Here is a 57254-nt window from a genome sequence, read left to right on the forward strand (position 1 = left end):
ACCGACGACACCGGGTCAAGGTCGAGGAAACTCTCCCCAGGAGCATGCGACCAAGAACCCTCAGACCCCAAACCCCCCACACCACCACCCGACTCCCCCACCGACGACACCGGGTCAAGATCGAGGAAACTCTCCCCAGGAGCATGCGACCAAGAACCCTCAGACCCCAAACCCCCCACACCACCACCCGACTCCTGGCCTTCTGTGGGCGTCGGGATGGCAGGGGCCGGTTTGCTGCTGGGGTTCTTGTTGAGGCCCGCGAGGTGGTGGTCAATGAGTTCCTCGAGGTGCTCGGCCGGTGAGAGAGCGAAGCGGCCTGCGGGGTTCTGGGCGGTGTGCCTGGCGCCCCAGACTGCGTTGTAGGAGCCGTTGGCCGCGCCGGCGACCCAGTCGCCGGACAGACCGTAGACACTGTCCTGTGCTGCGGCTTCCGCCATCCCTGTCAGCGCGCCGAAGCCCGCGTGAAAGCTCACCACGGTGCCACATTTCGCCAGTGACTGTGCCTTGTTCGGCAGTTTGCTGAAGAACGGCTTCTTGGCGAGGTTCTTGAAGCCGGCCATGGCCGCACCGCCCACCAGTCCCATGCCGAAGCCGACGGGAGCGCCGACCGCGCCGTTGACAGCGGCGACGCCCAGTTCGTTCCCGTCAAGAGAGCGCCGGTGGCCCTCGCCGAGTTCGATGATCTGGGCAAGCAACGCCATGCCGACCATGGCGACCACGGATTCGGCCAGGCGCGTCAGCATGTGTGTGACGGCCTGCCGTACGAAGGCCAGACACAGCACCCTTGTGGCGACGATATCCCCGGCGGCCTTGGCCGCTCCGCCGAACATCCACAGTGCCGAGTCGATGATGAGCTGCAGGAACAGCACCGCCAGGGCGCCGATGATCTCGATGCGCAGCGTCTCGATCTGCAGGGCCTCCTCCTCCAGCGCCTCCGCTGCGGACTCGGCGGCTTCGATGAGGACGGGCAGCACCGCATCGGACTCTCCCACACCCCGGCCGCCGACGAGCCGAGCCAGGAATGCGTCGGCCGCGTCCTCGCCGGCGCCGGACAGCGCCTTGGCTGCCAGTGATCTGACGGTCTCGACCCGCTCGACGATGGGCCTGAGCGAGTGCGCCGTCTCCCGCCAGGCCGCCGCTTCAGCCCGTAGCGCCGTCTCGTCACCCGTCGGCCAGCGGTTTCCGGTAGTGATGAGCAGCAGGTTCTGCAACTCAGGCGGAACGTTATGCGCGTCTACCATGCGAAGCAGCCCATCCTCAGACCCGGGTGTGTTCGGCTCGGACCCGCGCATCGGCGATCGCGGCCTCGGCGGCCTGCTGAGCGCCGTGGAAGTCGGTGTTCATGGCACTGAGGTTGTCGGCGATGTTCCGGAGCACCTGCGGCAGCCCTTCTACGGCCTGGACGAGCGCGTTGCGGGGTTCGGCAAAGACACTGCCGAACGCCTGCCCAAGGGCCGGATCGTCGCCCCAGGGGGCCGCTCCGGAGCGCTGGACCGCACTCGCCATACTCTCCGCGACGCTGCCGGCGGCATCGGCGGCCTCCTCGGCCTCTGCGATCGCCTGCTCCAGTGCCTCGAAGTCGACGGCGAGGACGCCACTGCCGGAGAGGCCGCCGCCGGGCATGCCGGGAGGGTGCAGTTCCGGTTGAGGCGCCGACACCGGCACATTGCGATAACCATCAGGCGGAGACGGGACCGCGACGCCCCCATTTACCGGCGGCGGTGAACCAGACATACCCCATCCCCTTACTGATCACCTACAGGTTCCGCCGAACGGAACGCGGCCTGACGAACGGTCAACCGACCTGTTCACGCGCGACTCCTGGCACGGCCTGACCACAACATCACCACCGCAGGGCTCCCGGACCCCGACATGACGAACCCCTGATGCGCGCAGGCCGTCCCCTGACGCGAAAATAACGGCGACGTCGGACCGGCCGGCTCCGGAAGATCCAGCGGCCGGCGGCACCCCGGGACCGCATCACGGTGGAGACCAGGATCCGCACCCTGTCCTGGCTGATGGCCCGCAAAATGAAGCAGGGGCCGCCATGCCGGGGCCCCGCTCCACCCTGTCCAGGGCGAGTTCGCCCGTGCTGTGTCTGCTCTGTGCGCCGAGTACGGCCGCGACGCGGGAGTGCCGGACGGGGCGAACGGGTCGCGGGCGACAGCCGTCCGGGTCAGCGGGACGCCGTCGACAGGGTTGGGTGCCGGGTGGCCGAGCGTTCCCCACAGGTCACTTCACTGCCCGCCTCTGCCTGCCGTCGTCCGCCGGGTGCCCCGTCCAGGACGGGGCACCCGCAAGTTGCGTGTTTCGCGCAATCCGAGGCCGGCAGTCAAGGCGGCGGTGGTCGCCATCGCGTCGTGATCTCCGCGGTCAGGCGAGCCGCGGTCAGGCGAGAATCTTCGCCTTGGCCTTTTGGAACTCCTCTTCCGTGATATCGCCGTGGTTCTTCAGCTCGGCGAGCTTCGCCAGGGAATCCGCATGCCGGCCCGTGTCGTCACCGGGCGGGACGGTTTCCCGCAGGTAGGCCTGCAGCTGTTTCTGCTGGCGTTCGGCCTGCGCGACCTCCCGTTCACTCATCCCGTGGCCACGCGCGATGACGTAGATGAAGACACCCAGGAAGGGCAGCACGATCACCAGGATCAGCCATCCCGTCCTGGCCCAGTTGTTGAGGTCCCGGCTGCGGAAGATGTCGCCGATGATCCTGAACAGCAGGATCAGCCACAGGACCCACAAGAAGATCAGGCACATGGTCCAGAATGCGTTGAGCAGCGGGTAATCCATCTCGGCCTCCTCATGGCGCTCGGGGCCCCCAAGCTCATCCGTCCCTCGGCTCAAGCATCCCCGTCGTCGGCCTCCGCCGCGACCAGATCGATGTCGGAGAGCGTCTGCTCAGTCCAGATGACCTTGCCGCTGGTGGTGTAGCGGGTCCCCCAGCGTTCGGCCAACTGGGCGACGAGGAAGAGGCCGCGGCCGCCCTCGTCCGTCGTGGCGGCCTGCCGCAGATGCGGGGAGGTGCTGCTGCGGTCGGAGACCTCGCAGATCAGGGACGCGTCGCGGATCAGCCGTACGCGGATGGGGCCGGCGGCGTACCGGATGGAGTTGGTGACGAGCTCGCTGAGGATCAGCTCGGCGGTGAACGCCTCGTCCGCCAGGCCCCATTCGATCAGCTTGCGGACCGCGGCGGCCCGTACCTGGCCCACGGCCGAGGGGTCCGGCGGCACCTCCCAGTCGGCGACGTGCGCGGTGTCCAGCACCCGGGTGCGGGCCACGAGCAGCGCGATGTCATCGCTGGGCCGCTCCGGCAGCAGCGCGCCGAGCACGGCCTCGCAGGTCTCGTCCGGGGTCCGGCCGGGGTGGTCGGCCAGCGTGCGGCTGAGCAGTCCCATGCCCTCGTCGAGGTCCCGGTTGCGGTCCTCGACGAGCCCGTCGGTGAAGAGCACCAGGCGGCTCTCCTCGGGCAATTGCCGCTGCCAGGTCTCGAAGGGCAGTCCGCCGAGCCCGAGGGGCGGGCCGCCGGGGACATCGGCGATCTCGGCGGTGCCGTCCGGCAGCAGCAGCATCGGCTGGACGTGCCCGGCGCGCGCCATGGTGCAGTTCCCGGACGCCGGGTCGTAGATCGCGTAGAGGCAGGTGGCTCCGGTGACCGAGCCCCCGGCCTCCTCGGCACCCTCGTCCTGGTCGATACGGGTGACGAGTTCGTCGAGGTGCCAGAGGATCTCGTCGGGCGGCAGGTCCAGATTGGCGAAGTTGTGGACGGCGGTGCGCAGCCGGCCCATGGTGGCCGCGGCGTGCAGTCCGTGGCCCACGACGTCGCCGACGACGAGCGCCACCCGGGCGCCGGGCAGCGGGATGATGTCGAACCAGTCACCGCCGACGCCGCCGAGCCCGCCGCGCCCGGCCTGAGCGGGCAGATAGCGGTAGGCCGCCTCGACGGCGTTCTGTTCCGGCAGGCCGCGCGGCAGCAGACTGCGCTGCAGGGTGACGGCCATGGTGTGCTCGCGGGTGTAACGGCGGGCGTTGTCGATGCTCACCGCGGCGCGGGCGACCAGTTCCTCGGCGAGGGAGAGTTCCTCGTCCTCGAACGGCTCCGGTTTGTCCGAGCGCCAGAAGATCGCCACGCCCAGGATGACACCGCGGGCCCGCAGCGGCACCGCGATCCTCGAATGGATACCGTGCGCGACGATCTTCCTGGCCCGGCCGGGACTTTGCAGATGCCAGCCGGAGAACGCCGCCAGATCGGCTTCCAGGGCCGCCTTGCCACTGGTGAGGCCGGCGGCGAGGGCGGTGGCCGGCTCGAAGCGGATCAGCTTGCCGACGGGGTAGAGGCCGCTCTCCGCCGGGGCGCCGCTGGTGGCCGTCCGCCGCATCTCGATGGCCGTGCCGGTGGGGGCCGTCGGCTCCTCGCCGATGAGCACGTCCTCGTCCAGGTCGACGGTGACGATATCGGCGAACCGGGTCGCGCCGAACTCCGCGAGTTCCTCGCAGGTGCGCACCACGTCGAGAGTGGTGCCGATCTCCGTGCCGGCGTCGTAGAGCAGCTTCAGGCGGCCGCGGGCCACATCGGCCCGGCCGGTGAGTGCCCGGAGCTCGGTGGTGTCCCGTAGCGTCGTGACGCTGCCGGGCGGGCCGCCCGCCTGGTCCGTGGAGCGCTGGTTGATGGCCAGCAGTCGTTCGCCGACCGGGTGGACCTCGTCGGTGACGACCCGGCCGGAGGCCAGCAGGTCGGCGGTGGCGGGGTCGAGTCCGAGATCGGCGACGGGGCGGCCCTCGACGTCCGTCGGCAGGTCGAGCAGCCTGCGTGCCTCGTCGTTGGCGAGCAGCAGACAGCCGCCGCCGCCCACGATGATCACGCCTTCGCGTACGGCGTGCAGAACCGCGTCGTGGTGCTCGTACATCCGGGTCATCTCGGCGGGGCCGAGGCCGTGGGTCTGGCGCCGCAGGCGCCGGCTCACCAGCGCGGTACCGCTGGTGGTGAGGAGAAGGACACCCGCGGCGGCGCCGAACAGCAGCGGGAACTGGTCGTCGACGACACCGCTCACCCGGTTGACGGTGATACCGGCCGAGACCAGCCCGATGATCTTGCCCTTGTCCTTGCCGCTGTGGCTGTAGACCGGCACTACGGCCTGGACGAGGGGCCCGATGGTGCCGGTGATCCGCTCGGTGACCACCCCGCCGGACAGCGCCGGCTGCAGGGTGCCGACGAATTTCTTGCCGATGCGGTTGGGGATCGGATGGGTGTAGCGGATGCCCTTGGTGTTCATCACGACGATGAAGTCGACCTCGGAGCTCTTGCGGGCGGCCTCTGTCCGCGGCTGCAGCACCAGGGTCGGGTTGGCGCTCTTGAGTGCTGCGTCGATGCCCGGCGCATTGGCGAAGGCTTCAGCCACGGCGACGGATCTGTTGCGCGCCTCGCGGTCCCCGTCGGCCCTGGACTGCAGCACAAGCGCCGCGATGGCGGCGGCGACGAGCAACACCACGATCGCCACCTGCAGGAGAAAGACCTGACCTGCGACAGTTCGCATCCTGAGAACCGAACGCGGGCGGCCGTAGCGTCCGGCCATGTCCTCTTTCTACACCTCCCGCATACGGTGGGCGAGCCGCGCGATGCGGAGCGCAGCAGCGGTCAGGGCCCGCGCTGCGCCGGGCGGCCTCACGGGCTGTCCGAGGATGGTCCCGTGATCCGGGGCGGGGCGCCAGAGGGCGGGAAGACCCCCGGGTAGGTTTTACAGCTACGCATATGCGAACCTCTTTAACGAAGGGGACATACGCGGCAGATGCGTCACGTCACGTCACGTCACCGGAACAAATCGCCCGGACCCGCGATGGTTCATGTAACTCTTCCCACAGGCCCGGCAGCTTGCCGGACGGGTGTCTGCCGGTCGGGTGAGTCCGGCGCCGGCGCAACATGCCTGGTCAACCCGGTTCGCCGGGCAAACCGAGCCGGCCGGGCGGCGGCGCCGGGGGGCCCTGTGCCGTCATCCGGCCCGGCGGGACGGTATGAGACGTTCGTGGGCATGCATGTTCCCGAGGAGATCCGTGCCGAGGCGGCCGCACTCATCGACCACCACGCGCTCGGACTGTGGAAGCCCCACGAGGCCGACCGGCGAGCCGCCGTGGCGTTGTACCGCTTCCTCGAAACCGGTCAGCCGCTCACGGGCGGGAAGATCCGGTCCGTCCTGGTACACGCAGAGCCTGCGGCCGACGTGACCGAGCGGCTGCTGAAGCTGCTGCAGGGGACTGCCGGGCTGCTCGACGACGCCGCGGTGGCCGAGGCCCCCGCCGGACGGGACGCCGTCGACCACGTATGCCTTCTGCTGGACGCGCTCGCGCTCTCCCGGCTCACCGGCCGGTAAGGAGAAGACCCGCCCGGGGACGGCCCCGGGCGGGCGGTTCCGGGCCGCCGGGGCCCTACGCAGGCAGCGAGGCCGCGGACGGCGCCTCGACGGGAGCCTGCTCGTCCTCGGGGACCGAGATCACCCAGTGCGTCTCCTGGCGCGGGCGCAGGTAGCACGCCCAGTACAGCGCGGCGACGGCCACGATGCCGCCGGTGATGACCAGACTCTTCGTGCTCTGCTGGTAGAGCACCCACGCCAGCACCACGATCAGCAGCGCCGGGACCGCCGGCCACAGCGGCATCCGCCAGGCCGGCCGGTGCTTGTGCTCACCGCGGCGCGAGACCAGGGCACCCAGGGCGACGAAGACGTACAGCGCGGCGACGGCCACGCCGGTGACCTCGCTCAGGGTGTCGAGGTTGACGAAGCACAGGGCCGCCCCGGGGACACCCACCGCGAGAGTGGCCGCCCAGGGGGAGCCGAAGCGCCGGCCGACGTGCGAGAAGACGCGGTTGACGGGCGTCGGCCAGGCCGCGTCGCGGGCCGAGGAGAAGACCACCCGGGAGTTCTGGATCACCATCACGATCGCCGCGTTGATGATCGCCAGGGCGATGCACAGGCTGACGAAGGTGCCGACGCCCGAGTTGCTCCAGGTCTGCACCATTCCGGCGACGTCACCGGCGCCGAGAGTCTTCAGGTCGGGGGCCCCGAGGGTGATCGCGACCACCGGGATCAGGACGACGGCCGCACCGATCCCGAGGGTCCACAGCACGGTGCGCGAGACATTGCGGCGGGGGTTCTCCATCTCCTCGGCGAGGTACACGGCGGTGGAGAAGCCCTGCAGGATGAAGAGCGCGGTGGCCAGCCCGGTCACGATGAGGCCGGCGGTGACGGCCGTGCTGTGCCCGTGTCCGGCGTCGATCACGGGGTGCACCAGCACGGAGGCCGACCGGTGGGTGTGGGTGAAGCCGAGGAAGGCGACGACCGCGCAGGCGACGACCTCCAGCACCAGGAAGATGCCGGTGATCCAGGCGTTGGCGCGCAGATCGAGCAGGCCCATGGCGGTGGCCAGCAGCATCACGGCGGCGGCGGTGTACTGCGGATCGAGACGGACGATCGGTGCCAGATAGTCGGCGGTGCCCAGGGCGATGATGGGCGGCACGATCATGACGACGATCAGCGAGAGTATGAAAACCAGCCACCCGGCGAGGCGGCCCATGAGCGTGCCGACCATGGCGTACTCGCCGCCGGAGCTCGGGATCAGTGTGCCGAGTTCGGAGTAGGTGAAGGCCACCCCGATACACAGCAGGGCCGCGACGGCGATGGTCAGTGCGGTGCCCGTGCCCAGGGTGGCGAACGAGTCCGGCACGATCACGAAGAGCGAGGATGCCGGGGTCAGACAGGACAGCGTGAGCAGGGTTCCGCCGACCACACCGATCGACCGGGTGAGCTTGGGGGTGATGGAGGCATCCCCTTCCGTCGCACTACGGGTGTCCCGCTCCGGAGCTGCGGAGGCAACAGGCGTGTAGGGCATATCGGTATCCGTATCCCATCGGTGCTGGCGGCAGGAGGGGGCGGCGCCTGAGGAGGATCGCCGCAAAGCGGCCCGAACCCGGATATCCCGCAGGTCTCGCTTTGGTGACCGAATACAACCCCTGCCGACGGCTCACGTCAAGGTCTCGTTAAGCTCCCTGGGCAACGAAATCCGTAGCCTTCAGAGACCCTTGGAACGCTTATCCATGACCTCGTCGCGGAAAACAAGCGGATTCCGCGGCCGGAGGGGCTCTGTCGAGTCCCGCCGGAACACCGCCGAATCCGTCGCGGGTCCGCTGAATCCGATGGGTCACCGGATCCGTTGCGGTCCGCCGGAACCGCCGTCCCGCCCACTCAGTCCTGGTGCACATGCACACGGGCGATGAGCAGCGCCACGTCGTCGTGGTCGTGCTCGTCGCGCAGCGCGCCGAGCAGACGGTCGCAGAGGCCCTCCAGATCCTGCTCGGCCTCCGCCAGCAGCTCCAGCAGGGTGTCCAGGCGGGCGTCTATGGGCTGGTCCCGGGTTTCGATCAGCCCGTCGGTGTAGAGCACCAGCAGGTCACCGTCGCGGAGCGGCACCGTGGTCTGTTCGAAGGGCACGCCCCCGACCCCGAGCGGTGCGCCGGTGGGCAGATCGAGCAGCTCGGGCGGCCGGTCCGGGCGGACCACGATGGGGGGCAGATGCCCGGCGATGGCTATCTGGCACAGGGCGCGGTGCGGGTCGTACACGGCGTACAGACAGGTGGCGAAGGCCGGATCGAGTCCGACGGCGATGTGGTCGAGATGGCGGAGCACCTCGGCCGGATCGAGGTCGAGGTCGGCCAGCGCACGGGTGGTGGTGCGCAGTTGGCCCATGGTGGCGGCGGCGTTGATACCGCTGCCCATGACGTCGCCGACCACCAGCGCGGTCTTGTCGCCGGCCACGGGGATGGCGTCGAACCAGTCGCCGCCGACCTCGCTGGCCGCCTGCGCCGGCTGGTAGCGGTAGGCGATCTCCATGGCCGTGGGCTGCGGCGGCCGGTGGTTCATCAGATGGCGCTGGAGGGTGAGCGCGGTGCGGCGTTCACTCTGGTAGGAACGGGCGTTGTCGATGCAGACGGCCGCCCTGGCGGCCAGCTCGACCGCCAGCACCGCATCGTCCTCGTCGAACGGCTCCGGGTTGCGGACGCGGTACAGCGACAGCGCGCCGAGGACCTCACCCCGGGCGATCAGCGGTACGGCCAGGTAGGAGTGCAGCCCGGCCTTTCCCAGGAGGGCGGCGCCCTGCGGGCCCGCGGCGATGTGCGGCAGATCCTCCGGTCCCACATGGGCGATCCGTACCGGACGGGCCTCGGTCACACAGCGGGTGATCAGCCGGTCGGCTTCGTAGGAGGCGATCTGTCCGGTGGGGTCGGCGGCGCGCACGGCCTCGGTGGAGTATGCGGCGGAGACGGCGAGCGCCCGGAAGCGGGCCGGGCCGCCACGGGACAGCGCGGTCGGCCGCCGGCCGTCGAGTATGGCGTCCAGGACATCGACCGCGGCCAGGTCCGCCAGCTCGGGCACGATGACGTCGGCCAGTTCATGAGCGGTCTGGTCGACGTCGAGGGTGGTGCCGACCGTGGCGGAGGCATCGGCGATGACGGCCAGCCGCCTGCGGGCGCGGGCGGCCTCGGTGGCGGCGCGGTGCTGCTCGGTGACGTCCACGACCGACGTGGCCAGCCCCAGCACCCGGCCGTGGGCGTCCTCCAGCCGGTAGTACGACACCGACCAGGCCCGGTCGGCGTGCGGATCGGAGGCGCTGCGGCCGACGGTGAACTGGTCGAGCAGCGGTGTCCCGGTGTCGAGGACCCGGCGCATGCTGGACGCGATGACGCTGGTGTCCAGGAAGGACAGCGCCTCCCGGACGTCGCGGCCCAGGTGCTGGTCGGCGGGCAGTTCGTTGATGCGTTCCAGGGCCGGATTGACCATGACGAAGCGCAGCGCGGTGTCCAGGACCGCCAGGCCGATCGGCGACTGTGCGACCAGGCGTACGGACAGTGCCAGATCCCGCTCGACCCGCCGCAGCACGGCCTGGTCGGTGGCGATCCCCAGGGCGTAGGACTCGCCGCGCTCGTCCAGCAGCCGCATATTGCGGAATTCGACGAGCCGGGTACTGCCGTCCTTGTGCTGGACCGGGAAGACCCCTGCCCAGCTCTCACCGCCCGCCATGACCTGGGAGAAGAGACTCAGCACCAGATCGAGGTGGTCCGGTCCGACCAGCAGCTGCGCCGCGGGCCGGCCGAGTGCCTCCTGCGCGCTCCAGCCGAAGAGCTGCTCGGCCTGCGGACTCCACAAGGTGATCCGCCCGTCCGCGTCCAGCATCACGGCAGCCACGCCCAGCACATCCAGCAGGCCGCCGGGCTGCCCGGGTGTGGCCCCGACCGGGGCGGCACCTTCGGGGAACGCGTCGGTCGCACCCATCCAGGCACTCCTTCCGCCGGTCACCGCAGACCGACAGCCGTGGCGCTCTCCGTACATCGGCCGATTCTCGCTGCGCTTCCGTTGCTCTCCATCATCTCTCGACACGGGACGGACCCGCAGGGAGAGCGAGTTCCGCAGGGCACCGGCGCCCCGTGCGCGAGCGAGCATTATCCGTCGCCGTTCCCGGGCCGGCGACCGCGTTGACGATATTCGGGGTGATGATTCCGGACGTGGTTACGGGACGGGGATGCCGGGCGGTGGCCTGACGCCGCAAGGCCGATGACCCTGTGTGGCCTCCGGGCGGCCTCCTGCGTCACCCTTCGACTTGGAGAGTTGATCTACAGCGGCTACCCTGACATTGGTTGCCTCTAGCAACTAAATATCTGTACACCGCACCGGCGTGCCCGACTGCGCCCGCCGGCGTCAGGAGGAAGCCTCACATCATGTCCATCGCCGCCCGGACATTCCGCACCTACGTGGAGGAGAACCTCGATGCGCTTAGCACCGACCCGACCCGTGAAGCCCTGGTCCACGAAGGGCGCCGCATCACCGCAGGCGAGTTCCGCGCCCTGGTCCACCGCATGGCGCGGGCCCTGCAGGCGCGCGGCGTCGACCGCGGAGCCACCGTCACCCTGCTGAGCGGCAACCTCCCGGAGATCATCGCCGCCCGCTACGCGGCCAATCTGATCGGCGCCCGGGTCAACCATCTCTACAACAAGCTGTCCGCCGAGTCGCAGGCCGACATCGTCCGCGATGTCGAGACCCGTGCCCTGATCGTCGACCCCCGCCATGCCGAACGAGCCGCCGAAGTAACCGAGCTGGCGCCGGTCCCGGAGGTTTTCGTACTCGGCCCCGCCAAGGTGGGCACGGATCTGCTGGAGCTGGCCGCCGGACAGTCCGACGAACCGTTCGCGAGCCTGGCCCGGCCCGACGATGTGTGCACCATCCGCCACACCGGTGGCACCACCGGCCACCCGAAGGGCATCTGCACCACCTTCGACCAGGCACGCTGGTTCCACGGAGTGCTGGAGCAGGAGCCGGAGTCCGGGCGCCGGCAACTGGTCTGCACCACCCTCGCGCACGCCGCGGGCCTGATGGCCGACAGCACCCTGCACTCGGGCGGCACCGTCGTCCTGCTCGACGACTTCGACCCGGGCGCCGCGCTGGCCGCCATCGAACGCGAGCGCATCACCGATGTGTTCCTGATGCCGCCGATGCTGTACCAGCTGATGGACCACCCCGACGCCCGGCGCACCGACACCTCCAGCCTGCGGATGCTGACCTACGGCGGCTGCCAGGCGTCCCCGGCCCGGATAGCCGACGCGGTACGGGCGTTCGGCCCGGTGCTGATGCAGGGCTACGGGCAGAACGAGGCGGGTGGCATCAGCATGCTCAGCCAGGAGGACCACGATCTGCAGCGCCCCGAGCGGCTGCGCTCCGCGGGGAAGGTACTGCCCGGTGTGGAGGTGGCGATCCGCGACGAGTCGGGCCGTGATCTGCCGGCCGGCGAGCACGGCGAGGTCTGCGTCCGCTCCGCCATGATCATGAAGGAGTACTGGAAGCAGCCCGAGCTGACCGCGGAGGTACTGCGGGACGGCTGGCTGCACACGGGGGACATCGGATTCCTCGACGACGAGGGCTACTTGACGATCGTCGACCGGATCAAGGACATGATCGTCGTGGTCGGCGGCCACGTGTACACCACGGAACTGGAGGATCTGCTGAACTCGCACCCGCAGGTACTGCAGAGCGCCGTTTTCGGTGTCCGTGACGCCGACCGCATGGAGCGGGTGCACGCCATGGTGGTGCGGGTGCCCGGCAGCACCGTCGACGAGCAGCAGCTGTGCGAGATGGTCTGCTCGGAGCGGGGCGCGATGTACGAACCGGCCCGGGTCACCTTTGCCGAGGCGCTGCCGCTGACCGATGCCGGAAAGCCCGACAAGAAGGAGCTGCGCCGGCGGGCCGAGCAGGAGGCCGGCACCGTGGGCTGACAGCGACGAGCCGCCGCAGCTCAAGGGCTGCGGCGGCCTGTCCGGCTACTGGCGTCAGAGGATGCCCAGCAGGCCGAAGCCGCCGAGGCCGCCGAAGCCCCCGAGGCCGCCGAAGCCGCCGAAGCGGCCGAAGCCGCCGAAGCGGCCGTTGTCGAAGCGGTCGAAGCGGTCGAAGCGTTCGAAACGGTCGAAGCCGCGGTGGTGGTGGCAGTGGTGCCTGTGGTGCCTGTGGTGGTCACCCTGGGACGGCGCGGCCGAAGCCATGCCGGCGAGCGGGACGACGGCGGCTGCGGCGATCGCCGCGGCGGCCACGGAGCGGCCTATGAACTTGCGCATTGCGTTTCTCCTGTTTGGCAGGAAATCTGACATTCGATGAGTACCGCGCTCCGCCGGAAACCCTGCAGGCACGACGAACAGCCACTCCAACGGCCCCAAGAATTGCTCCACCAGGGGTAATGAAACGGCAAAGCGACCTGGTGGCCGGCGCGGTCAGAGCCGGATGATGACGAGGGCCGCATCGTCGGTGGCGCCGCCGGGCGGCAGCAGATCCGCCAGCAGCGCGTCGGCGAGCGTCTCGACGCCGGCGCCCCGGTGCCGGGTCAGCGCCTCGGCCAGCCGCGCCAGACCGACGTCGATGTCCTCGTGGCGGCGCTCGATCAGCCCGTCGGTGTACAGGACCAGCACGGCATCGTCGGTGAAGGCGACGTGCGCCTCCGGGCGGTCCACATGCTCGGGCCGCGCCCCCAACGGCGGGTCGGTCGCCCCGTCCAGCAGTTCCACCGTGCCGTCCGGGTGCAGCAGGGCCGGCGGTGGATGGCCGGCGCTGCTGTAGGAGACGGTGTGCGTGGTCCAGTCGATGACGGCCTGCACCGCGGTGGTGGATTCCGCGCCGTCCACCGAGCGGGCGTAGATGCCCAGCACCTCCAGCGCCCTGGCGGGCCCGCCGGCGACCCGGATGGCGGCGCTCAGCGCGCTGCGGAGCTGACCCATCACACACGCCGCGGCCAGGCCGTGGCCGACGACATCGCCGACGGCCACCGCCATCCGGTCCCCGGACAGATCGACCAGGTCGTACCAGTCGCCGCAGACGTTGAGCGCGCCGACCGCGGGCCGGTAGCGCACCGCGGCCCGGTGATGCCCCACGGGCTGCGGCGCGGGCAGCATCGCCTCCTGGAGGGCCAGCACCACCTCGCGCTCGCGGACCTGGGTCTGGCGCAGCAGGTCGTTGACCTCCTGGAGATCCTGGGCACGGGTGAAGAGCTCGGCCTCCATCCGCGTCCGGTCGCCGCCGGGTTCCCTGGCACCGGCCCGGACGATCTCGGTGACCTCCTCGACCCGGTGCACGATCAGCCGCACCCGCCCGTCGGCGTCGAGCACGGGCGCATTGACCGGGCTCCAGTAGCGCTCCTCGAACACGCCCGGCCGGTCCTGCGCCTCCACGTCGTAGCGCTGCAGCGCCATGGTGTCGCTCGCGCCGGTGGCCACCACGCGTTCCAGGGACGCCCGGAGATTGCGCACACCGGTTGCGTCGGGGGCGTCGGGATTGTCGGGGAAGACCTCGAAGAGCGGGCGGCCGATCAGTTGGTGGCGCTCGCGCCCGGCCTGCCGCAGCAGGGCCTCGTTGACGTCGGCGATCACCAACTCCGGCGTGAGCAGCAGCACTCCGCTCGGCAGCGCCTGGAAGACCGCCGCATGGTCGATCGGGAAGGCGCTCATGTGCGGCCTGCATCCGGCGAGGACACCCGGGCTCCCGGATGCGGCGGTGCGCAGGGGGACACCGCTGCGGGCGCGGCGTCCCGCTGCGCGTCCGATGCGTGCTGAGGGTCCGCCTCCGGTGCGTTCCTGTCGTGCGCCACGTGCGGAATGTTCCCGTCCGACCCGGGAACGCGCACGCCGGGTACGGGGGTGGGGCGGCCCGCCGGGCCAGGAACGGCGAGGCCGGTCACGTCCTACGGCGGCGGCAGCGGATACCCCCGTTCGAGGGGCAGCCCTCCCCCGCGGTGGGCGGTGGGCGGTGGGCACACCGGACCTCCCGGCGGTCGGCCGCCGCATGGACCGCACCACACCGTCGGGGTCTCCCGCGCTCAGCGCTTACGGGCCCGGCTCGGCTGGACCCTGGACGGCTCCCCCGGCATCTTGGGGTGGTCGGGCGGATAGGGCATGTCGCCCAGCCCTTCGTCGGCCTCCTGACGGTCCGCGAGCTCCAGAACGGATTCCAGCCCGAAGGCATGGTCCGTCATGTCCGCGTGCACATCGCCGAGTTCGGCGAACCGCGGGGGGACCGTCCGCAGGTCGAAGTCCTCGGGCGCCGCGTCCGGCAGCTCGTCCCAGCGCAGCGGAGTGGAGACGGTGGCCCGGGGCCGGGCGCGCAGCGAGTAGGCGGAGGCGATGGTCCGGTCCCGGGCCATCTGGTTGTAGTCGACGAAGACCTTCGCGCCGCGTTCTTCCTTCCACCAGGCCGAAGTCACCAGCTCCGGCATCCGGCGTTCCAGCGCTCGGGCCAGGGTGATCGCGGCCCGTCTGACCTCGGTGAACGTCCAGTGGGGCCGGATCGGCACATAGACGTGCACCCCCCGGCCGCCGGACGTCTTGGGCCAGCCGCGCAGCCCGTGCTCCGCCAGCAGCTCGCGCAGGAGGCGGGCGACCCGGACGGCGTCCGCGAAGTCGGTGCCGGGCTGCGGATCGAGGTCGATCCGCAGTTCGTCGGGGTGCTCGGTGTCACCGCGGCGGACGGGCCACGGATGGAACGTCAGACACCCCAGGTTGGCCGCCCAGAGGACTGCCGCGGGCTCGGTGGGACACATCTCGTCGGCGAACCGTCCGCTGGGGAAGGCGATCCGGGCGGTGGGCAGCCAGTCCGGCAGTCCCTTGGGCGCGCGCTTCTGGTAGAAGAACTCACCCTCGACGCCGTCGGGGAAGCGCTGCATGGTGGTGGGACGGTCCCGCAGCCCCCGCAGCACCCCTTCGGCGACCGCGAGGTAGTACTGCGCGACATCCAGCTTGGTGAAACCGCGCTCCGGGTAATACGTCTTGTCGGGGTGCGACAGGCGCACGGTGCGCCCCGCGACCTCCAGTTCCACAGCTCCGGCTCCGGCCATGACTCCACGCTAGATTCCGGGCGCCGCCGCCGCGCGCCGGGAAGGACGACGGCGATCGGCGGCCTGCTCGGCTCCGGCCCCGGCGCGCGGGAACCCGGCCCAGCCCTCAGGATCGGGACCATGGACCTGCCCGTCATGCCTCCGGTCTCCCCCATGCTCGCGAAGCTGGTGACCGAGATCCCGGCCGGCATGCAGTACGAGGCCAAGTGGGACGGCTTCCGCGTCATCGTCTTCCGGGACGGCGACGACATCGAGATCGCCAGCCGTACGACGAAATCGCTCACCCGCTACTTCCCCGAGGTGGTCGTGGCGGCACGGGCCGAGCTGCCGCGCCGCTGCGTCATCGACGGCGAGATCGTCATCGCCCATGACGGCCGGCTGCACTTCGAGGAACTGCTGGAGCGCATTCACCCGGCGGACTCCCGGGTCCGCACGCTCGCCGAGCGGACGCCCGCGTCGCTGGTCGCCTTCGACCTGCTGGCGCTGGGCTCCGACGCACTGGTGCACGAGCCGCAGTCGGCGCGCCGGGAAGCCCTGGTCGAGGCGCTGCGCCCGGCTCGGACACCGGTGTACACCGCTCCCGCGACAACGGACCGGGAGCTGGCACGCAGCTGGTTCACCCAGTTCGAGGGGGCGGGCCTGGACGGGGTGGTCGCCAAGCCGCTCGGTCTGCCGTACCGGCCCGGCGACCGCGCCATGTTCAAGATCAAGCATGTCCGCACCGCCGACTGTGTGGTCGCGGGCTACCGGCTGCACAAGAGCGGGCCGGTGGTCGGCTCGCTCTTGCTGGGCCTGTACGACGGCGACGGGCAGCTGCAGCACGTCGGGGTGTGCGCCTCGTTCCCGATGGCCAGACGGCGCGCGCTGGTGGAGGAGCTGGCGCCGCTGCGGACGGACGACCTCCCGGGCCATCCGTGGGGCCGGTGGACCGATGAGACGGCGCATGCCTCGCGGCGGATGCCCGGCGGGCCCAGCCGCTGGAGCGGCGGCAAGGATCTGTCGTGGGTGCCACTGCGCCCGGAGCGGGTGTGCGAGGTCGCCTACGACCACATGGAGGGCAGCAGATTCCGTCATACCGCCCAGTTCCGCCACTGGCGCCCCGACCGTACGCCGGAGAGCTGTACCTATGCCCAGCTGGAGGAGCCGGTGGGCTACGACCTGGGCCGGCTGCTGCCGGGCTGAGGGGACGGGGCGGCGCGCCGGTGGGCGCCGGGCGCCGGATCAGATGTGGTCGCCGTCCGGCGGCCACCGGCGCCGGCTCTCCCCCGGCGCGAGCCGGTCCACCACTTCGGCCAGTTCGCCGCAGGCCAGTTCGATCTTGCGGCGGATGCTGTTCTGCTCGGTGACGATCGCCGACAACAGCAGTGCGGTGAGCGCCGCGGACGCGTTGAGGGCCTGCAGATTGACCATCGCCTCCACAAGGCTCTGGCCCTCGAACGGTCCGGTCCGGGCGGTCGCCGCCCTGATGGCCAGGACGGACACCAGCAGCACACAGGGCGCGGCCCCCGCCAGCTGAAAGCGCAGGGCCGCCCACAGGATCAGCGGAAACACCAGGAAGAGCAGCGACAGCTCGCTGCGCGTCGCCACGAGCGTCACCACCACCGTGGCGGCCGCCAGGGCTGCCGCCTCGGCCCACCGGTAGCCGGGGATGCCCCGGGGCCACCGGATCGAACGGCAGGCGAGGATGAGCGGGGTGACGACGAGGATGCCCATCGCATCGCCCACCCACCACGCCACCCAGGTCCGCCAGAAGCCGCCGCCCGGCAGCGCTCCTTTGGCGTAGAGCATCCCGGTGCCCAGCGTCGCGCTGATCAGCATCCCGGCGAAGGCCCCGAGGGCGACCAGTGCCACCCCGTCACGCAGCCGGTCGAGTCCGACCCGGAAGCCCACCCGCCGGAGCATCAGGAAGGAGCACACCGGGGCCAGGGTGTTGCCCGCCATGATGCCGAGGACCGAGACATCGAGGGGGTTGATCGTGGCGACGACCAGGAGGGTGCCGAGCGCGATGCCCGGCCAGGTCCGCAGGCCCAGGAGGAGCAGACAGCTCAGGGAGATGCCCGTCGGGGGCCACAACGGCGTGACCACGGCACCCGCGATGACGACCTGCTCCAGCAGACCGATCCGGGCGGACGCGTAGTAGACGCCGGCGAGGCCGAGGATCGCCAGGGCTGCTGGTGCAAGACGGCGGAGTTCCTCGGTGCGCACCACATCAGCCATCAGACAACGCCGAGGGCCGGGCCCCGGCCGCGACACGCACGCCCGGGGCCGCGCTTCACCCGGCCCCGGGCGCGGCCGCGTCGAAGCGCAGCACGATCACCGCGGAGTCATCGGTGTGCCCGGTGAACTCGGCCACGCTCATCGCCGCGTCGGCCACGGTGGCCGGGTCACCGCCGGCATGCGCGCTGACCAGTTGGGTCACCTGCGTGAGCCCCGCCTCTATCGGGAAGGAAGGTCCCTCGACCACCCCGTCGGTGAGCAGCACAAACGCTCCCGCCGTGGCGAACCGGCGGTGGGTGACCGGATATTTCTCGCCCGCCATGATGCCGAGCGGCAGGCCTCCGGGGTCATCGGCGAGGCCGGACCGGCCGTCGGTGGTGGCCCAGATGCCCGGTACGTGACCGGCCCGTGCGCTGCACAGTTCCCAGGTGGCCGGATCGAAGCGGACGAAGGTGCAGGTGGCGAAGAGCCCGCAGTCGACCGAGAGCAGCAGGTCGTTGGCCCGGCTCAGCACCTCTCCCGGGTCCGCCGCCTGGCCGGCGACGGCGCGCAGCCCGAAGCGGATCTGCCCCATGAACGCAGCCGCCTCGACGTCGTGGCCCTGTACGTCGCCGATGCAGAAGGCGAGCGACCCGTCGGGCAGCGGGAAACCGTCGTACCAGTCGCCCCCGATGTCCAGTCCGTGCCGGGCGGGTGCGTAGGTGGCGGCGGCGCGCAGCCCCGGAACCCCCGGCAGCCCGGCCGGCAGCATCTCGCGCTGCAGCGCCTCGGCCAGCTCGACCCGGGCCCGCTGCTTCTCGGCGCCTTCCCGTGCCTGGGCGGTCAGCCGTCCGAGCGTGGTCAGCAGATCGTCGGCGCTCGCCGACCGCGGGGGACGACGCCGAAGCATGGAGCGCTCCAAAGTACATCGGTGTACGGACCGGGGAGCGCGCTCCGCACGGCAGTCCGCGGTGGGCGCCCGACCTGGCCTCATGGGCTCCCTACCGGGGAGCCCGCCTTTCCCGATTCATCTTATTTGTGGGGGGTGACTTCCGCTTGACGGCCGGGGGAGGCGAGCGGAAGGGCGGCGCCGCGGCCGACGGTTCCTGCCGGGCTCCGTCGCACACCGGCGGGCCGGCGCCCTCCGGCTGCGGAGGGCGCCCGCCGCGGCGTCGGTGATCGTGCCGGGGGCCGGCGCACTCCGCAGCCGGACGGAGCTGCGGAGCAGCCCCTTGCGGCGGCGCCTGGACGCCCTGACCCGCCCGTGCTGCCCCTCCCCTGCCCCGGCGCCGAGCCTCGGCTCAGGCCTCAGCGGGGCGGGACAGCACCAGATGCCGGACGCCGGACCGTACGGCCCAGAAGAAGACCGCGAACGCGAGGGCGGCCACGGTGATCGAGTCGTACGGTGCCGGGAGCCGGCCGGAGCCCTCGAACGTGCCCAGCCAGGAGACCACCGTCAGGGCGATGAGATAGACCACCAACCAGGCGCCGGTGCGGAGTTCGGCGCCGAGCGGGCGGCTCGGGCCGGCGCCGTCGCTTTCGACGCGTACCCCGGGGCGGCGCATGGCCAGGAAGATCAGCAGGCCGCCGAGCACCAGGGGCAGCGCCAGGCGCAGGTCGTGCCAGCCCGACCAGTAGACGAACTCGCTGGACACCACGAAGCTGAGCGGCGCGATCCAGCGCAGTCCCGGGACCCAGCCGGCGGTGTGGCCGCCCGGCTCCGCGCGGAACACCGCGACCGCGACCGCGGAGGCGGCATAGATCAGCAGATACATATCGCCCATGACGCTGACGATGTCCTGCCAGCCGCCGAACGGCAGCAGAAAGATCACGATGACGACGAGGTTGATCGCCAGGGCCCGGCGCGGGACGCCGAACCGCTCGTTGACCTTCATGAAGTACCGGGGGATGGTGCCGTTCTTGGCGAGCGCGTAGGTGTGCCGCGCGTCGATCGCCACACCCACATACGCCGAACCGCCGGGCGAGATCACCGCGTCCGCGTAGAGCAGGCTGGACAGCCAGTGCAGATTGAGGATCAGGGCGAGCTGGCCGAACGGTGAGTCGAAGGAGACTCCCTGCCAGCCATGGCCGAGCAGATCCTCGGGGACGGTGAAGAGGAACGCCAGTTGCAGGGCCAGGTACATGATGACGGCGAGCCCGATGCCGGTGAGGACCGCGGCGGGAATCGTCCGGCGGGGGTTGCGGGTCTCGCCCGAGAAGTCCAGGGGCGCCTGGAAGCCGTTGACGGAGTAGACGATGCCGCCGCCGGCCAGCGCGGTGAGACAGGCGACGTAACCGTAGGGTGCGAAGCCGCCGTGGTCCGTCAGACGGCCGGAGTGCCAGCCGGAGGCGATCAGCGCGATCACGGTGACCACCGGAACGACGATCTTGAACACCGAGATCAGGTTGTTGAGTTGGGCGAACATCCGCACCGCGAACCAGTTCAGCGCCGTCAGCACGACGCTGAGCCCGGCGGCCAGGGCCAGCCCGGCGGCGGTAAGGGTATGGCCGTTGTAGATGCCCGGGAGGTAGTGCGCGGCGTACTGCATGATCGCGCTGATCTCGGCCGCGGTGCCGCCCACCGACAGTATGGTCGACCAGCCGATGAGGGTGCCGACGAGCCGGCCGCTGGCGAACAGCGGCCAGCGGACCGTGCCGCCGCCCTCCGGCCGGGACGCGCCGAGTTCGATCATGACCAGGGCGACCAGGCCGCACAGCAGGCCGGCCCCGACCCAGGAGAGCAGCGACGCGGGTCCGGCCGTCTGTGCCGCGTACATGGCGGCGAACAGCCAGCCGGAGCCGACGATATTGGAGAAGCCGATCCCCGTCAGGCCCCAGAACCCCAGATCACGGCGCAATCGGCGCTCCTGCGCCAGCACTTCCGGCGGGCCGGCCCCGTCGCCCCCACCTGATACCTGACGCTCCGTCACGAACACGGCCTCCTTGATTCGCTGTTCCGGCTCGCCGGACCCTACTCGACGTTCGGCGAAGAGGAATTTCCCGTTCCACCAGCGGACACTTCCTGCACACAGTCACGGGGCGGACACTCAGCGCATTGCTGACGTGCTGCTGCTCAGGGGCACAGCCCGGGTCCGTCCCCCCTCGTCCACGCATGATCAGAAGCGTAAGAGGTACCACTGACAACGCGCTCGGCCCGGCCTGGCACCGGCCATCCCCGCGTCGCCGACGACCCCCGACAACGCCAACGCCGCCGGGAGCGCGACACGGACAACGGCGTGGGCGTCGTCGGGAAGGAAAGGGCCTTCAGCCGACCTGGTCGACCAGGTCGACCTGGTCGACCAGGTCGACCGGGACGCCGAATGCCGTCGCCAGGCCCTCCCGCCCGGCGTCGGTGAGATGGACGACCCGGCGGTACTTCCCGTGCCGCAGCCACTCCAGGGCGAAGAGCCGGGCGGTGAGGGCGGCACCGAGTGCACCGGCCAGGTGGTGGCGCTGCTCGCCCCAGTCGACGCAGTAGCGGACGGATGCCCGGCGGCGGAGGTGGTCCGTCCCGACACCGAAGGCGGCCAGCTCCTGGCGGCCGTGCGGCGTGAGGACGTAGGCGACCCCGGGGGAACCCGCGCCCCTGTCCGTGGAGCTGCCGTCCGGACTGCGCAGGGCGCCGGACGTGACGCCGGTGCGGTCGTCACCGTCCGGCGGGGGCCCGCCCGCCCGGGAAGGGTTCAGCCGCAGATCCAGCAGCCCGACCAGCATGCGGTGTGGCGGGCGTGGTAGCGCCCGGGGTGGCGATGCCGGTCGGCGGGCCGCTCGTCCGCGTGACCGCGCTCGGCGTCACCGCGCTCGGCCAGGGCACGCAGACCGGCGAGTTGGGCGCACAGCACGACGCTGATCGCGGCGATTTCCTCGGGCTCGGCATGCCCCTTCTCGATACGCAGCCAGCAGGCGGGCGGGTCGTCGGGCGCGGTACTCGCGCCGGGGGGCGCGGCGCCCTCGACGACCGGGTTCTCTCCGGCGCCCGCGCTCCCGCCGGCGGGAGCTGCCTCCCCGGTCGGCGCGCCCTCCCCGGTGGCCGTGCTCCCGCCGGTCGGGGTGGCCGCGCCGACGGGTACGTTCTCGCCGACGGCCGGGCCGGTCTCCCCGGCCGGGGCCTCGCCGACGGGCGTGCGCTCGTCGGTGGAGGTGCACGCGCCGGGGGCCGTGCCCGCCTCGGGGGATGTGCCGTCCCCGGCGGGTCCTGCCTCGCCGATGACTGTGCTCGCGTCGGTGGATGTGCTCATGTGTGGGGGTCCATGGGCTCGGTGGTGGTGCGCGGTACGTGACGGGCTGCCCCGGCGTTGCGCTGTGCGGTGTCCGGGCAGGTCACAGGGCCGACGCTAGAAGCGCTCCGGGCCCCTGTCGCGCGGGAGGCGCGTCAGATGCGCCATTCGGACGACCGGCCCGCGGCCAAGGCGTGATATCCGCCGCCGAGGCCGTGTTGCTCCCGGTCGTCGCGTCGTGGGCGACGAGCATCGCGCACAGGTTTGGTGCAGGCACACGGCTGCCGGACGGCGCAGTCAGGATGGGCGGGACGATGAGATGTGATCAGGACGGCGACGAACGGGCCCCCGTGCGGGACGACGGGCGCCGGGGCTTTTTGAAGTGTGCGGCGGGGATCGCCGGTGTGGCGGCCGCGACCGGGCTCGGCACGGAGGCGGCAGCCGCTCCGGCGGGCCGGTCCGCAGACAGGTTCCGTGACCACGCGGAACTGCTGCCCGACAGGGTGCCCTTCCACGGGCACCATCAGGCCGGCATCGTGACACCACAGCAGCTCTTCGCCGGTTTCGTCGGCTTCGATGTCCTGGCCGAGAGCCGTGAGGGCCTGACCGGGCTGTTCCAGAAGCTCACCACGCGCTGCCGGGTGCTGGCGGCCGGGGTGAAACCACAGGACGAGCAGGTCGCCTCGGAGCGGCCCACCCCCGACTCGCTCTCCATCACGCTCGGCGTCGGCGCCTCCCTGTTCGACGACCGCTTCGGGCTCTCCGGACACAAGCCCCGCCACCTCAAGGCCATGCCCGCGTTCCCCGACGACCGGCTGGAGCCGGCGCGCTGCCACGGCGACCTCTCCCTGCAGATCTGCGCCCAGCATCCGGACGCCATCGTCCATGTGCTGCGCGATCTGGCGCGGGAGACAGACGGACTGCTGCGGCCCCGCTGGCGCGCGGACGCCTTCCTCAACCCTTCGCGGCCCTCGGGCTCACCGCGCACCTTCATCGGCTTCAAGGACGGGATCGTCAATCCGGACACCGGCTCGTCCAGGGAGATGGAGCGGCTGATGTGGGTCACCCCGCCCTGCGGGGAGCCGGACTGGGCCCTGGGCGGCAGCTACCAGGTGCTGCGTCTGATCCGCTTCCACATCGAGAAGTGGGACAAGGTGCCGGTGGCGCGGCAGGAGAGGATCTTCGGTCGGCGCAAGGCGAGCGGTGCGCCCCTGGACGGCCGCAACGAGTCGGATCCGCCGAGGTACCGCGAGGATCCGCACGGCAGGAAGATCCCGCTCGACTCGCACATCCGGCTGGCCAACCCGCGCACCGAAAAGACCGACAAATCCCGCTTTCTGCGCCGGAGTTACAACTACGACCGGGGATTCGACCACTCGGGACGAATGGACCTCGGACTGGTCTTCTGCGGCTACCAGCAGAACCCGGAGCGGCAGTTCGCCACCGTACAGCGGCGTCTGCGGCACGAGCCGCTGTCGCAGTTCATCACGCCGATCGGCGGCGGCTACTTCTTCATCCTGCCCGGGGTGCGGGACTCCGACGACTGGTTCGGCTCCCGGCTGCTGCAGAAACCCTGAGCAGGGCTGCGGACACGGACCGAGGGCGGCGCCGAACCGGCGCCGCCCTCGTCCGTACCCGGGAAGACCCGCTCAGCAGATCCGCGGCAACTGCTCGCCCAGCGGCAGATCGACCACCCGGGTGCCGCCCAGCGGAGTGCGGGCCACCACCATGCCGGGGTGGGTCGCGACGGCCTCGCCGATGATTGCGGCGCCGGTGCCCAGGGGGTGCGCTCGCATGGCGTCCAGGACGGCATCGGCGTGTGCGCGGGGGACGAAGGCCACCAGTTTGCCTTCGTTGGCGACGTACATCGGGTCCAGGCCGAGGATGGCGCAGGCGTTGGCGACGGCCGGCGGGACGGGGATGGCCCGTTCCTGGATGACGACGCCCGTGCAGGAGGCGGTGGCGATCTCGCACAGTGCGGCGGCCAGGCCGCCGCGGGTGGGGTCGCGCAGTACGTGCAGGTCGGGGGTGACGGCGAGCATGGTCTCGACGAGGCCGCCGAGGGCCGCGCAGTCGCTCTCGATCTCGATGCCGAATTCCAGGCCCTCGCGGACGCTCATGATCGCCACGCCGTGGAGGCCGATGTCCCCGCTGACGATCACCACATCGCCGGGGGCGACGCGCTGCGGGCGCAGGTCGACGCCCGCCGGGATCAGCCCGATCCCGGCGGTGTTGAGGTAGACACCGTCGCCGTGGCCCGCCTCGACGACCTTGGTGTCGCCGGTGGCCACCTCGACACCGGCGGCCCGTGCGGCCGCGCCCATGGCGTCGGCGACACCGGCCACCACCGGCATCTCCACGCCTTCTTCCAGGATGAAGCCACAGGAGAGGTAGGCGGCCCGTGCGCCGCTCATGGCAAGGTCGTTGACGGTGCCGTTGACGGCGAGGTCGCCGATGCAGCCGCCGGGGAAGAAGAGCGGCCGGACGACATAGGAGTCGGTGGAGAACGCGAGACGTACGCCGCCGAGGGTCACCGCCGCGGAGTCGCCGAGCTGGGCGAGGATCTCACCGCCGAAGGCGGGGGCGAAGATCTGCTGGACGAGTTCGGCGGACAGTGCGCCGCCCCCGCCGTGCCCCATCACCACGCGGGGCTGGTCGCGCAGCGGGGTCGGGCAGGTCCAGCCGGAGATGTCGACGGTGGGCAGACCGCGGTCGGCCGGTGTGGGTCCGCCGTGGGTGGGGCCGCCGCGGGTGGGTCCGCCGCGGGTGGGGCCGCCGCGGGTGGGGCCGCCGCGGGTGGGGCCGCCGCGGGTGGGGCCGCCGGGGGTGGGGTGGACGGTGTCAGACAACGGGGCTCGCCTCCTGTGGGGTGGGCGTGGTGCCGAGTCGGCGGTAGAGGTAGTAGGCGGCGCAGGCGCCCTCGCTGGAGACCATGGTGGCGCCGAGCGGGGTACGCGGGGTGCACAGGGTGCCGAAGGCTTCGCACTCGTGCGGCTTGATCAGTCCTTGGAGGACTTCGCCGCTGCGGCAGGCGGCGGGTTCCCTGGTGGTGATGCCGCCGACGGGGAAGCGGTACTCGGCGTCGTAGTCGCGGTAGCGCTCCGACAGCCGCCAGCCGCTGGCGGGGATGGTGCCGATGCCGCGCCAGGAACGGTCGGTGACCTCGAAGACATCCGCGAGCATGGCCTGGGCCGCCGGGTTGCCCTCGCTGCGTACCGCGCGCGGGTAGGCATTCTCGACGGTGTGTTCGCCGCGCTCCAGTTGGCGGACGGTGCGGCGGATGCCCTCCAGGATGTCCAGCGGTTCGAAGCCGGTGACCACGATCGGCACCCGGAAGCGGTCCGCGAGTGCGGGGTACTCCCCCGTGCCCATCACACTGCACACATGACCGGCGGCGAGGAACGCCTGCACCCGGCAGCTGGGCGACGTCATGATCGCCTCGATCGCGGGCGGCACCCGGACGTGCGAGACCAGCAGGCTGAAGTTGGGGATGCCGAGCTTGCGGGCCTGATGAACCGTCATGGCATTGGGTGGAGCGGTGGTTTCGAAGCCGATGCCGAAGAACACCACCTCGCGGTGCGGGTTCTGCTGGGCGATCTTCAGCGCGTCGAGCGGGGAGTAGACGACCCGGACATCGCCGCCCTGACTGCGCACCTGGAACAGGTCCCGGTCGCTGCCGGGTACCCGCAGCATGTCGCCGAAGGAGCAGAAGATCACATCGGGGCGGGCGGCGATCTCCAGAGCCTTGTCGATGGCCTCCAGCGGCGTCACACAGACCGGACAGCCCGGACCGTGGATCAACTCGACCTCATCCGGCAGCAGTTGGTCGATGCCGTGGCGGATGATGGTGTGGGTCTGACCGCCACAGACCTCCATCAGCGCCCAGGGCCGGGTCACCGTGGACCGGATGTCGTCGAGCAGCCGGCGGGCGATCTCGGGGTTCTGGAATTCGTCGAGGTACTTCACCGGCCTGCCTCCTGCGCTCCGTCGCCGGCCGCGACCGCGGGTGCGGCGGCCACCCCCGCGCCTGCCCCGGCGGCCGCCCCGTCCCATCCCGGTGGCGCGGCAGCCGCCTCCCAGGGGTCGCCGAACTCCTCCTGCAGCAGGCCCAGTTCCTCGAAAAGGGCCAGGGTCTTCCGGGCGGATTCCTCGTCCAGCCGCTGCAGCGCGAAGCCGACATGGACGATGGCGTACTCGCCGACCTGCAGGTCGGGGACGTACTCCAGGCACACCTCCTTGACCACACCGCCGAAGTCGACGGTGGCCATCCGGGTGCCGTCCCGTTCCTCGATGTCCAATACCTTGCCGGGTACCGCCAGGCACATGGGCCTCTCCTCGTCGTGAGTACGTTGCTTGTGCCGCGCCGTGGCGCCGCTCAGCGCGCGGCGGCTCCTGCGGTGCGCGCCGCCACGACGATCTGGCCGAGCGCCAGTCCCCCGTCGTTGGGCGGGACGCGGCGGTGGCGCAGGACGGTGAAGCCGTCCTGCCGCAGGAGGCGGGCGGTGGCCTCGGCCAGCAGGGTGTTGGCGAAGACGCCGCCGGTCAGTGCCACGGTCGTCAGGCCCGCGCGCTCCCGGGCCAGCGCGCAGCCGCGCCGGACGAGGTCGGCGACCGCGGTGTGGAAGCGGGCCGCGATGAGCGCCGGGGCGGTGCCCGCGCGCAGGTCCGCGACGACGGCGGTGAGCACCGGGGCCGGGTCGGCGACGGTGTCGGCGCCCGCCCCGCCCGGCGGTGCGGCGCGCAGCGCGAACGCATAGCCGGGTCCGCTGTCCTCACCCGCGGTCAGGGCCGCGGCTTCGAGCGCGACGGCGGCCTGGGCCTCGTATCCGGCGTGGTGGCAGATCCCGGCCAGCGAGGACACGGCGTCGAAGAGCCGTCCCATGCTGGAGGTGGGCACACAGTTGAGGTGGCGTTCGAGCTGCCGTGCCAGCAGCCGCCGCTCCTCGGGCGGGCAGGCCGGCACCGGGGGCAGGTCCCCGGTCCAGTCGATTCCGGCGGCGCGCAGATGGGCCAGGGCCATCCGGTAGGGGCGCCGTACGGTCGTGTCGCCGCCGGGCAGCGGGACATAGGCGAGCTGGCCGAAGCGGCGGTATCCGTCATAGTCGGCGAGCAGGATCTCGCCGCCCCAGACCGCGTGGTCGTCGCCGTAGCCGGTGCCGTCGAAGGCGACGCCGATGACGGGGTGGCCGTCGTGGAGGCCGTGTTCGGCCATGGCAGCGGCGATATGGGCGTGGTGGTGCTGGACGCGTACCAGCGGGCGCCCGTCGGTGTGGCGCTGCGCCCACCGGCCGGAGCGGTAGCCGGGGTGCCGGTCGGCGGCGAGGAGTTGCGGGCGCACCCCGGTGACCGTTTCCAGATGTGCCTCGGCCTGCTCGAACGCGAGCTGGGTGGCCAGGTCGTCCATGTCGCCGATGTGCGCGGACAGCCAGGCGCGGTGTCCTTCGGCGAGACAGAGCACGTTCTTGAGGTCGCCGCCGGCCGCGAGCGCGGGCCGCACCGGCACCGGGAGCGGGACGGGCATCGGTGCATAGCCACGGGAGCGGCGGACGAACAGCGGCTCGCCGTCACTGATGCGGACCACGGAGTCGTCGCACGGGATCCGGATCGGCCGGTCGTGGGTGAGCCAGGCGTCCGCCAGGTGCGCGAGGCGCGCCACGGCTTCGTCGTCGTCGGTGACGATGGGTTCGCCGGCGACATTGCCGCTGGTCATGACGAGCAGCCGGGGGCCCGGCGGGTCGCCGGGCAGGCCGAGCAGCAGATGGTGCAGCGGGGTGTACGGCAGCATGACGCCCAGGTCGGGGCTGCCGGGGGCGACGGCGGCGGACAGCACCGGAGCGTCCGGGGCCGGTACCGGGTGCCGGTGGCGGCGCAGCAGGACGACGGGGCGTACGGGTCCGGTGAGCAGGGCGCGTTCCCGGGCGCCGACGCTTACCAGATGCTCGATATCCGCGATATGACGGGCCATCAGGGCGAAGGGCTTGTCGCCGCGGGCCTTGCGGCGGCGCAGCAGGGTGACGGCGGTGTCGTCGCAGGCGTCGCAGACGAGGTGGTAGCCGCCGAGGCCCTTGACCGCCACGATCGCGCCGTCGGCGAGCAGCCGGCGGGTCTCGGCGACCGGGTCGGGGCCGGGCGCCGGGTGCGGTGGGCGGGTGCGGTCGGCCCTGTCCGCGGTCAGCAGGGACAGCCGGGGTCCGCAGTCGTGGCAGGCGATGGGCTGGGCGTGAAAGCGCCGGTCGGCCGGGTCCGCGTACTCCCGTGCGCAGCGGGGGCACATCGGGAAGCGGTCCATGGTCGTCAGCGCACGGTCGTAGGGGACCGCGGTGACGATGGTGAAGCGCGGCCCGCAGTGGGTGCAGGTGAGGAAGGGGTGCCGGTGACGGCGGTCGGCCGGGTCGGTCAGCTCGGCGAGGCAGGCGTCACAGGTGGCGGCGTCCGGGGAGACCAGGGTGCGGGAGAGGCCGTGGGCGCGCGAGGGGAGGATGCGGAATCCGGCGTCGCCCCGTACGGCGATGTCCTCGCCGTCGACGGCCTCGACCACGGCGAGCGGTGGCGCATCGGCCCTGACCCGCCGGGCGAAACCGGCGAGCGCGGCGGGGGCTCCCTCCACCTCGGCGACGACGCCCTCACCGGTGTTCGTCACATGGCCGCTCAGGCCCAGTTCCCTGGCGAGGGTGTGGACGAACGGGCGGAAGCCGACGCCCTGGACGACGCCGCGCACGGTGATCCGGCGGCGTACGGCGGCTGTCGCGGGGGCCGTCGCGGTGACCCCACCGGCCTGCCCGGTGGTCATGAGCGGCTCGACGCCACGGTGCCGGAGTCGTTCGTGTGCGCATGGCCGCCGTCCTGCGCCCGCGGGGCACGGGCGTGCTCCCCGTCGTGGGTATGACCCTCCTGAGGGTGGCCCTCGTCGTGCGGCCGGCCGTCCTCGGCGTCGTGGACGTGATGGGACTTACGGGTCATGACCGGGATGTGCACCGGCACTCCGTCGCGCGCGGCCAGCGCCCGGTCGACCAGCACCCCGTCCCCTTCGCCGCGGCGCGCCGAGGTGAGGACGACCTCGACGCCGGGGTTGATGCGTTCGACATTGGCGCGGAACTCCGCCTCGTCGAAGGAGACCGCCTCGGCGATGTCCATCTTGGTGACCACGACCAGATGGGCGAGCCCGAAGGCGGTGGGGTATTTCAGCGGCTTGTCCTCGCCCTCGGTCACCGACGCCAGCACGATGCGCAGCGTCTCCCCCAGGTCGTAGGAGGCCGGGCAGACCAGATTGCCGACGTTCTCGATGAACAGCAGCCGGGTGTCGGCGGGGAGCCAGCCGTGGAGGTGGCCGCCCAGCATCTCGGCCTCCAGGTGGCACAGCCCGTCGGTGAGCACCTGTTTGACGGGCACTCCGGAGCGGGCCAGCCGGACGGCGTCGTTTTCGGTGGCGAGGTCGGCGGTGAGCGCCGCGACGGGGATGCCCCGGCTGCGGGCGAGGGTGAGTTCCCGCTCCAGGAGGGCGGTCTTCCCGCTGCCCGGACTGGAGAGCAGGTTGACGACCGCGGTGCCACGGGCCGCGAGGTCCTCGCGCAGGGTGTGGGCGCAGGCGTCGTTCTTGGCAAGGACCGCCTGTTGCAGGTCGACGACACGGCACATGGTTCAGCGCTCCTCGTGAATCGGGACGTGTACCGGGGCGTCGTTCCAGCACACACTGACGATCTGCAGTTCACGGCCGGACAGCAGCTCGGCCGTCGCCCCGCCACATCCGGGGCAGCTGAGCTGTGGCGGCATGCCCACCGGCCAGGTGTCCGCGCAGGGGCCGCAGCGGGCGCGGGCCGGGACGGGGTCGGTGACAAGTTCCGCCCCGGCCAACACCGTTCCGGCACAGGCGAGTTCGAAGGAGAAGGCCAGCGCGTCGGGGACCACCCCGGCCAGTTCGCCGACCTGCAGCCGGACGCTGTTGACGGTGGTGGCCCCGGCGGGCCGGGCCGCGCTTTCGACCTGCTCCACGACCGCAAGCGCGATGGACATCTCGTGCATCGGTCCCTCTCTGGTGCGGGGACGACCGGGTGGCGCTCGGCTTCATTAGACGGCGTGTCCGCAGGACGGCCGCGGTGCCTCGCCGAGGTGGCGCGGTGGCGTACACCGTTCGGTGCAGCGCCGTCCGCTCACATGGACCGGATACGCATATAGCGCTTGATATCAGGCAGTACGGTCTTGATGGCGACGGCGAGCGCGGCGGCGAGCGCCCCGCTCAGGGCGAGCTTCAACATGGTGTCGTGTTCCTCTCACTGGTGTGCGGTCCGGCCACTGCCGGTGCCGGCTCCGGCTCCGGCTCCGCCGCGCCGACCAGCCGCAGGATCAGCCCCACGGCCTCGTCGACCGCGGCCTCGACCGGTTCGCTGAGTCCGATGCCTTCGGCGACATCGGCGGGTTCACAGCCGACGACCAGGACACGTTCCGGGCGCCGGCTGCCGGTGCCCGCGCTGAGCGTGTCGAGCAGCGCGAGCACGGCATCGGGGGTCATGTGGTGGCCGTCGAGCGCGGTGTCCTGCGGGCGGGCGTCGGCCGGCTCGGTGGCGTCGAGGAGGTGGACGGTGCCGGGTTCGCCGCCGCGCGCGGAGGCGTCCACCAGGAGCACCGTGTGGTAGCCGTCGAGCATCTGGTAGGCGAGATGGACGCCGCGTACGCCGATGTCGACGACCTCGACCCCGTCGGGAAGCCGGTGCTCGCCCAGCCGGCGGACGGCCTCCACGCCGAAACCGTCGTCGCCGAGGAAGATGTTGCCGACGCCGGCGATCAGGGTCTTCGCGGGCGGCCCGGCGACGGGGGCTTCGGCGTTCACACGTCCTCCAGCGGAGCGATTTCATCGGGTTGGAAGTACAGGAACCGGCCCTGTTCGCGGCGGATGTCGACGCCCGGGTCGCCCTCCACGGTCACCGCGAGGTGCACCCCGCCGTCGACGTCGTGCAGAACGGCCTCGACATGGGCGGCGCGGCCCTGGAGGAAGAGGTCCTGGGCATCGGTACGGCGCAGACCGGGCCGCAGCAGCACCCGGCTGCCGGCGCCGACCGAGTGCCCGTCGACCGTGATCCGGTCGCGTACGGGATCGACGCTGCGGTCGCTCTCCGGGTCCCACCAGGGCGTGTCCGGCCGCAGGCCCGGTACGTCGGGGGTCAGGTCTTCGGGGGCGGCCGGGCCGGGGCCGGTGACCTCGCGCAGTGCCCGTACGGCGCCGTGCAGTCGCTCCAGCACCTCGGGCGGCATGGTGTCGGCGAGCTCGATGACCTCGGCGGCGCGGGGGTCGGTGCCGCGGGCCTCGCGCTTCTCCTGGTCGGTGAGGGCCGCGGTGCGCAGGGCGAGGATTTCGTCGATCTCCAGGGCGTCGTAGAGCGCGCCGGGACTCTCGGGCGCGATCGCCGGGTGGTCCTCCAGGATGATCGGGGAGGACAGCACCACATCGGCACGGCCGTCGGCGCCGGCGAGCACCGGCCAGGCATGCTCGTTGTGGCAGGCCGCGACGGCGCCCCTGGCCCACTCCGGCGGGTCGGTCATGGACACGAACGAGCCCGCGCTCAGGCCGAGGAGGAGATGGGCGCCGACCAGGGAGTGGGGCAGCGCCGCAGCACGGTCGGCGCCGGCCTCGTCCGGCTGCCAGCCGCTGGTGTTCTCGACGGTCGCGGTCAGCCGCAGCGCCGCGTACGGGCCGTCGAGTTCGCTCGCGGTCAGCCGCACCTGCCCGTGGAGCTCCCCGCAGCGGCGCACCAGCCGGCCGGCGAGATGCCCGTCGGCGTCGTGCACCGGCTCGGTCTCCTCCCGTGCGGGCCGGGTGAACGGGACCGTGACGCCCTCGCCGGTCAGCTTGGAGAGGTCGGCCACCAGCGTGATGCGCTCTTCGGCGCCCTCGTCCCAGGGGACCAGCACCCGGTCGGGCAGTTCGAGTTCCTCGACGGTCTCGAAACCGCCGCCCGGGGCGACGCGTTGGACCGTTCGCCGCCGGGCGTGCAGAAAGCGCAGCTCGGCCGAGAGCCGGGCTCCGGACCGGGGTTCCATGAGGCATTCGGTGCGCTGGAAGGAGTGCTCCGCGCTCTCGGCACCCCAGTGGGGCGGTACCAGGACGCCGAACTGCCAGCGGAGTCTGTTCTTGGCGGCGGAGGCGCGGTACGGGTAGAGCACATAGCCCTCGAACAGCACGGCGTCCGCCACCTGGCGGGCGGTGGCGAAGCGGTCCGCCGTCTCGTCGGGCAGGACGCTGGTCGTCACGGCGCGGTCCTTTCACTGACGGGGCGGGCCGCGGCGCCGGGGAAGAGCCGGGCGCGCGGGGCGGGCGGTTCGGTGCCGTCGGCGGTGGCCAGCAGCGACTCGACGGTCGCCTGCCAGGAGGTCAGGGCGCGCCGAGAGCGGTAGGCGAGCAGTGCGTCGAGGGTTTCGTGCGGCAGCCGGAGCCAGCCGCAGCCGGGAAAGTGCGCCTCGGTCATCTCCTGCCAGACGGCCACCGGCATCCGCACGGACGCTTCCTTGTCCCAGGGCACCGGTTCGACGTGGAAGCCGCCGGCACCGGCGAAGACCGTGCCGGAGAACAGCAGCAGCAGCGGGACCTCGCCGTCGCGCAGCGCATGGAAGTACCGGCCGGCCGCGACGTCCAGGTCGTAGCTGCACGGGACGGGGAGGTCCACCTCGGTCTCCCCGGTGAAGCCGGGGACGACCAGGGAGACCTGGGCGAACTGCAGGGGGTGCAGGGTGCTGCCCCAGCGGGACCGCTCGCCGAACAGGTCGGACAGCGCCTCGGCCTCTTCGGACCCGTAGCCGCGCCGGGCCGGTTCGATACGGAACTGGCAGCGCAGTGCGACGGCGTGCACCCGGGCTTCTTCGGCGGCGGTGATGCGCAGCCGGAAGAGGAGGGTGGGGGCAGCGGCATAGCGGTCGGCGCGTACGCCGGTGCAGACGAAGGTCAGATCCGTCACGGCCGGTCGTCCTCCTTCGGCGCGCGGGCCCGGCGGGCGACCTTGGTGAAGAAGTCGGCCAGTGCGGCACGTGCCTCGGCGCCGCCGTCGAAGCCCTGCCACAACAGGCGCATCCGGCCGACGAGTTCGTAGCAGATGTCGACGGGCACCAGATAGCAGTCGATGCGTCCTTCGCAGCGGCGCAGCAGCAGCGCCTCCACATCGGACCGGAGGAGGCCGGCCAGCCGGCTGGCGGCGAGCACGGTCTCCCAGGTCGACGGGTCGAGTTCGCTCTCCGTGGCGCCGGCCGGGCTGGGGTAGAGCGCGACCAGCCGGTCGAGGTCGGCGTTGCGCAGGAAGAAGGCGACACCGACCGGGATCTGGAGCAGGTCCCAGGCCGCGTCGTCGAGGGTGTGGCCGGAATCGACGAGATAGCGGTCCGGGACCGTACGGAACTGTCCGCGGCCGGCGCCCGGCCGATCGAAGAGCAGCGCGCAGGGGGTGCAGGCGCAGGCCAGTGCGCGGCGTTCGGTGTTGACCAGGTGACGGTGGTTGTGCTCGGCGAGCACGATGCCGCACAGCTCGCAGCGTTCGGGAGCGGGGGGCGCCAGTGTGCGGAAGCGGCGCAGGCCCCGGTGGGCGGCCGGCGGTCCGAGCCGCGGGGGCGCCGTCTGCCGGGCCGTCACGAGGCGGTGGCGGCGGTCGGCGGACGACGGGAGATCTGCAGCAGAGCCGGTTCGGTTCGGGCGTCCGCCGCCTCCCAGTGCACGGAGGTCACCTCGGGCGCGAAGCAGGACACGGCGGCCTCGACGGCCTGTCGGGACTGCTGGTTCGTGCTCGGGCAGCCGCCGCCCCCCACGTCACCGGTACGCAGTCGGAGCGCTCCGCGGTCCGCCTCGAACTCCGCTACCTCGGCGGGGTGTTGCCGGCGGACGCTGTCCAGGGCGCGGTCGATGCGTGCCGCGGTGTCCTCGGGGTGCAGGTCGTGCAGCACGAGCAGGCTGGACACCAGCTCGTCGCGGAGCAGGGCCGCCCCGGGGCCGCCGTCGCCGGTGGCACTGCCGACGAGGTGCATGATCCGGGCGAGTCCCGCGCCGTAGAAGTCCATCAGGAGGCGGACCAGTTCCTCGGCGGCGGCGCTCGCCTCGCGATCGTCGCGCTGCGCGAGGCGGTCCAGTACCTCTTCGACGCGCCGCCCGGTGGCCTCGGCGTTCGGCACGGCGCCCTGCGGCACGGCGCCGTGGGGCGCACCGGCCTGCGGTGCAGCGGCCTGCGGTGCAGCGGCCTGCGGTGCAGCGGCCTGCGGTGCAGCGGCCTGCGGTGCGTCGGTCTGCGGTGCACCGGCGGTCTGCGCGGTGGCGTCGTGTGCCGTGGTGGTGCCCCGGGCGCTCATCCGGACAGCCCGCTCAGGCCGGTGGGCACATGCATCTTCTGCACGGACTTGCCGTTGCCGACGTACATGTGGACGCCGCAGGGCAGACACGGGTCGAAGCTGCGCACCGTGCGCATGATGTCGATGCCCTTGAAGTTCTCCGGGGAGTTCTCCTCGAAGATCGGGGTGTTCTGGACGGCGTCCTCGTAGGGGCCGGGGGTGCCGTAGCTGTCGCGGGTGGAGGCGTTCCACGGGGTCGGCGGGTACGGGTGATAGTTGGCGATCTTCCCGTCCCGGATGACCATGTGGTGCGAGAGGACGCCGCGAACCGCCTCGGTGAAGCCGCAGCCGATGGACTCGTCGGGAACCTCGAACTTCTCCCATGTCTGGGTGCGTCCGGCGCGGACCTCCTCCAGGCCCTTCTCGGCGAAGTGCAGCGCCATGGCGGCCGAGTACGCCTGGAAGTAGGTGCGAGCGCGGTTGCGCTCCAGCGCGTTGCTCCACTTCGGGATCTTCCACTCGAAGCGGGCCTCGGGCTTGGTCATGGAGCGCGGCAGGTCGATGACGACGCTCTGGCCGGTGGCCTTGACGTACGGGGTGTCGACGAGCCCGGACAGCGCGGTGGACCACAGCCGGGCGATCGGGCCGCCGCCGGTGTCCAGTGCCAGATGCTCCTTGCCGTCGAACCAGCGCGGGGACATCACCCAGCTGTACTTGTCGTTGAAGTCCCGCTTCTGCGGGGCGGGGATGGTGTGCTGGTTCCACGGGTGGCGCGGGTCGACGGGGTTGCCGAGCGGGTCGTGGGTGACGAACTGCTCCTGGCCCTCCCAGTCCTGGTAATAGGAGCTGCCCAGCAAGATGCGGATGCCGAGGTTGATCTCGGTGAGGTCGTTGGTGACCAGCTTGCCGTCGACGACGATGCCGGGGGTGACGAACATCTTCCGCCCCCAGTCGGTCATGTTGCGATAGGTGAAGTCGCAGTGGTCGGGGTCGTTGAGCGCACCCCAGCAGCCGAGCAGCACCCGTCGCCGGCCGACTTCCTCGTATCCGGGCAGTGCCTCGTAGAAGAAGTCGAACAGGTCGTCATGGAGCGGGACGACGCGCTTCATGAACTCCACATAGCGCATCAGCCGGGTCAGGTAGTCGGTGAACAGCTGGACGCTGGCGATGGTGCCGACGCCGCCCGGGTAGAGCGTGGAGGGGTGCACATGGCGGCCCTCCATGAGGCAGAACATCTCCCGGGTGTAGCGGCTGACCTGGAGCGCCTCGCGGTAGAACTCACCCTCGATGGGGTTGAGGGAGCTCATGATGTCGGCGATGGTGCGGTAGCCGTGGTCGGCGGCGTGCGGGGCCTCGGTGCGCTGGGCGAGCTCCCAGACACCGGGGTTGGTCTCGCGGACCATCTTTTCGCAGTAGTCGACCCCGACCAGGTTCTCCTGGAAGATGTTGTGGTCGAACATGTACTCGGCGGACTCGCCGAGGTTGATGATCCACTCCCCCAGGTGCGGGGGCTTCACCCCGTAGGCCATGTTCTGTGTGTACACCGAGCAGGTGGCGTGGTTGTCACCGCAGATACCGCAGATCCGGCTGGTGATGAAGTGCGCGTCACGCGGGTCCTTGCCCCGCATGAAGACGCTGTAGCCGCGGAAGACGGACGAGGTGCTGTAGCACTCCGCCACCCGCTTCTGCTTGAAGTCGATCTTGGTGTGGATACCGAGGCTGCCCACGATCCGGGTGATCGGATCCCAGGACATCTCCGTCAGACCGCTGCCGTCACCGGCCGCCTTCGTCTTCGCTGCCATCGTGAGTGCCGTGCCCTTCTTTTGCGCGCGGAGGTGGGGTCGGACGGAGGTCCGGGGGGTGCCGGACTACTGCGGGCCGGGTGCGCTCACCACGGTTTCCGGTAGCCGGTGGTCAGTTGGTCGCCGCGGTGGCGCCACTTGGGCTCGTGATCGACGGTCTTGGCCGTGATGTCGCGCAGCCTGCGGATGACGCTGCCGTACGCGGCGCTGGCGGTGCTGGAGAGCTTGCCGCCGGGCGGCTCGTCCATGAACGGCATGAACTTGTCGGGGAAGCCGGGCATAGTGCAGGCGATACAGATACCGCCGACGTTCGGACACCCGCCGATGCCGTCCATCCAGCCCCGCTTGGGCACGTTGCATTTGACCACGGGACCCCAGCATCCGAGCTTCACCAGACACTTGGGCGAGTCGTACGTGGTGGCGAACTGGCCCTGTTCGTAATAGCCGGCCCGGTCGCAGCCCTCGTGGACGGTCGCCCCGAAGAGCCAGGTCGGGCGCAGCTGGTCGTCCAGCGGGATCATCGGGGCCGAGCCCACCGCCTGGTAGAGCAGATAGACCAGCGTCTCCGAGAAGTTGTCGGGCTGGATCGGGCAGCCGGGCACACACACGATCGGGATCCCGGCCTTGGACGTCCAGTCCCAGCCCAGATAGTCGGGCACGCCCATGGCGCCGGTCGGGTTGCCCGCCATCGCATGGATACCGCCGTACGTGGCACAGGTGCCGATCGCGACAACGGCGAGCGCCTGGGGGGCGAGCCGGTCGATCCACTCACTGGTGGTGATCGGCTGGCCGGTCTCGGGGTCGTCACCGAATCCGCACCAGTAGCCTTCCGGTTTGATGGACTCGTTGGGGATGGACCCCTCGATGACCAGCACGAACGGGTCGATCTCGCCGCGTTCGCCCTTGAAGAACCACTCGATGAAATTGTCCGCGCCCTGGACCGGGCCGCATTCGAAATCGATCAGTGGCCAGTGGACGGCGACCTTGGGCAGCCCCGGCAGCACACTGAGCGCGATCTCCTCAATGCTCGGCTGGGTCGCGGCGGTGAGCGACACGGAGTCGCCATCGCAGCTCAGGCCGGCGTTGATCCAGAGAATGTGGATCGGGGACTCGTCCTCGGCGGACGGCTTTCCGTTCGCAGCGGCCTGGGCGGCCACGCTCGAAGCTGCAGACATGGGGATGTCTCCTAGGCAGATATGCAACGAAAGCGCTCATTCAAGGCTTCCATCCACCTTGGTAACACCGATCCAGGACGGCGGGGCGGTCACAAGGGGCCGTTGCGGTGACACACCACCCGGGCGCCCGGTCCGGCGGGCGCCCTCGTCCCGGCGGAGCACACCGGGAGCCGGACAACCGTCTGCGCGGTCGCCCGGCTCCCTTGTCGCCGTGGTACGGGGTCAGCCCAGGGACCCGGCCTCCAAAGCGGTCACATCGAACCGTCCGCCGCACACCCGCAGGCCACCGCTGCCCGTGGTCATCGACTCCTTGGAACCGGGCGGGTAGACGAAGACGAGCTGCGAGCGGTCCCAGCACGGGGTGTCCGAGACGCCCTCGTTGAGGGTGTGCAGCAGAGCGTGGGCGCTCTGCCCCGGCCGGAGCCGGATGGCTCCGCCGGAGCCGCCCTCGCGGGTGGCGGGCTTGCCCACGGCCGAGCCGTCACGCAGGATCAGCGAGACCCCGGGGAAGCCGCGCAGCGTACAGGTCTTCTTGCCCTCGTTCGTGAAGACGAGGGGGTAGCGGATGTTGCCCGCACCGATGTCGGAGCGGCCCAGACGCAGCGACATCGTGGCGGCGGTGCAGCGGTCCGACGCCGTCATGGCGGACGCCTGGGACTGTGCGGCGCTCGGCGCCTTGCCGGTCGGCTTGCTGCCGGGTGTCGCCTTCGCCGACGACGACGGCCGCTGACCGACTGCGGAGGACTGCGGCTGCGCGCCGGACGACGGTGTGCTGACAGCGGCCGACTGCGGGCCGTTGCCGCTCGCCGTGTCCCGGGACTTCACCGGTGCGGCGGCCGACGAGGGGCGGGTTGCTGCGTCGGGCCCGCCCTGGCAGGCCGTGAGCCCGAGCGCCGCGACGGCGATCAGCGATCCCGCGGCGACACGACGGCCGCGGCCGAGTGTCTTGGTGGTGAGCGACATAAGTGTCCCCCTCGTCTGGTAGGTGCGAGCTCTCGTCGTGGGTGGGTACGGTCCGTCCGGTGCTCATTCCAGCGTGGCGTCGGGCACTGCCGGTCCGCTAACGAGGCACTAACACACCACTAACGGACCTGGGTGCTCGGCACGCCGGTCACCCCATTAGTCGGCATGACCAGCCGGTATGCGGGGTGTGTCGCTCAGAATCGCAGAAAATTCCCGAATTGCGGATGCGGCACCGCCAGGTTCGGCCGTTCCGTCACCCGGGATCACCGGCCCCACGGGCCCCGGAAGGCCCAGCAGCCACGGTGATCCTGCCGGTCGCCGGACCTGCTGCACCCCCTTTCTCCGGCAGGTGCCGAGGTTCGGCGGGTCGGGAACCCGATTGCCGTGTGTTCCACCCGCATGCCGACGGTGTTCCGTATGACGGCCCCGTCGCCGACGACGTCACGCAGAGTGTTGCCGTACACCACCGGGCCGGTGATCGGCGCGCGGACGGTGCCCGGTCCGTCGGGGTGCTCGGGCCGCCGGCCCCAGGCCGGCGAGGTGCACCCGCGATTACCGCCGGGACCACGCTTTCGAGAGGATGGGCCAATGACCGAGATCCGCACCCCCCGCCTCATTCTCCGCCGCTGGACCGACGACGACCTCGCCCCCATGGCGGACATCAACGCGGACCCGGCGGTCATGCGCTGGATCGGCGACGGCTCCGTCCTCGGCCTGGACGAGACCGCCGAGGAGATCGAGCGGTGGGAGGAGGAGTGGGACGACGAGGGCTTTGGCCTCTTCGCCGTCGAACTGCTCGCCTCGGGCGAACTGGCCGGCTGCGCCGGTCTGTCCGTACCCGGGTTCCTGCCGGAGGTACAGCACGAGGTGGCGATCAGCTGGCGCTTCGGCCGGCAGTACTGGGGCCAGGGTTACGCGTCCGAGGCCGCCCAGGCCGTGCTGGAGTTCGCCCTCCAGGACCGCGGCCTCGACCGCGTCATCGCCGTCAACCGGCTCGGCCACGAAGCGTCGGAGAACGTACTGCGTAAGCTCGGCATGGCCTTCGAGCGGGAGGCGACGCATCCGGAGTACGGCCATGCGCTGACGGTGCACAGCATTGATCTCACGGAGTACCAGGGCTGAGCGGGGCACTTGCGGGAGAGGTGGCGGCCCGTCCCCCTGCCCGTCGGTCCCCCTCTGCCCGTCGGTCCGCCTGTCCGCCTGTACGTCAGTCCGTCAGTCCGTGGGAGAGCCACCGCTCGCCGGCGGGCACTCCCTTCCCCGGAGGGTCCGGGGAAGGGGTAGGGCGCCCGTGCGACATACGGCGTCAGGCATGAGGCGTCAGGCGTCAGGCATCAGGTACACGGCTCGCCGCGAGATGAGAGCGTTGCATGCCGACGGGTGCACGGCTGTGCATCCCTACATGTCGGGCACCCGCACGCACGCCTCCGCGTGGGTCAGTCGCCGGCCACCGACGGCTGGGCGAGGTCCAGGTCGAGGATCTCGTGGGCGCCGCCGGTGAGGGATATCGGGACGGCGTGCGGCGGGTAGCCGGCTGCCGTGAGGGTGTAGTGACGGCCGCTCAGGCCGGAGAAGGCAAAAGCTCCGTCCGGCCCGGTGACGGTGTGCCCGGTGACGGTGCCGTCCTCGACGAGGGTCACGGCGGCATCGGCGAGCGGACGGCCGGACGGGTCCCGTACCGTTCCCCGGACGGCGGCGGCCGGCTGCAGACGGATGTCCTGGCGGGCCGGTTCGCCACCGGACAGTTCTATGGCGCGGGCCTGCGGCTGGTGACCGGGGGCGCTGAGGACCAGGGTGTACGGGCCGGGCGGCAGCGCCGCCGCATCCCAGCTCCCGTCGGCGCCGGAGGTCGTACGGGTCACCACGTCGCCGCCGGCATCGGTGAGGACGATGCTGCCGCCGGCCAGGGGGACGCCTTCCGGGCCCCCGAACAGCACGCCGCCCAGCCGTCCGGTGCCCGCGAGGATCAGATCGACCTGTGCCGAAACGCCCTCGTCGCGGTACATGGCGGAGGCGGCACAGGGGGCGTGGCCGGGCGCGGCGCCCGTGAGGACGTATGTGCCGGCCGCGGGGGCGGGGAACGCATAGTGTCCGTCGGCGCCGGCCGTGGTGACACCGGCCTGGCGGCCCTGCCGGTCGATCAGGGTGATACTCGCGCCGGGGACCGGGGAGCCCGCGGCGTCGAGGACGCGGCCGGTGAAGCCGGAGGGGGTCTCGGCCTCGTCGGCCGCGGTCGCCGCGGCGGGGATGGACGGTACGCGGATGCCGTGGCCCTCCGGTCCGGCGGCGGGCCGGGCCCAGGACGGCGCGGGCTGCACGAGCCGGGCCGCCGCGCCGGCCGGTTCGAGCACACCGTCCGTGCCGGCGTCAGCGCCGGGCACGTCCCCGGCGCCGCTCTCCGTGCTCTGCGCGACCAGGGACGGACGGGACGCCTTGCGCTGCGACGGCAGGAAGGACGCCAGGACGACACCGACGACGACGGCGGCGGTGGCGATCAGGAAGGAGACCCGGAAGCCGGCCATCGTGGGCACCGTGGCCGGCCCCACGCGCGTGGACATATGGGCCAGCACCATGCCGATCACGGCGCTGGACACCGAGGTGCCGATCGAGCGCATCAGGGTGTTCAGACCGGTGGCCGCACCGGTCTCGGACGGGTCGACGGCGCCGATGATCAGCGCGGGCAGCGAGGAGTACGCCAGACCGATACCGGCGCCGACGACCACCGCGATGATGACGGTCTGCCAGGGCGCATTCATCAGGCCGATACCCGCGCCGTAGCCGATCGCGATGACCATCATGCCGAGCAGCAGCGAGACCTTGGGGCCGCGCCGGGCGGCGATCCGTGCGTACAGCGGGGCGATGCACATCATCGTCAGGCCCAGCGGCGCGACGCACAGGCCCGCCACCACCATCGACCGGCCGAGGCCGTAGCCGGTCGACTCGGGCAGCTGGAGCAGCTGCGGCAGCACCAGGGAGATCGCGTAGAAGGCCACACCGACGGTGATCGAGGCGAGGTTGGTCAGCAGCACCTCGCGGCGCGCGGTGGTCCGCAGATCGACCAGGGGGTCGGCCATGCGCAGCTCCATCACGCCCCACAGCGCCAGGATCAGGACCGCCGTGCCGAACAGACCGAGGGTGGTGGGCGAGCCCCAGCCCCAGTCGCTGCCCTTGGTGATGGGCAGCAGCAGGGCGATCAATCCGGCCGACAGCCCGATGGCGCCCGCCACGTCGAAGCGCCCCTGGGCACGCACCGCGCTCTCCGGGACGACGAGGAAGGTGAGCAGCATCGACAGCACACCGAGCCCGGCGGCACCGAAGAACAGGGTGTGCCAGTTGGCGTGTTGGGCGACCAGGGCCGCGGCCGGCAGCGCGAGTCCGCCGCCCACGCCGATCGACGAGCTCATCAGGCCCATGGCCGAACCGAGCCGTTCGCGCGGCAGCTCGTCGCGCATGATGCCGATGCCGAGCGGAATGGCGCCCATGGCGAAGCCCTGCAGTGCCCGGCCCACGATCATGGTGACCAAGTCGTTGGTGAATCCGCAGATCAGCGAGCCGACGACCATGACCGCGAGGCTGGTGAGCAGCATCCGCCGCTTGCCGTTGAGATCGCCGAGGCGTCCCATGATGGGCGTCGAGACGGCACCCGCGAGGAGGGTGGCCGTCATCACCCAAGTGGCGTTGCTGGGCGCGGTGTTGAGCAGCACCGGCAGGTCCTTGATGACCGGCACCAGCAGTGTCTGCATCACCGCGACGACGATGCCGGAGAAGGCGAGAACCGGGACGATGCCCTGGGCTCTGTGGCGCCCGCCCACGGCCGGGTCGGGCACCGGGGGCGCGGCAGCGGTCGTCGCCGCCCTTCCGGGGAGCTGGTCCATCGTCGTCCGGGTCATACGTGCGGCCTCCAGGGCGGCAGAGAGGAGCGTCAGGGAAAGTGGGGGGTGAGCGTGTGTCGTGAGGGGTGACGGAGCAGGGGTGGCAGCAGGACAGAGGTGAGCAGCAGGCGTTCGGGGTGGGGGAACCCCACGGGCATCGGCACGATCAGATCAGGCCATTGATACGTGCATACCGAACGCTTTATCTTGCGGGCCTATTCCGCCGCACCGGCCGGCATCTCACCGCAGCGGTCGTGATCTGCCTCACGCAGCCCCGCCACTCGCTGCCCTTCACCCCGTTCATCGGACCTCCCCCGGCCTCGCCTTCGATGCGGAATCCGCTGAAGCCGCCGAATTCCGCTGAACCCGCCGAATCCAGTGAAGCGCACGCCACTGACGATCCCGCCGGCAAGGGAACCGCGCCCCGCTCAGGACATAGCGCTCGCCGCGGCCCCCGTCAACGGCAAGAGGCGCCGCGGGATCTCCACGGCGCCTCTGACGTGCACGTTTCGCACACGACCCTTCCACACTTCAACAATCAACACCGCGCGCGCGGTATGTTTTCGCCACCCTGAATGCGCCGGTACGTCCACGTCACTTGACCTCACCCCGAGCCGTCCGGACCGGGACCGGTTCAGCTCGCGGCGACGCCGGCCTCGACGTCCGCCCACCCGCTTCCCTGCAGTGCGGCATTGAGTTTCGCACCGCGCTCCGGGTCCAGATTCAGCTTGGCGAGGATGGCCGGAACCGCAATGCTCGGAAGGGTGTGCTCGAAGAAAACGGTCAGCCGGCGGCTGAGGTCGGCCTGATTGGTCAGGGCCTGCGACATCATCTGCAGTCCGGCGAAGGCGCCGACGAACAGCTCCGCGGTCTCGCGTACGACGATGCTCTCCATCACTTCGCCGCGGTCCTTCGCCTCCGTCAGCAGCCCCTCGACGAACCGGGTCCACGAGATCATCGACTGCTTGCGGTCAAGGTGGTTGGAGCCCTGCTCGACCGCCAGCCGCGCCGCACCACGCTGGATCGGGTCGCTGCGCAGCCGGAACGCCAGAACCTGGCCCGAGTCGACGAACTCCTGCAGCTTGATCTTCTGCGGCTCGACGGCGATATCGACCACCTGCTCCTCGAGCACCGCCAGCGCCAGCTGTTCCTTGGAGGCGAAGTGGAAGTACAAGGCGCCCTTCGTCACGCCGGCGCGCTCGAGGACTTCGGCGATCGTCGCGCGGTCGTAGCCTTGCTCGTCGAATACCGACGCGGCCGCCTCCAAGATCACTCGCCGGGTCCGGATCGCGCGGTCCTGTTGTGCCACAGGACGCCTCCTGTCTCTCGATGTCTTCACGTTCCGCAACAGTTAGCTACCGCTCAAGTCACTGCTGGATCAGCTACTTTCCCCTTTTCGTCGGCCCGGCATTGAAAATAAAACCGGATGGTACGTATCTTAACAGCGATGTACCTCATCCCGTAGAGACGCCTGGGGGCAGTCATGAGCGACACGATGCACGTCAGCGGCACGGTTCAACCCAGGTCTCCGCAGCAGCTGCGGCTCAGCCGGAAGCAGCTCGGCACACCGCGGACCCGCCTCGGCGCCTCCGTCCGGCGGGAGTTCGTCCACCGCCCCCTCGTCGACGACATTCTGGTCACTTCGTGGCGCCGCCTCGATGACTCCCACTTCTCGTTGACTGCCCAGTGGCCGCACGATCACGGATATTTCACCCCCAACCGCGGGCGGCACCATCTCATTCTCGCGGGCGAGACCATCCGCCAGGCCGGGTTGCTGCTCTCCCACGCCGAACTCGGCGTACCTCTCGGCCACCACTTCATCCTCGGGGACCTCGTCTACACCACTCACCCCGAACACCTCACGGTGGGCAGCGGGCCCACTCCGCTGACGATCGACGTCACCTGCAGCACGATGCGGATGCGGGCCGGCACGATGACCTGCGGCCGCTTCGACATGACGATCCGCAAGGCGGGCCGGATCGTGGCGACAGGCCACTCCAGCGTCACGGTCGCCTCGCCCCTCGCCTACCGAAGGATCCGTGGCGAGCGGCTCGCCGCGCGGCGCACCGCCGGCCCGCTCCCGACCCCGGTCCCACCCCAACTGACCGGCAGCGTCGGCGACAGCGATGTCCTGCTCTCCCCCACCGACCGGCCCGACCGCTGGCTGCTGCGTGTCGCGCCCGGCCATGCCGCGGTGGTGAACCCGGCGAACGACCACGTCCCGGGCATGGTGCTGCTCGATGCCGCACAGCAGGCCGCCCACGCCCTGACCGCACCCGAGGGCTTCGTGCCGTACGCGTTCGGTACCGAATTCCGCCGCTACGCCGAGCATGACACCCCCTGTGTGATCGAGGCCCGCCGTGTCCCGTCGGCGCTGCCCTGCACCACCACGGTCCAGGTCACCGGGTCACAGGGCGGAGAGCCGGTGTTCGTGTCCACCCTGACGGCGCCGGACGCCCGGAGCTGAGCACACCGCCACGACGAACGCACTTCCGGGCGGAGCGCGTCCCGAGCCACCGCACCGCGCGTCATCCACCACCGCATGTGCTGAGCAGCAGCGGCTCTTGAGGCATGGACAGCCCGCTCCCGACTGCCGAACGCAGCACAGCAACCGACAGTCCCCGGCGGCAGCACGCCCGCCACAGGCACAGGAAAGGCCAAAGAACGATCATGGGTGACCTCCAGGGAAAGACCGCGCTGGTGACGGGATCCAGCCGGGGCATCGGCCGGGGCATCGCCCAGCGCCTCGCCGAGGACGGCGCGCTGGTCGCCGTCCACTACTGCAGCAATGACACCGCTGCCAAGGAAACGGCCGAGAGCATCCGCAATGCGGGCGGCCGGGCCTTCATAGTGGGTGCGGAGCTGGGGGTTCCCGGTGATGCCGAAGCCCTCTTCGCCGCGTTCGACGACGGACTGGCGGACTGCGGCGCGGAGCCCGGCCTCGACATCCTCGTCAACAACGCCGCGATCAGCATCCCGGGACATATCGACGAGGTGACGCCCGAGGACTTCGACCGCACCCTCGCGGTCAACGCCAAGGCACCCTTCTTCGTGACCCAGCATGGTCTGCGCCGGATGCGGGACGGCGGACGCATCATCTACATCTCGTCGGCGGTGACGAGTACGGCGTTCCCCTCGACCATCGCCTACGGCGTCTCCAAGGGCGCCGTGGACACCCTGACGCGCACCCTCGCCAAGGACGTCGGCGCACGCGGGATCACGGTGAACACCATCTCCCCCGGCTTCGTCGAGACCGATATGAACGCGGCGATGCGCGCGACGCCCGAAGCACATGCGGCGCTGGCCGCCATCTCCGTGTTCAACCGGCTCGGCAGGCCCGCGGACATCGCGGACGTCGCCGCGTTCCTGGCCTCGGACGACTCCCGCTGGATCACCGGCCAGCGCTTCGATGTCACGGGTGGCTCGATGCTCTGACCCCACCGGGGACAAGCCTGGGCCCGCCGCGGCGTCTCGGCGCCGTCAGGCGATGCCAGGCGATGCCAGGCGACGTGGAAGACCAAGCCCAGGGCGGCCCGGCGGCAGGAGGGTGGGTGGTGCCGCGGGACTGTGCGCGGGGCCGCTGTTCGACGAGCAGGAATTCACCGCCCGGGTAGTCCGCGCCCTGCTGGTCCAGGCCGATGGCGACCTGGAGGGGCAGCGGTCGGCGAAATAGCCGTAGTGGTCCGAGGGGCGGGCTCAGCCGGCGTCCGGCACGACGCCCTCGATGCCGAGGAGTTGCCGCTTGCGGGCGGGCCCGCCCGCGTAACCCGACAGGGACCCGTCCGCGGCGATCACACGGTGGCAGGGCCGGACGACGAGCAGCGGGTTCGCGCCGATCGCTGTGCCGACGGCGCGCACCGCGCCCCGTGCCGCCCCGATGTCGGCGGCGATCGCGCCGTAGGTGGACGTGGTGCCGTACGGAACGGCCTCCAGGGCCTTCCACACGCGCTGTTGGAAGTCCGTGCCCCGGGCGGGTTTGCAGGCGATGCCGAAGCGGGTCAGCTCCCCGTCGAAGTAGGCGCGCAGTTGGCGGGCGATTCCGGCGAAGGCGTCGGGGGCGTACGTCCAGCCGTCCTGGACGGTCGCACCGCCCTTCTGGCCGGGCACGGTCAGCGACGCGAGCGCGGTACCGCCCGGTGCGGTGGCCGATTCCTCGCCCACCAGCAGGAGTTCGCCCAGCGGGCTGTCGAGGGTGGTGTAGAGCGTCATGGTCCTGTGCTTTCCGTGATGGAGGGGCGGGTGTGCGCCGGCTCGGTGGCCGGCACGTTCCAGAAGTGGTGCATGGCGTACGAGCGCCATGGGCGCCAGGCGTCCGCCCGCGCCGTCAGACCGTCCGTCGGGGCCCCGGCCCGGCGCATTCCGGCCCGTACGGCCGCGTCGCCGGTCAGCAGCACATCGGGGTCCCCGAGGGCTCGCATCCGGAGGTAGCCGGCGGTCCACGGGCCGATGCCGCGCAGCCCGAGCAGCGCGCGCTCGGCCTCGTCCCGGTCGGCGCCGGCGTCCAGCGTGACGGTGCCGTCGGCGAGCGCGGAACCGAGGGTACGCAGGGTGATCCGCCGCGATGCGGGCATGCCGAGTTCCGCGAGCGAGGCCCCCGCCAGGTCGCCGGCGCGGGGGAAGAGGTGGGTGAGCGCACCGGTCGGCTCCGGCAGCGGTTCTCCGTACGCGGCGACCAGGGCGCCGCCGAGCGTGCGGCCGGCCGCGACCGAGACCTGCCGGCCGAGTACGGCACGGACCGCGAGCTCGTCCGGGTCGGCAGCGCCCGGGGAGCGCAGTCCGGGGCACTCGGCCACCAGCCGCGCCAGGACGGGGTTCTCGCCGAGCCGCTCGGCGACCGCGTACGGGTCGGCATCCAGATCGAAGAGGCGGCGCACCCGCTGGCCGGCGGTGGTGAGATCGCGCAGCTCGGTCAGGCGCAGCCGGCAGTCCAGCCAGCCGTCGCCGGTCGCCTCGTCGACCTCGGCGATACCGGTGCCGTTCGGCAGCCGCAGGGTCCGCCGGTAGGTGCGGGCGCCGGGCTCCCCGCTGACCTCCTCGATACCGCTGAGCGCGCGCCGCTGGAGGTGGTCGAAGAGCTGCCGTGCCGCGTACGGGCCGCGGAAGGCGAGCCGCAGCGGCAGCACCCCGGGGGTGGCATACGGGGCCGCCGGGCCGAACCGGGACGTCTTTCCGGGGCGGGCGGCGCGCAGCTCGCTCGGGGTGAGCGCGTAGATCTCCTTGATGGTGTCGTTGAACTGCCGCACGCTGGCGAATCCGGCCGCAAAGGCGATCTCGGCCGCCTGCAGGCCGGTGGTCTGCAGCAGGACCCGGGCGGTGTGGGCGCGCTGCGCCCGCGCCAGCGCCACGGGGCCCGCGCCCAGCTCGGCGTTGAGCTGCCGCTGCACCTGGCGGGCGCTGTAGCCGAGCCGGGCCGCCAGTCCGGAGACCCCTTCCCGGTCGACCACGCCATCGCCGATCAGCCGTATCGCCCGCCCGACGACATCGGCACGGGCATTCCACTCCGCGGAGCCGGGCACCGCATCGGGGCGGCAGCGCCGGCAGGCGCGGAAACCGGAGCCCTGGGCGGCCGCGGTGGTCGGAAAGAAAGCGACATTCCGGCGTCGGGGCGTGGTCGCGGGGCAGCTCGGCCGACAGTAGATGCCGGTCGTGGACACCGCGAAGAAGAAGGCGCCGTCGAACCTGGCGTCCCTGCTGCGCACCGCCTCGTACCTGCTGTCCTCGTGCCTCACACGGTCCACTGTGCAGCAGGCCAGGCGGCAGCGCTGGCGGAAATCGGACGGCGCGTTCGGGGCCCCGAAGTGCCCGGGGCGCGGCGGAACGGGTCACGGGGCCCGGCCGGGTCGGACTCGGCTGCGACCCAGGGTTCGAAGTCCCCGGAGTGCAGGCGCAGTTCCATGAAAGCGGACCGGAGAGGACCGGAGAGGACCGGAGAAGGCCGAGAAGGCCAGAGAAGACCTGCTCAAACCTGCGCAGACCGGACCGGGCCAGGAGTCCGAACCGGCAGCCCGCCGATTCGGACTCTCGCCAGGCTAGGACGCTGCCGCAGCCAGCACCACCAGGATCAGGACCAGCGCGAACGTCTCCCAGCGCATGGCCCTCAGCAAGACGCTCCAGTCCAGGGGCCTCGACGTCCGGCCGCTCGACGACGAGCTGCCGCTGTCCGAACCGTCGTCGCCCTGGCCGCCGTCCCCGCTGCGGCTCACGCCGTACTCCCGCCTTCCTGCCACAATTCACGAACGGGCAGCCCTTCGCCCGCTGTTCGTCAGCGCACGTCTTCCGCCACGGCCACTCGACTCCGCGGGCGTACGGCACTACGGGTGGGCCGAGGGGCGGTGAAAGGCGGCCTCCAGCGGCACGGCTCGCCCCGTCAGGCCGGCGGTATCGGCCAGTCGTCCAGCGAGCCTCCGCGCCATTCGACGAGCCGGGGATCGTCCAGCGCGATGTCCTCGGCCGGGCCGGCCACGCCCGCGCGGCGGAGGAATTCGGCAACATCACCACGGCCATGGGCCAGGCCGACGATCTGCCCACGTACGGTCACCCGTCGGCCACCGGAGGGCGTCGGCGGGTGCACGATGACAGGCGGATGCTCGGTCATGCATCCAGCGTGCGCCGGGCACCGCACTCGCGCATTTCGACAGCCGCCGTGAGCATCAATCCTTCGACGGCCGTCGTGGGTATCGATCCTTTCGACAGCCGTCGTGGGTATCAATCCTTGCGGTCAGCCGCATTCACTAGGCTGGCCGGGTGGCGGGGCACAGAGCGGGCCGCCGCTCCGTGAGGCCCCGGGACCGACCTTCGCGACGAAGAGCATGAGGCCGACCGTGAACAACCCCATGGACTCAGCCGAGTTCTCCCGGGACCCGTATCCGCTGCTCGCCGCCTTGCGGTCGCGCGGCCCCGTGCAGCAGGTACCGACGGGCAACGGCCGTACGACATGGGTCGTGACCGGATGGGCGGAGGCGCGGACGGCGCTGGCGGATGCGCGGCTGTCGAAGGACACCGCCCGCTACTTCGCCGACCGGCCCGGCAACCGCAATCTGGCCCCGGCCGTCAGCCGCACCATGCTCGCCACCGACCCGCCGCACCACGGCCGGCTACGGAAGCTGGCGATGAAGGCGTTCACCCCGGCGGCCGTTGCACGGCTGGAGCCCCGTATCCGCGTGATCGCGGAGGAGCTGGCCGACGCACTTGCCGCGCGCGGGTCGGCGGACCTGGTCGAGGAGTTCGCGGTGCCGCTGCCGATCGCAGTGATCAGCGAGCTGCTGGGGGTGCCTGAGCCGGACCGTGCGGCGGTACGGCACTGGTCCGATGACCTGTTCGCCGCCTCGGCCCCGGACACCGTGGACCGCGCCTCACACGCCCTCAGCGACTACATGACACGGTTGATCGCGGCCCGGCGTGCGGATCCCGGGGAGGACGTCCTCAGCGGTCTGATCGCCGCCCGGGACGAGACGGACCGGCTGTCCGAGTCCGAACTCGTCTCACTGGCCGTGCTGTTGGTGGTCGCAGGTCACGAGACGACGACACATCTCATCGGCAACGGCATGCTGGCCCTGCTCCGGGACGGGGCACTGCGCCGCCGTCTCCGGGCCGATCCGGGTCTGCTGCCCGCCGCGGTCGAGGAATTTCTGCGCCACGACGCCCCGATCACCCTCGCGACCTTCCGTTTTGCCACCGAACCGATCGAACTCGGCGGCGTCCGGATCGGCGCCGGGGAGGTGGTTCTCGTCTCTCCCGGTGCCGCCAACCGCGACCCGGCGCAGTTCCCCGCGCCGGACGAGGTACGGCTGGACCGTCACCGCCGCCCGGCGCGCCACGGCCGTCCCGTCTCTCCGAACCACCCCGAGCATCCGAACGGTCACCGGCACCCTCGGCAACCCGAGGGCCTCAAGGGTCCTGAATGTCCCGAGGGCCCCGCGGGTCCCGATCGCCCGGCTGGACATCTCTCGTTCGGGCACGGACCGCACCACTGCCTCGGCGCTCCGTTGGCCCGTGTCGAGGCCCGGATCGCCTTCGAGGTGTTGCTGACGCGTTTTCCCGGCATCCGTCCGGCGGTGGACAGTTGGGATGCCCTGGACTGGCGGCGCACGCGCCTGATGCACGGTCTGGCGAGCCTTCCGGTGCTCCTCGACCGCTGATCGGGCCGTACGCGACAATCGAGGCCATGACCATGGACGACCTCGTGATCCCCGAATCCCGCGCCTGCCGTGCCGCACTGGAGGTGGCGACCGCCTACTGCTCACCCGCGCTGCTGAACCATTCCCTGCGGGCATACCTCTGGGCGGCCGGCTACGCGTCGGCCAACGACATCGCCTTCGATCCGGAACTCCTCTATGTGGCCGCCATGTTCCACGACATCGGGCTGGTGAAGGAGTTCGACAGCCACACCGTGCCGTTCGACGAGGCGGGTGGCCATGTGGCGTGGGTGTTCGCGGCGGGCGCCGGGTGGCCCCAGGAGCGGCGGGTGCGCGCGTCCGAGGTCATCGTCCGGCACATGTGGGACGCGGTGGATGTCGCGATGGACCCGGAGGCACACCTGCTCGTCTTCTCCACCTCCTTGGACATCTCCGGGCGGCGTCCCGACGCGCTGCCGGCGCAGCTCCGCGCCGAAGTCCTGGAACGGTACCCGCGCCTCGGCCTCGGTGAGGAGTTCCTCGCCTGCTTCCGGAGCCAGGCAGAGCGCAAACCGGACAGCTCCGCCGCGGACTCGGTCCGCCACCACCTCGCCGAGCGGATCGCCGCCAACCCGCTGGATGCGTACGGCGCATAGCGGACAACGGCGGACAACGGCAGGAGGCCACCTGGCAAGAGGAAACCCCGGCCAGACGGGGGAGCCCGGCCGGGACGGCATGGGGCGGCTTTCTTCCACACCCACACCCACGCCCCCACACCCCCGACACCCCCCGACACCCACGTGAACGGTGAACGGTGAACGACGGGGGCCTGTTCCGCCAGGCGACGCGTTCGACGCCGCGGCGGCGAAGGCGCCCGCGCTCGGCCCCTCCCCGGGCTTGCACTCCAGGCCGGAACCGATGTCGATGTCAGACCTTGAGCGGCTTGATCGCGGTGGGTGCATGGCCCGGCTCGGTGGCGATGTCCTCCCACTCGTTGACGCCGGCGATATCACTGCCACTCATCGAGATATTGGTGATCCGCTCGAGAATGGCCTCGACAACGACGGGAACACGATGCTCGGCGGCCAGCTTCTTGGCCTCTTCGAAGGCCGCGCCCAGCTCGCTCGGGTCGGTGACGCGGATGGCCTTGCAGCCCAGCCCCTCGACGACCTTGATGTGGTCCACGCCGTAGACGCCCAGCTCCGGCGCGTTGATGTTCTCGAACTCCAGGTTGACCTGGAAGTTGATGTCGAGATTGCGCTGGGCCTGGCGGATCAGCCCCAAGTAGGCGTTGTTCACCAGGACATGGATGTACGGGATCTGGTGCTGGGCGCCGACGGCCAGCTCCTCGATCATGAACTGGAAGTCGTAGTCACCGGAGAGCGCGACGACCGGCGTCTCCGGGTCGGCGGTGGCGACACCCAGTGCGGCCGGGATGGTCCAGCCGAGCGGGCCCGCCTGGCCGCAGTTGATCCAGTGTCGCGGCTGGTAGACGTGCAGCATCTGCGCGCCGGCGATCTGGGAGAGGCCGATGGTGGTGACATAGCGGGTCTCCGGACCGAAGGCCTTGTTCATCTCCTCGTAGACGCGCTGCGGCTTCATCGGGACGTTGTCGAAGTGCGTACGGCGCTGGAGCTGAGCCTTGCGCACCTGCGTGGCGGCGGCCCAGTCACTGCGGTCGGGGAGCTTTCCGGCGGTCTTGAGCTCCTTGGCCACCTCGACGAACAGCTCCAGTGCGGCCTTGGCGTCCGAGGCGATGCCGTAGTCCGGGGCGAAGATCTTGCCGATCTGGGTCGGCTCGATATCGACGTGGACGAACTTGCGGCCCCGGGTGTAGACGTCCAGCTTGCCGGTGTGGCGGTTGGCCCAGCGGTTGCCGATCCCGAGGACGAAGTCGGACTCCAGGAAGTTGGCGTTGCCGTAGCGGTGTGAGGTCTGCAGGCCGACCATCCCGGCGTTGAGTTCGTGGTCGTCGGCGAGGATGCCCCAGCCCATCAGGGTGGGGATGACCGGGGTGCCGGTCAGCTCGGCGAACTCGGCCAGCAGCGCACAGGCGTCGGCGTTGATGATGCCGCCACCGGCGACGATCAGCGGGCGCTCCGACGCGTTGAGCAGCGTGAGCGCCTTCTCCACCTGGGCGCGGGTCGCGGCCGGCTTGAAGGCCGGCAGCGGCTCGTACGTTTCGGGGTCGAAGTCGATCTCGGTCAGCTGCACATCGACCGGCAGGTCGACCAGGACCGGGCCCGGCCGCCCGGAGCGCATCAGATGGAACGCCTGCTGGAAGACGCCGGGGACCTGCGCGGCCTCCATCACCGTGGTGGCGGCCTTGGTGACCGGCTTGGCGATCGAGGCGATGTCGACGGCCTGGAAGTCCTCTTTCTGGATCACCGCGGTAGGCGCCTGGCCGGTAATGCACAGGATCGGGATCGAGTCACCGATCGCGGAGTAGAGGCCGGTGATCATGTCCGTGCCGGCCGGGCCGGACGTGCCGATGCAGACGCCGATGTTGCCCGGGTGGGTCCGGGTGTAGCCCTCGGCCATGTGTGAGGCGCCCTCGACATGGCGGGCCAGCGTGTGATCGATCCCGCCTGCGCCCGTGAGCGCCGCGTAGAAGGGATTGATCGCGGCACCCGGCACTCCGAAGGCGTGCGTCACGCCCTCACGCTTGAGGATCTCCACGGCGGCGCGAGCGGCTGTCATTCGAGGCATCGAGTACTCCTGCGTCGACCTGTCACGGGCAAGCTCCGACGAAGGCCGGAGGGAGGTGTAATTCCGCATCATGGAACTAATGTTTTGCTTTGTGGAAGGAAGGTAGAACGCAGCGATCCGCCCGTCAAGGGCAGGCGTGGCGTCCGATGCCGGGATGACCGCGCGGGGAGGTGGACACAGGGCGGTGACGCGGCGGCGCGAGGGGGCGAGCGTGCGAGGGGGCGAGGGGGCGGGCGTGCGAGAGGAGGGGCGGGGCGCGGGCGCGGCGGTCTACGGGCTCGCCATTCGGCCGGCTCGACCCGAGTGGGCGGGCAAGTGACATCGACGCGAGAGCGCCACCCACACCCCATGGGCCAACCACCCGCCGAGGCCACTTCTAAGGCCTGTCCGACGGGCCATGCGAAAGCCCGGCGGCTCGTCGTTCAGGACAGCGGGTGGGGCGGCAGGACGGGCACCAAGGCGTCGCGGCGACGTGGGCGCGTCTGCCCCCAGTGCCTGTCAGTCAAGATCGCTGGATTGTCCTGCGGGCGCCGGTTTTCGGGGCAATTGCGGTCCGCTGACGGGCCGTTGGGCTATACCCTCGTCCCTTGGGAAGTGAGGGGGACATTTGGGCAGCGTACGCAAACGGAGGCCGAAGGAGGTGTCCATCATGCGCGAGATCGAGATCAAGCCTGTGCCCGTCAAGCGGGAAGAGCGCCGCACCGGTGCTCTCATTCACAAGTGACCCGAGGGGCGGGGCCGGCGCGGCATCTGCCGGTGCCGGCCTCGTGCCCTTGGGCAGATCAGGGACAAGGGCCGTACCCGCGGGCCGGTGTTCGTCACCCACCGCAAGCCGGGCCCGGCAAAGGTCCTCGCGCCGCGCGACGTGTGCCCGGACACCGGGCCGGTCCGGCTGTCGTACGGGCAGGCCCGCATGTTGCTGGACGAGCACACCGCCCTCGGCGGCAAAGCGGCACGGGTCGGGATCTGCACGAGTGGCGGCATTCCGGGCTCACGCACCTCGGCGAGGCGGCGGCGAGCCTGCTGATGCTGATGGCGAAGTCCCGGCACAAGAAGCCCGAGAACGTACGGAAGCACTTCCCTCCCTCCCCGGAGGCGATCGCCGAAGTCACCAGCCTGCTTGCGCCGGGTGACAGCAGGCGCTGATCCGGGGCGGCCGCCGGCGGAGCATGGATCGTGTGGTGGCTGCCGATGTGGATGTCGAGTGCGCGCAACCGGAAGTCGCAGTGCTTCCTTCGCCAGGCGGGGCTGAGGCGGGCGTGAGGGGAGCCGGCCGGACCGCAGACCATGGCGAGCGGCCGGTTGCGTGTATGCCGAAGGTACAGGTGTGAGCCGCGGCGTGGTGGCCGGCACCCATTGATTTGTACATCTGTTCTTAAGGCTTGTACGTTTGTACGCCTGCAGCACATCGAACCGCCGCGGGCGGAGCCTCCCGAAGGGGAAACGACCAAGGAAGTGGTCGGCGGTGAGCGCCGGGCCTCCGGTGGATCGGGGGGTGGGCGGCGGACCCGTCGCCACGACCCCGGCCGGAAGACGCACATCCTGGACGCCACTCTCGACGTCATTGCGGATCACGGGGTGGCCGGGACGACGCATCGGCACATCGCTGCCCGGGCCGGCGTACCGCTCGGGTCGATCACCTATCACTTCGCCAGCTTGACCGATCTCCAGACGCAGGCGTTCGCCCGGCATGTCGAGCTGCAGTCCGCGGTGTTCGAGAACTTGTTCCAGGGCGTCGAGACGCACGAGCAATTCGTGGAGGTCCTGGTCGATCTCGTCCACGGAGGTCCTGCCAGGCACCGCAGTGCGGTCCTCGGCTTCGAGCTGCACCTGGCGGCCCTCCGCAACCCCGGACTGCGAGCCCTGACGCAGGAATGGACGGAGGACAGCCGCACCGTTCTGGCCCGTTTCACCGGCCCGGACAGCGCCGCCCGTCTGGATGCCCTGCTTGAGGGAATGATCATGCATGCTCTGCTCACCACCGCGCCGGAGTCGCGCGAGAGGACACGGGACGCGATCGACCAGACTCTCGGCCCAGCCGGCCGGACGGGATCGTGACCAGAGCGTCTGCAGCCGCCTCGACGGCGCCAACGGCACGAGAGGTGACGGCCGGTGCGAGGGCAACCTACGCGGTCTTCGCCGGTCTGGGGCTCGCCGGATCGACGTGGTCCTCCCGGCTTCCCCAGATCCGCACGCAGCTGCACCTTGACCCGGCATCACTGGGACTCCTGCTGCTCACCATCGCCGTCGGCGGCGCGATCGTGCTGCCCCTGTCGGGACCTGTCGTCACACGCATCGGCCCCCGCCGGGCCATCACCGCCGTGGCACTGCTCGTCAGCGCGAGCCTCGGCGTCATCGCACTCGGATACACCTTTTCACCATCCGTGCTGGTGGCCGGACTGTTCGCGCTCGGCGCGGCTACGGGCTTCTGGGATGTCGCGATGACCGTGCACGCCGCGTCCGTCGAACGGCAGCTCGGCCGTCCCGTCATGCCACGCTTCTTTGCCGCGTTCAGCCTCGGTACGGTCGCCGGTGCCGCGGTCAGTGTGCCGATGACCGCGCTGCGGGTCCCGGTAAGCATCCATGTGGCCGTGGTCGCAGCGGTCATCGGCGGGGCGATACCCGCGGTGACACGGCACTTCCTTCCTGAGCACGCCGCGCGCCCCGTCGCAGTGCCACCGCCGGTGAAAATGTCCCGCTCGGGTCTGGGCGCGTGGCGAGAACCGCGCACCGTGGCGGTCGGGCTCGTCGCACTGGCCTTCGCGGTCGCGGAAGGGGCGGGCAGTAACTGGGTCAGCGTCTCGGTCATCGACCGTCACCACGTCACCGCCACGATCGGCACGCTGGCGTACGCCTCGTTCCTCACCGCGCTCACCGCCGGCCGCTGGCTCGGTCCAGTGGTCCTCCACCGGTTCGGACGGGTCACTGTCCTTCGGACAGCCGCCGCCGTCACCGCCACCGGCGTCGCCCTTTTCGCGCTTGGGCCGTCCACTGGACCGGCGTTCGCGGGAAGTCTGCTCTGGGGGATGGGTGCGGCGCTCGGCTTTCCGATCAGCATGAGTGCCGGGGCCGACGAGCCCGCTCGTACCGCCGGCCGCGTCAGCGTCATCACCTCTATCGGATACTGCGGCTTCGTCGGCGGACCACCCCTCATCGGATTCCTCGCAAACCAGACCACCGTCGGGCACGCCCTGCTCGTCATCGCCATCCTCATGGCCCTGTCCGCTGTGATAGCAGGTACCGCCCGCCGGTCCCCCGAGAAGCACGCGCAGAGCGGCTCCGACGCCCAGGCACGCACCGCTGTCATGTAAGACACAAAACCTTGGAGACTCCTATGCCCCGCCACGCGCCCGTGATCGCCGTCCCCGAGGCCGAGCTGAACGAGCTGCGCTCACGGCTGCTCAACACACGCTGGCCGACCCCCTGGCCCGCCACCGGCTGGGAGGCCGGCACCGACTCCGGCGAACTACGACGCCTCGTCACTTACTGGGCCTGCGACTACGACTGGCGTACCCACGAAGCCACCATCAACGCCCTGCCGTCTCACCTCGCAGACCTCGACGGAACCCCCGTCCACTACCTGCGCTTCGACGGCGAACGCCCCGGCTCCCTGCCGATCGTCCTGACCAACGGGTGGCCCAGTTCCTTCCTCGAACTGACCACCCTCGCCCGCCGGCTGGCCACGCCTTCGCGGTACGGAGGTGACGCCGCCGACGCGTTCACTGTCATCGTCCCCTCGCTGCCCGGATTCGCCTTCTCACCTCAGCGGCCCTCGCTCGCGAAGCAGCTGCAGACACATGAGATCTGGCACCGGCTCATGCACGACGAACTCGGCTTCGCCCGCTACGCCGCGCACGGGGGCGACCTGGGTGCCGGCATCACCTCCCGGCTCGGCGAGGCTCACCCCGAGACCGTGGTGGGCATCCATCTGATGGCGATCGCCAGTCCGGTCGCCTACGACGCGGCCGGTGTCACCCCAGAGGAGCAGGAGTACCTCGATTCCGTCGCGGGGTGGTCCGCGGAAGAGGGCGGGTACCTGCACGAACAGAGCACCCGCCCGCTCACGCTGAGCTATGGTCTGGCCGACTCGCCGACCGGGCTGCTTGCCTGGATCGTCGAGAAGTACCGTGCGTGGAGCGATTGCGGTGGTGACCTGTCGTCCCGGTTCAGCGACGACTTCCTCCTCACGCAGGCGTCGCTCTACTGGTTCACCCACACCATCTCGACCTCCTTCCGGCCCTACTACGAATACGCCCAGCGGCTGACGAGGCGGGTGGAGCGGGTAGACGTGCCCACGGCCCTCGCCCTGTTCCCGGCCGACCTCACCCAGCCGCCCCGCAGCTGGGCCGAGCGCACGTACAACATCAGGAGGTACACCCGCATGCCCCGTGGCGGACACTTCGCCGCCCACGAAGAACCCGAGCTCCTCGCGCACGACCTCACCGAGTTCTTCCGCGCACACCGGTGAACACCTGGACCCGTGAGAGTTCTTGAGCCTCAGCACCAACGCGCCGGA

The 57254-nt window shown here is 71.0% G+C and carries 49 protein-coding genes and 1 pseudogene; 13 read left to right on the forward strand and 37 right to left on the reverse strand.

Features of this window, described 5'->3' with window-relative positions; all coding sequences use genetic code 11:
* The 4 genes from ACWGJY_RS12955 to ACWGJY_RS12970 all read right to left on the reverse strand — a co-directional run.
* Nucleotides 1–1211: WXG100-like domain-containing protein (locus ACWGJY_RS12955; protein ID WP_453260840.1), on the reverse strand; the 1211-nt coding region annotated here is incomplete at its 3' end.
* Nucleotides 1212–1257: 46 nt separating this feature from the next.
* Nucleotides 1258–1623: a hypothetical protein gene (locus ACWGJY_RS12960; protein WP_453260841.1), complete on the reverse strand. Its 366-nt coding sequence runs from the start codon at nucleotides 1621–1623 to the stop codon at nucleotides 1258–1260.
* A gap of 765 nt (nucleotides 1624–2388) precedes the next feature.
* A complete protein-coding gene (locus tag ACWGJY_RS12965) occupies nucleotides 2389–2784 on the reverse strand; it encodes an SHOCT domain-containing protein (protein ID WP_453260842.1) in 396 nt (131 codons plus the stop codon).
* A 50-nt stretch (nucleotides 2785–2834) separates the two neighbouring features.
* Complete coding sequence (locus ACWGJY_RS12970) at nucleotides 2835–5564, reverse strand: SpoIIE family protein phosphatase (RefSeq protein ID WP_453260843.1); 2730 nt, start codon at nucleotides 5562–5564, stop codon at nucleotides 2835–2837.
* A gap of 453 nt (nucleotides 5565–6017) precedes the next feature.
* On the opposite strand from ACWGJY_RS12970, the gene ACWGJY_RS12975 reads away from it, so the two are divergent.
* The gene (locus tag ACWGJY_RS12975) at nucleotides 6018–6356 is read left to right on the forward strand and encodes a hypothetical protein (protein ID WP_453260844.1); all 339 of its coding nucleotides are present in this window, start codon (nucleotides 6018–6020) and stop codon (nucleotides 6354–6356) included.
* A 55-nt stretch (nucleotides 6357–6411) separates the two neighbouring features.
* Here ACWGJY_RS12975 and ACWGJY_RS12980 read toward each other — a convergent pair whose 3' ends face one another.
* Both ACWGJY_RS12980 and ACWGJY_RS12985 read right to left on the reverse strand, forming a co-directional pair.
* The gene (locus tag ACWGJY_RS12980) at nucleotides 6412–7869 is read right to left on the reverse strand and encodes an APC family permease (RefSeq protein ID WP_453260845.1); all 1458 of its coding nucleotides are present in this window, start codon (nucleotides 7867–7869) and stop codon (nucleotides 6412–6414) included.
* Between the two features lie 353 nt (nucleotides 7870–8222).
* A complete protein-coding gene (locus ACWGJY_RS12985) occupies nucleotides 8223–10307 on the reverse strand; it encodes a SpoIIE family protein phosphatase (protein WP_453260846.1) in 2085 nt (694 codons plus the stop codon).
* A gap of 443 nt (nucleotides 10308–10750) precedes the next feature.
* Here ACWGJY_RS12985 and ACWGJY_RS12990 point away from each other — a divergent pair, with 443 nt between their 5' ends.
* On the forward strand, nucleotides 10751–12298 hold the full coding sequence (locus tag ACWGJY_RS12990) for an AMP-binding protein (RefSeq protein ID WP_453260847.1): 1548 nt from the start codon (nucleotides 10751–10753) through the stop codon (nucleotides 12296–12298).
* A 54-nt stretch (nucleotides 12299–12352) separates the two neighbouring features.
* On the opposite strand, the gene ACWGJY_RS12995 is transcribed toward ACWGJY_RS12990, so the two are convergent.
* From ACWGJY_RS12995 to ligD, 3 genes are all read right to left on the reverse strand, one after another.
* Nucleotides 12353–12634 carry a hypothetical protein gene (locus ACWGJY_RS12995; protein ID WP_453260848.1) on the reverse strand — a complete coding sequence of 94 codons (282 nt, stop codon included), beginning with the start codon at nucleotides 12632–12634 and terminating at the stop codon, nucleotides 12353–12355.
* 153 nt (nucleotides 12635–12787) lie between these two features.
* Nucleotides 12788–14014, reverse strand: coding sequence for a PP2C family protein-serine/threonine phosphatase (locus tag ACWGJY_RS13000; protein WP_453260849.1), 1227 nt, complete (start codon nucleotides 14012–14014; stop codon nucleotides 12788–12790).
* A gap of 368 nt (nucleotides 14015–14382) precedes the next feature.
* Entirely contained in the window at nucleotides 14383–15396 is a 1014-nt protein-coding gene (gene ligD, locus ACWGJY_RS13005) for a non-homologous end-joining DNA ligase (RefSeq protein ID WP_453260850.1), read from the reverse strand.
* Nucleotides 15397–15516: 120 nt separating this feature from the next.
* On the opposite strand from ligD, the gene ACWGJY_RS13010 reads away from it, so the two are divergent.
* Nucleotides 15517–16578: an ATP-dependent DNA ligase gene (locus ACWGJY_RS13010; protein WP_453260851.1), complete on the forward strand. Its 1062-nt coding sequence runs from the start codon at nucleotides 15517–15519 to the stop codon at nucleotides 16576–16578.
* 39 nt (nucleotides 16579–16617) lie between these two features.
* On the opposite strand, the gene ACWGJY_RS13015 is transcribed toward ACWGJY_RS13010, so the two are convergent.
* The 5 genes from ACWGJY_RS13015 to ACWGJY_RS13035 all read right to left on the reverse strand — a co-directional run bounded on the left by ACWGJY_RS13015 (nucleotide 16618) and on the right by ACWGJY_RS13035 (nucleotide 21830).
* Nucleotides 16618–17604, reverse strand: coding sequence for an MASE1 domain-containing protein (locus ACWGJY_RS13015; RefSeq protein WP_453260962.1), 987 nt, complete (start codon nucleotides 17602–17604; stop codon nucleotides 16618–16620).
* Between the two features lie 64 nt (nucleotides 17605–17668).
* Nucleotides 17669–18502, reverse strand: coding sequence for a PP2C family protein-serine/threonine phosphatase (locus ACWGJY_RS13020; protein WP_453260852.1), 834 nt, complete (start codon nucleotides 18500–18502; stop codon nucleotides 17669–17671).
* Between the two features lie 391 nt (nucleotides 18503–18893).
* A complete protein-coding gene (locus ACWGJY_RS13025; RefSeq protein WP_453260853.1) occupies nucleotides 18894–20522 on the reverse strand; it encodes an APC family permease in 1629 nt (542 codons plus the stop codon).
* 334 nt (nucleotides 20523–20856) lie between these two features.
* Nucleotides 20857–21306 carry a hypothetical protein gene (locus tag ACWGJY_RS13030; protein WP_453260854.1) on the reverse strand — a complete coding sequence of 150 codons (450 nt, stop codon included), beginning with the start codon at nucleotides 21304–21306 and terminating at the stop codon, nucleotides 20857–20859.
* Entirely contained in the window at nucleotides 21276–21830 is a 555-nt protein-coding gene (locus tag ACWGJY_RS13035; protein WP_453260855.1) for an acyl-CoA carboxylase epsilon subunit, read from the reverse strand. Before ACWGJY_RS13035 ends, ACWGJY_RS13030 begins: the two co-directional genes overlap by 31 nt.
* Nucleotides 21831–22123: 293 nt before the next feature.
* Between ACWGJY_RS13035 and ACWGJY_RS13040 the strand changes: the two genes are divergently transcribed.
* Complete coding sequence (locus ACWGJY_RS13040; RefSeq protein ID WP_453260856.1) at nucleotides 22124–23386, forward strand: Dyp-type peroxidase; 1263 nt, start codon at nucleotides 22124–22126, stop codon at nucleotides 23384–23386.
* A gap of 72 nt (nucleotides 23387–23458) precedes the next feature.
* Here the strand turns inward: ACWGJY_RS13040 and hypE are convergent, their stop codons facing one another.
* The 15 genes from hypE to ACWGJY_RS13115 all read right to left on the reverse strand — a co-directional run bounded on the left by hypE (nucleotide 23459) and on the right by ACWGJY_RS13115 (nucleotide 38043).
* Nucleotides 23459–24514, reverse strand: a complete 1056-nt coding sequence (gene hypE / locus ACWGJY_RS13045) for a hydrogenase expression/formation protein HypE (protein WP_453260963.1) — start codon at nucleotides 24512–24514, stop codon at nucleotides 23459–23461.
* 136 nt (nucleotides 24515–24650) lie between these two features.
* Nucleotides 24651–25775 (reverse strand): hydrogenase formation protein HypD, encoded by a 1125-nt coding sequence (hypD, locus tag ACWGJY_RS13050; protein WP_453260857.1) that lies wholly within the window; start codon nucleotides 25773–25775, stop codon nucleotides 24651–24653.
* On the reverse strand, nucleotides 25772–26134 hold the full coding sequence (locus ACWGJY_RS13055) for a HypC/HybG/HupF family hydrogenase formation chaperone (RefSeq protein WP_453260858.1): 363 nt from the start codon (nucleotides 26132–26134) through the stop codon (nucleotides 25772–25774). Before ACWGJY_RS13055 ends, hypD begins: the two co-directional genes overlap by 4 nt.
* Nucleotides 26135–26184: 50 nt before the next feature.
* Nucleotides 26185–28599, reverse strand: a complete 2415-nt coding sequence (gene hypF, locus ACWGJY_RS13060; protein WP_453260859.1) for a carbamoyltransferase HypF — start codon at nucleotides 28597–28599, stop codon at nucleotides 26185–26187.
* On the reverse strand, nucleotides 28596–29444 hold the full coding sequence (gene hypB, locus ACWGJY_RS13065; RefSeq protein ID WP_453260860.1) for a hydrogenase nickel incorporation protein HypB: 849 nt from the start codon (nucleotides 29442–29444) through the stop codon (nucleotides 28596–28598). The genes hypF and hypB overlap by 4 nt, the downstream gene beginning before the upstream one ends.
* 3 nt (nucleotides 29445–29447) lie before the next feature.
* Entirely contained in the window at nucleotides 29448–29828 is a 381-nt protein-coding gene (locus ACWGJY_RS13070; RefSeq protein WP_453260861.1) for a hydrogenase maturation nickel metallochaperone HypA/HybF, read from the reverse strand.
* Between the two features lie 128 nt (nucleotides 29829–29956).
* Nucleotides 29957–30061 carry a DUF6893 family small protein gene (locus ACWGJY_RS13075; protein WP_453260862.1) on the reverse strand — a complete coding sequence of 35 codons (105 nt, stop codon included), beginning with the start codon at nucleotides 30059–30061 and terminating at the stop codon, nucleotides 29957–29959.
* Nucleotides 30055–30633 carry a hydrogenase maturation protease gene (locus ACWGJY_RS13080; RefSeq protein ID WP_453260863.1) on the reverse strand — a complete coding sequence of 193 codons (579 nt, stop codon included), beginning with the start codon at nucleotides 30631–30633 and terminating at the stop codon, nucleotides 30055–30057. The genes ACWGJY_RS13075 and ACWGJY_RS13080 overlap by 7 nt, the downstream gene beginning before the upstream one ends.
* The gene (locus ACWGJY_RS13085; RefSeq protein ID WP_453260864.1) at nucleotides 30630–32051 is read right to left on the reverse strand and encodes a hypothetical protein; all 1422 of its coding nucleotides are present in this window, start codon (nucleotides 32049–32051) and stop codon (nucleotides 30630–30632) included. Before ACWGJY_RS13085 ends, ACWGJY_RS13080 begins: the two co-directional genes overlap by 4 nt.
* Nucleotides 32048–32752 carry a DUF6084 family protein gene (locus tag ACWGJY_RS13090; RefSeq protein WP_453260865.1) on the reverse strand — a complete coding sequence of 235 codons (705 nt, stop codon included), beginning with the start codon at nucleotides 32750–32752 and terminating at the stop codon, nucleotides 32048–32050. Before ACWGJY_RS13090 ends, ACWGJY_RS13085 begins: the two co-directional genes overlap by 4 nt.
* A complete protein-coding gene (locus ACWGJY_RS13095) occupies nucleotides 32749–33417 on the reverse strand; it encodes a DUF5947 family protein (protein WP_453260866.1) in 669 nt (222 codons plus the stop codon). The genes ACWGJY_RS13090 and ACWGJY_RS13095 overlap by 4 nt, the downstream gene beginning before the upstream one ends.
* Nucleotides 33414–33965 carry a hypothetical protein gene (locus ACWGJY_RS13100; RefSeq protein ID WP_453260964.1) on the reverse strand — a complete coding sequence of 184 codons (552 nt, stop codon included), beginning with the start codon at nucleotides 33963–33965 and terminating at the stop codon, nucleotides 33414–33416. Before ACWGJY_RS13100 ends, ACWGJY_RS13095 begins: the two co-directional genes overlap by 4 nt.
* 155 nt (nucleotides 33966–34120) lie before the next feature.
* Nucleotides 34121–35905, reverse strand: coding sequence for a nickel-dependent hydrogenase large subunit (locus ACWGJY_RS13105; protein ID WP_453260867.1), 1785 nt, complete (start codon nucleotides 35903–35905; stop codon nucleotides 34121–34123).
* Nucleotides 35906–35991: 86 nt separating this feature from the next.
* Nucleotides 35992–37080 (reverse strand): NADH-quinone oxidoreductase subunit B family protein, encoded by a 1089-nt coding sequence (locus tag ACWGJY_RS13110; RefSeq protein ID WP_453260868.1) that lies wholly within the window; start codon nucleotides 37078–37080, stop codon nucleotides 35992–35994.
* A gap of 222 nt (nucleotides 37081–37302) precedes the next feature.
* On the reverse strand, nucleotides 37303–38043 hold the full coding sequence (locus ACWGJY_RS13115; RefSeq protein ID WP_453260869.1) for a DUF4232 domain-containing protein: 741 nt from the start codon (nucleotides 38041–38043) through the stop codon (nucleotides 37303–37305).
* 588 nt (nucleotides 38044–38631) lie between these two features.
* On the opposite strand from ACWGJY_RS13115, the gene ACWGJY_RS13120 reads away from it, so the two are divergent.
* Nucleotides 38632–39165, forward strand: coding sequence for a GNAT family N-acetyltransferase (locus ACWGJY_RS13120; protein ID WP_453260870.1), 534 nt, complete (start codon nucleotides 38632–38634; stop codon nucleotides 39163–39165).
* Nucleotides 39166–39479: 314 nt separating this feature from the next.
* Here the strand turns inward: ACWGJY_RS13120 and ACWGJY_RS13125 are convergent, their stop codons facing one another.
* Both ACWGJY_RS13125 and ACWGJY_RS13130 read right to left on the reverse strand, forming a co-directional pair.
* Nucleotides 39480–41933 carry an MFS transporter gene (locus tag ACWGJY_RS13125; protein ID WP_453260871.1) on the reverse strand — a complete coding sequence of 818 codons (2454 nt, stop codon included), beginning with the start codon at nucleotides 41931–41933 and terminating at the stop codon, nucleotides 39480–39482.
* 616 nt (nucleotides 41934–42549) lie between these two features.
* A complete protein-coding gene (locus tag ACWGJY_RS13130; protein ID WP_453260872.1) occupies nucleotides 42550–43224 on the reverse strand; it encodes a ScbR family autoregulator-binding transcription factor in 675 nt (224 codons plus the stop codon).
* Nucleotides 43225–43398: 174 nt separating this feature from the next.
* Here ACWGJY_RS13130 and ACWGJY_RS13135 point away from each other — a divergent pair, with 174 nt between their 5' ends.
* Nucleotides 43399–44382, forward strand: coding sequence for a ScbA/BarX family gamma-butyrolactone biosynthesis protein (locus tag ACWGJY_RS13135; RefSeq protein ID WP_453260873.1), 984 nt, complete (start codon nucleotides 43399–43401; stop codon nucleotides 44380–44382).
* 203 nt (nucleotides 44383–44585) lie between these two features.
* Complete coding sequence (locus ACWGJY_RS13140) at nucleotides 44586–45350, forward strand: SDR family oxidoreductase (RefSeq protein WP_453260874.1); 765 nt, start codon at nucleotides 44586–44588, stop codon at nucleotides 45348–45350.
* On the opposite strand, the gene ACWGJY_RS13145 is transcribed toward ACWGJY_RS13140, so the two are convergent.
* The 5 genes from ACWGJY_RS13145 to ACWGJY_RS13165 all read right to left on the reverse strand — a co-directional run bounded on the left by ACWGJY_RS13145 (nucleotide 45328) and on the right by ACWGJY_RS13165 (nucleotide 48510).
* Nucleotides 45328–45720, reverse strand: coding sequence for a 2OG-Fe(II) oxygenase (locus ACWGJY_RS13145; RefSeq protein WP_453260965.1), 393 nt, complete (start codon nucleotides 45718–45720; stop codon nucleotides 45328–45330). The genes ACWGJY_RS13140 and ACWGJY_RS13145 overlap by 23 nt on opposite strands.
* Nucleotides 45612–46124, reverse strand: a complete 513-nt coding sequence (locus tag ACWGJY_RS13150) for a methylated-DNA--[protein]-cysteine S-methyltransferase (protein ID WP_453260875.1) — start codon at nucleotides 46122–46124, stop codon at nucleotides 45612–45614. Before ACWGJY_RS13150 ends, ACWGJY_RS13145 begins: the two co-directional genes overlap by 109 nt.
* Nucleotides 46121–47644 (reverse strand): AlkA N-terminal domain-containing protein, encoded by a 1524-nt coding sequence (locus ACWGJY_RS13155; RefSeq protein WP_453260876.1) that lies wholly within the window; start codon nucleotides 47642–47644, stop codon nucleotides 46121–46123. The genes ACWGJY_RS13150 and ACWGJY_RS13155 overlap by 4 nt, the downstream gene beginning before the upstream one ends.
* Before the next feature lie 300 nt (nucleotides 47645–47944).
* Nucleotides 47945–48118, reverse strand: a complete 174-nt coding sequence (locus tag ACWGJY_RS13160; protein ID WP_453260877.1) for a hypothetical protein — start codon at nucleotides 48116–48118, stop codon at nucleotides 47945–47947.
* 164 nt (nucleotides 48119–48282) lie between these two features.
* A complete protein-coding gene (locus ACWGJY_RS13165) occupies nucleotides 48283–48510 on the reverse strand; it encodes a hypothetical protein (RefSeq protein WP_453260878.1) in 228 nt (75 codons plus the stop codon).
* Between the two features lie 238 nt (nucleotides 48511–48748).
* Here ACWGJY_RS13165 and ACWGJY_RS13170 point away from each other — a divergent pair, with 238 nt between their 5' ends.
* Both ACWGJY_RS13170 and ACWGJY_RS13175 read left to right on the forward strand, forming a co-directional pair.
* Nucleotides 48749–50053, forward strand: coding sequence for a cytochrome P450 (locus ACWGJY_RS13170; RefSeq protein ID WP_453260879.1), 1305 nt, complete (start codon nucleotides 48749–48751; stop codon nucleotides 50051–50053).
* 26 nt (nucleotides 50054–50079) lie between these two features.
* On the forward strand, nucleotides 50080–50685 hold the full coding sequence (locus ACWGJY_RS13175) for an HD domain-containing protein (RefSeq protein ID WP_453260880.1): 606 nt from the start codon (nucleotides 50080–50082) through the stop codon (nucleotides 50683–50685).
* Between the two features lie 271 nt (nucleotides 50686–50956).
* On the opposite strand, the gene gcl is transcribed toward ACWGJY_RS13175, so the two are convergent.
* Entirely contained in the window at nucleotides 50957–52738 is a 1782-nt protein-coding gene (gene gcl / locus ACWGJY_RS13180) for a glyoxylate carboligase (RefSeq protein ID WP_453260881.1), read from the reverse strand.
* Between the two features lie 745 nt (nucleotides 52739–53483).
* Between gcl and ACWGJY_RS13185 the strand changes: the two are divergent.
* The 4 genes and pseudogenes from ACWGJY_RS13185 to ACWGJY_RS13200 form a co-directional block, all read left to right on the forward strand.
* Nucleotides 53484–53884, forward strand: a pseudogene (locus ACWGJY_RS13185) (site-specific integrase); the annotation flags it as partial.
* Between the two features lie 309 nt (nucleotides 53885–54193).
* A complete protein-coding gene (locus ACWGJY_RS13190; RefSeq protein ID WP_453260882.1) occupies nucleotides 54194–54796 on the forward strand; it encodes a TetR/AcrR family transcriptional regulator in 603 nt (200 codons plus the stop codon).
* Nucleotides 54793–56049 carry an MFS transporter gene (locus ACWGJY_RS13195; protein ID WP_453260883.1) on the forward strand — a complete coding sequence of 419 codons (1257 nt, stop codon included), beginning with the start codon at nucleotides 54793–54795 and terminating at the stop codon, nucleotides 56047–56049. The genes ACWGJY_RS13190 and ACWGJY_RS13195 overlap by 4 nt, the downstream gene beginning before the upstream one ends.
* 23 nt (nucleotides 56050–56072) lie before the next feature.
* A complete protein-coding gene (locus ACWGJY_RS13200) occupies nucleotides 56073–57206 on the forward strand; it encodes an epoxide hydrolase family protein (RefSeq protein ID WP_453260884.1) in 1134 nt (377 codons plus the stop codon).
* Nucleotides 57207–57254 lie beyond the last annotated feature (48 nt).

This window comes from Streptomyces sp. NPDC054765 (genome assembly GCF_053612065.1).

Coding starts and splice junctions, on each gene's coding strand:
- ACWGJY_RS12960 (WP_453260841.1), bottom strand. CDS start 1,623: ATGCCCGGCGGCGGCCTCTCCGGCAGTGGCGTCCTCGCCGTCGACTTC.
- ACWGJY_RS12965 (WP_453260842.1), bottom strand. CDS start 2,784: ATGGATTACCCGCTGCTCAACGCATTCTGGACCATGTGCCTGATCTTC.
- ACWGJY_RS12970 (WP_453260843.1), bottom strand. CDS start 5,564: ATGGCCGGACGCTACGGCCGCCCGCGTTCGGTTCTCAGGATGCGAACT.
- ACWGJY_RS12975 (WP_453260844.1), top strand. CDS start 6,018: ATGCATGTTCCCGAGGAGATCCGTGCCGAGGCGGCCGCACTCATCGAC.
- ACWGJY_RS12980 (WP_453260845.1), bottom strand. CDS start 7,869: ATGCCCTACACGCCTGTTGCCTCCGCAGCTCCGGAGCGGGACACCCGT.
- ACWGJY_RS12985 (WP_453260846.1), bottom strand. CDS start 10,307: ATGGGTGCGACCGACGCGTTCCCCGAAGGTGCCGCCCCGGTCGGGGCC.
- ACWGJY_RS12990 (WP_453260847.1), top strand. CDS start 10,751: ATGTCCATCGCCGCCCGGACATTCCGCACCTACGTGGAGGAGAACCTC.
- ACWGJY_RS12995 (WP_453260848.1), bottom strand. CDS start 12,634: ATGCGCAAGTTCATAGGCCGCTCCGTGGCCGCCGCGGCGATCGCCGCA.
- ACWGJY_RS13000 (WP_453260849.1), bottom strand. CDS start 14,014: ATGAGCGCCTTCCCGATCGACCATGCGGCGGTCTTCCAGGCGCTGCCG.
- ligD (WP_453260850.1), bottom strand. CDS start 15,396: ATGGCCGGAGCCGGAGCTGTGGAACTGGAGGTCGCGGGGCGCACCGTG.
- ACWGJY_RS13010 (WP_453260851.1), top strand. CDS start 15,517: ATGGACCTGCCCGTCATGCCTCCGGTCTCCCCCATGCTCGCGAAGCTG.
- ACWGJY_RS13020 (WP_453260852.1), bottom strand. CDS start 18,502: ATGCTTCGGCGTCGTCCCCCGCGGTCGGCGAGCGCCGACGATCTGCTG.
- ACWGJY_RS13030 (WP_453260854.1), bottom strand. CDS start 21,306: ATGCTGGTCGGGCTGCTGGATCTGCGGCTGAACCCTTCCCGGGCGGGC.
- ACWGJY_RS13035 (WP_453260855.1), bottom strand. CDS start 21,830: ATGAGCACATCCACCGACGCGAGCACAGTCATCGGCGAGGCAGGACCC.
- ACWGJY_RS13040 (WP_453260856.1), top strand. CDS start 22,124: ATGAGATGTGATCAGGACGGCGACGAACGGGCCCCCGTGCGGGACGAC.
- ACWGJY_RS13055 (WP_453260858.1), bottom strand. CDS start 26,134: ATGTGCCTGGCGGTACCCGGCAAGGTATTGGACATCGAGGAACGGGAC.
- hypF (WP_453260859.1), bottom strand. CDS start 28,599: ATGACCACCGGGCAGGCCGGTGGGGTCACCGCGACGGCCCCCGCGACA.
- hypB (WP_453260860.1), bottom strand. CDS start 29,444: ATGTGCCGTGTCGTCGACCTGCAACAGGCGGTCCTTGCCAAGAACGAC.
- ACWGJY_RS13070 (WP_453260861.1), bottom strand. CDS start 29,828: ATGCACGAGATGTCCATCGCGCTTGCGGTCGTGGAGCAGGTCGAAAGC.
- ACWGJY_RS13075 (WP_453260862.1), bottom strand. CDS start 30,061: ATGTTGAAGCTCGCCCTGAGCGGGGCGCTCGCCGCCGCGCTCGCCGTC.
- ACWGJY_RS13105 (WP_453260867.1), bottom strand. CDS start 35,905: ATGGCAGCGAAGACGAAGGCGGCCGGTGACGGCAGCGGTCTGACGGAG.
- ACWGJY_RS13110 (WP_453260868.1), bottom strand. CDS start 37,080: ATGTCTGCAGCTTCGAGCGTGGCCGCCCAGGCCGCTGCGAACGGAAAG.
- ACWGJY_RS13115 (WP_453260869.1), bottom strand. CDS start 38,043: ATGTCGCTCACCACCAAGACACTCGGCCGCGGCCGTCGTGTCGCCGCG.
- ACWGJY_RS13120 (WP_453260870.1), top strand. CDS start 38,632: ATGACCGAGATCCGCACCCCCCGCCTCATTCTCCGCCGCTGGACCGAC.
- ACWGJY_RS13125 (WP_453260871.1), bottom strand. CDS start 41,933: ATGACCCGGACGACGATGGACCAGCTCCCCGGAAGGGCGGCGACGACC.
- ACWGJY_RS13135 (WP_453260873.1), top strand. CDS start 43,399: ATGAGCGACACGATGCACGTCAGCGGCACGGTTCAACCCAGGTCTCCG.
- ACWGJY_RS13140 (WP_453260874.1), top strand. CDS start 44,586: ATGGGTGACCTCCAGGGAAAGACCGCGCTGGTGACGGGATCCAGCCGG.
- ACWGJY_RS13150 (WP_453260875.1), bottom strand. CDS start 46,124: ATGACGCTCTACACCACCCTCGACAGCCCGCTGGGCGAACTCCTGCTG.
- ACWGJY_RS13165 (WP_453260878.1), bottom strand. CDS start 48,510: ATGACCGAGCATCCGCCTGTCATCGTGCACCCGCCGACGCCCTCCGGT.
- ACWGJY_RS13170 (WP_453260879.1), top strand. CDS start 48,749: ATGGACTCAGCCGAGTTCTCCCGGGACCCGTATCCGCTGCTCGCCGCC.
- ACWGJY_RS13175 (WP_453260880.1), top strand. CDS start 50,080: ATGACCATGGACGACCTCGTGATCCCCGAATCCCGCGCCTGCCGTGCC.
- gcl (WP_453260881.1), bottom strand. CDS start 52,738: ATGCCTCGAATGACAGCCGCTCGCGCCGCCGTGGAGATCCTCAAGCGT.
- ACWGJY_RS13200 (WP_453260884.1), top strand. CDS start 56,073: ATGCCCCGCCACGCGCCCGTGATCGCCGTCCCCGAGGCCGAGCTGAAC.